Origin of the sequence: Candidatus Thiopontia autotrophica, from assembly GCA_014384675.1 — a bacterium.
GTDB lineage: Bacteria > Pseudomonadota > Gammaproteobacteria.
Map to the genome: position 1 here is coordinate 60,222 of JACNFK010000023.1, position 45,455 is coordinate 105,676.

The 45,455-nt window shown below is 49.3% G+C and carries 44 protein-coding genes; 28 read left to right on the forward strand and 16 right to left on the reverse strand.

Features of this window, described 5'->3' with window-relative positions:
* Positions 1-59: 59 nt before the first annotated feature.
* Positions 60-407: an arsenate reductase (glutaredoxin) gene (arsC, locus tag H8D24_03360; protein MBC8519430.1), complete on the forward strand. Its 348-nt coding sequence runs from the start codon at positions 60-62 to the stop codon at positions 405-407.
* Between the two features lie 7 nt (positions 408-414).
* Here the strand turns inward: arsC and H8D24_03365 are convergent, their stop codons facing one another.
* Positions 415-1,185, reverse strand: coding sequence for a VacJ family lipoprotein (locus H8D24_03365; GenBank protein MBC8519431.1), 771 nt, complete (start codon positions 1,183-1,185; stop codon positions 415-417).
* A 90-nt stretch (positions 1,186-1,275) separates the two neighbouring features.
* Here H8D24_03365 and H8D24_03370 point away from each other — a divergent pair, with 90 nt between their 5' ends.
* The 15 genes from H8D24_03370 (at position 1,276) to glmU (ending at position 14,878) form a co-directional block, all read left to right on the forward strand.
* Positions 1,276-2,061, forward strand: coding sequence for a YdcF family protein (locus tag H8D24_03370; GenBank protein ID MBC8519432.1), 786 nt, complete (start codon positions 1,276-1,278; stop codon positions 2,059-2,061).
* A 16-nt stretch (positions 2,062-2,077) separates the two neighbouring features.
* Positions 2,078-3,970, forward strand: a complete 1,893-nt coding sequence (mnmG, locus tag H8D24_03375) for a tRNA uridine-5-carboxymethylaminomethyl(34) synthesis enzyme MnmG (GenBank protein MBC8519433.1) — start codon at positions 2,078-2,080, stop codon at positions 3,968-3,970.
* 11 nt (positions 3,971-3,981) lie between these two features.
* The gene (rsmG, locus tag H8D24_03380; protein MBC8519434.1) at positions 3,982-4,587 is read left to right on the forward strand and encodes a 16S rRNA (guanine(527)-N(7))-methyltransferase RsmG; all 606 of its coding nucleotides are present in this window, start codon (positions 3,982-3,984) and stop codon (positions 4,585-4,587) included.
* 50 nt (positions 4,588-4,637) lie between these two features.
* Positions 4,638-5,438, forward strand: coding sequence for a ParA family protein (locus tag H8D24_03385; GenBank protein ID MBC8519435.1), 801 nt, complete (start codon positions 4,638-4,640; stop codon positions 5,436-5,438).
* A complete protein-coding gene (locus tag H8D24_03390) occupies positions 5,438-6,364 on the forward strand; it encodes a ParB/RepB/Spo0J family partition protein (GenBank protein MBC8519436.1) in 927 nt (308 codons plus the stop codon). Before H8D24_03385 ends, H8D24_03390 begins: the two co-directional genes overlap by 1 nt.
* 36 nt (positions 6,365-6,400) lie before the next feature.
* Positions 6,401-6,832 (forward strand): ATP synthase subunit I, encoded by a 432-nt coding sequence (locus H8D24_03395; protein ID MBC8519437.1) that lies wholly within the window; start codon positions 6,401-6,403, stop codon positions 6,830-6,832.
* 14 nt (positions 6,833-6,846) lie between these two features.
* Positions 6,847-7,713, forward strand: coding sequence for a F0F1 ATP synthase subunit A (gene atpB, locus H8D24_03400; protein ID MBC8519438.1), 867 nt, complete (start codon positions 6,847-6,849; stop codon positions 7,711-7,713).
* A 34-nt stretch (positions 7,714-7,747) separates the two neighbouring features.
* Entirely contained in the window at positions 7,748-7,981 is a 234-nt protein-coding gene (gene atpE / locus H8D24_03405) for a F0F1 ATP synthase subunit C (protein MBC8519439.1), read from the forward strand.
* A gap of 27 nt (positions 7,982-8,008) precedes the next feature.
* The gene (locus tag H8D24_03410) at positions 8,009-8,479 is read left to right on the forward strand and encodes a F0F1 ATP synthase subunit B (GenBank protein MBC8519440.1); all 471 of its coding nucleotides are present in this window, start codon (positions 8,009-8,011) and stop codon (positions 8,477-8,479) included.
* 12 nt (positions 8,480-8,491) lie between these two features.
* A complete protein-coding gene (locus H8D24_03415) occupies positions 8,492-9,028 on the forward strand; it encodes a F0F1 ATP synthase subunit delta (protein ID MBC8519441.1) in 537 nt (178 codons plus the stop codon).
* A 48-nt stretch (positions 9,029-9,076) separates the two neighbouring features.
* Entirely contained in the window at positions 9,077-10,618 is a 1,542-nt protein-coding gene (locus tag H8D24_03420) for a F0F1 ATP synthase subunit alpha (protein ID MBC8519442.1), read from the forward strand.
* A 15-nt stretch (positions 10,619-10,633) separates the two neighbouring features.
* The gene (gene atpG, locus H8D24_03425) at positions 10,634-11,494 is read left to right on the forward strand and encodes a F0F1 ATP synthase subunit gamma (GenBank protein ID MBC8519443.1); all 861 of its coding nucleotides are present in this window, start codon (positions 10,634-10,636) and stop codon (positions 11,492-11,494) included.
* Between the two features lie 46 nt (positions 11,495-11,540).
* The gene (gene atpD / locus H8D24_03430) at positions 11,541-12,914 is read left to right on the forward strand and encodes a F0F1 ATP synthase subunit beta (GenBank protein MBC8519444.1); all 1,374 of its coding nucleotides are present in this window, start codon (positions 11,541-11,543) and stop codon (positions 12,912-12,914) included.
* 24 nt (positions 12,915-12,938) lie between these two features.
* On the forward strand, positions 12,939-13,367 hold the full coding sequence (locus H8D24_03435) for a F0F1 ATP synthase subunit epsilon (GenBank protein ID MBC8519445.1): 429 nt from the start codon (positions 12,939-12,941) through the stop codon (positions 13,365-13,367).
* A 134-nt stretch (positions 13,368-13,501) separates the two neighbouring features.
* Entirely contained in the window at positions 13,502-14,878 is a 1,377-nt protein-coding gene (gene glmU / locus H8D24_03440; GenBank protein ID MBC8519446.1) for a bifunctional UDP-N-acetylglucosamine diphosphorylase/glucosamine-1-phosphate N-acetyltransferase GlmU, read from the forward strand.
* A 4-nt stretch (positions 14,879-14,882) separates the two neighbouring features.
* On the opposite strand, the gene H8D24_03445 is transcribed toward glmU, so the two are convergent.
* The gene (locus tag H8D24_03445; protein ID MBC8519447.1) at positions 14,883-15,452 is read right to left on the reverse strand and encodes a chorismate lyase; all 570 of its coding nucleotides are present in this window, start codon (positions 15,450-15,452) and stop codon (positions 14,883-14,885) included.
* Between the two features lie 115 nt (positions 15,453-15,567).
* Between H8D24_03445 and H8D24_03450 the strand changes: the two genes are divergently transcribed.
* From H8D24_03450 to H8D24_03470, 5 genes are read left to right on the forward strand one after another with little or no spacing between them, the layout of a single operon-like run.
* Positions 15,568-16,977: a PhoH family protein gene (locus H8D24_03450; GenBank protein MBC8519448.1), complete on the forward strand. Its 1,410-nt coding sequence runs from the start codon at positions 15,568-15,570 to the stop codon at positions 16,975-16,977.
* Between the two features lie 44 nt (positions 16,978-17,021).
* Complete coding sequence (locus H8D24_03455) at positions 17,022-17,660, forward strand: paraquat-inducible protein A (protein ID MBC8519449.1); 639 nt, start codon at positions 17,022-17,024, stop codon at positions 17,658-17,660.
* Positions 17,660-18,292 carry a paraquat-inducible protein A gene (locus H8D24_03460; GenBank protein MBC8519450.1) on the forward strand — a complete coding sequence of 211 codons (633 nt, stop codon included), beginning with the start codon at positions 17,660-17,662 and terminating at the stop codon, positions 18,290-18,292. The genes H8D24_03455 and H8D24_03460 overlap by 1 nt, the downstream gene beginning before the upstream one ends.
* Positions 18,292-19,989, forward strand: coding sequence for an MCE family protein (locus H8D24_03465; protein ID MBC8519451.1), 1,698 nt, complete (start codon positions 18,292-18,294; stop codon positions 19,987-19,989). The genes H8D24_03460 and H8D24_03465 overlap by 1 nt, the downstream gene beginning before the upstream one ends.
* Positions 19,986-20,609, forward strand: coding sequence for a membrane integrity-associated transporter subunit PqiC (locus tag H8D24_03470; protein ID MBC8519452.1), 624 nt, complete (start codon positions 19,986-19,988; stop codon positions 20,607-20,609). Before H8D24_03465 ends, H8D24_03470 begins: the two co-directional genes overlap by 4 nt.
* 23 nt (positions 20,610-20,632) lie before the next feature.
* Here H8D24_03470 and H8D24_03475 read toward each other — a convergent pair whose 3' ends face one another.
* From H8D24_03475 to pilQ, 11 genes are all read right to left on the reverse strand, one after another.
* Complete coding sequence (locus H8D24_03475; GenBank protein ID MBC8519453.1) at positions 20,633-21,280, reverse strand: class I SAM-dependent methyltransferase; 648 nt, start codon at positions 21,278-21,280, stop codon at positions 20,633-20,635.
* A 1-nt stretch (position 21,281) separates the two neighbouring features.
* Positions 21,282-22,499, reverse strand: coding sequence for a malate dehydrogenase (locus H8D24_03480; protein MBC8519454.1), 1,218 nt, complete (start codon positions 22,497-22,499; stop codon positions 21,282-21,284).
* 85 nt (positions 22,500-22,584) lie between these two features.
* A complete protein-coding gene (locus H8D24_03485; protein ID MBC8519455.1) occupies positions 22,585-23,994 on the reverse strand; it encodes a glutamate synthase subunit beta in 1,410 nt (469 codons plus the stop codon).
* Positions 23,991-28,490: a glutamate synthase large subunit gene (gltB, locus tag H8D24_03490; GenBank protein MBC8519456.1), complete on the reverse strand. Its 4,500-nt coding sequence runs from the start codon at positions 28,488-28,490 to the stop codon at positions 23,991-23,993. Before gltB ends, H8D24_03485 begins: the two co-directional genes overlap by 4 nt.
* Positions 28,491-28,712: 222 nt before the next feature.
* On the reverse strand, positions 28,713-32,048 hold the full coding sequence (locus tag H8D24_03495; GenBank protein MBC8519457.1) for an efflux RND transporter permease subunit: 3,336 nt from the start codon (positions 32,046-32,048) through the stop codon (positions 28,713-28,715).
* 9 nt (positions 32,049-32,057) lie between these two features.
* Positions 32,058-33,158 (reverse strand): efflux RND transporter periplasmic adaptor subunit, encoded by a 1,101-nt coding sequence (locus tag H8D24_03500; GenBank protein ID MBC8519458.1) that lies wholly within the window; start codon positions 33,156-33,158, stop codon positions 32,058-32,060.
* A 117-nt stretch (positions 33,159-33,275) separates the two neighbouring features.
* Positions 33,276-33,545 carry a WGR domain-containing protein gene (locus tag H8D24_03505; protein ID MBC8519459.1) on the reverse strand — a complete coding sequence of 90 codons (270 nt, stop codon included), beginning with the start codon at positions 33,543-33,545 and terminating at the stop codon, positions 33,276-33,278.
* 1 nt (position 33,546) lies between these two features.
* Positions 33,547-34,710, reverse strand: a complete 1,164-nt coding sequence (locus tag H8D24_03510; protein ID MBC8519460.1) for a deoxyguanosinetriphosphate triphosphohydrolase — start codon at positions 34,708-34,710, stop codon at positions 33,547-33,549.
* Positions 34,711-34,721: 11 nt separating this feature from the next.
* A complete protein-coding gene (gene aroB, locus H8D24_03515; GenBank protein MBC8519461.1) occupies positions 34,722-35,807 on the reverse strand; it encodes a 3-dehydroquinate synthase in 1,086 nt (361 codons plus the stop codon).
* Positions 35,804-36,325: a shikimate kinase AroK gene (gene aroK, locus H8D24_03520; protein MBC8519462.1), complete on the reverse strand. Its 522-nt coding sequence runs from the start codon at positions 36,323-36,325 to the stop codon at positions 35,804-35,806. The genes aroB and aroK overlap by 4 nt, the downstream gene beginning before the upstream one ends.
* Before the next feature lie 2 nt (positions 36,326-36,327).
* On the reverse strand, positions 36,328-37,872 hold the full coding sequence (pilQ, locus tag H8D24_03525) for a type IV pilus secretin PilQ (protein MBC8519463.1): 1,545 nt from the start codon (positions 37,870-37,872) through the stop codon (positions 36,328-36,330).
* A gap of 210 nt (positions 37,873-38,082) precedes the next feature.
* Between pilQ and H8D24_03530 the strand changes: the two genes are divergently transcribed.
* Both H8D24_03530 and H8D24_03535 read left to right on the forward strand, forming a co-directional pair.
* Positions 38,083-38,679: a Sua5/YciO/YrdC/YwlC family protein gene (locus H8D24_03530; protein MBC8519464.1), complete on the forward strand. Its 597-nt coding sequence runs from the start codon at positions 38,083-38,085 to the stop codon at positions 38,677-38,679.
* A 77-nt stretch (positions 38,680-38,756) separates the two neighbouring features.
* A complete protein-coding gene (locus H8D24_03535; GenBank protein MBC8519465.1) occupies positions 38,757-39,365 on the forward strand; it encodes a helix-turn-helix domain-containing protein in 609 nt (202 codons plus the stop codon).
* 108 nt (positions 39,366-39,473) lie between these two features.
* Here H8D24_03535 and H8D24_03540 read toward each other — a convergent pair whose 3' ends face one another.
* Both H8D24_03540 and H8D24_03545 read right to left on the reverse strand, forming a co-directional pair.
* Entirely contained in the window at positions 39,474-39,821 is a 348-nt protein-coding gene (locus tag H8D24_03540) for a winged helix-turn-helix transcriptional regulator (protein ID MBC8519466.1), read from the reverse strand.
* A gap of 74 nt (positions 39,822-39,895) precedes the next feature.
* Positions 39,896-40,231 (reverse strand): helix-turn-helix domain-containing protein, encoded by a 336-nt coding sequence (locus tag H8D24_03545; GenBank protein MBC8519467.1) that lies wholly within the window; start codon positions 40,229-40,231, stop codon positions 39,896-39,898.
* Between the two features lie 222 nt (positions 40,232-40,453).
* Here H8D24_03545 and H8D24_03550 point away from each other — a divergent pair, with 222 nt between their 5' ends.
* The 3 genes from H8D24_03550 (at position 40,454) to tsaD (ending at position 43,937) form a co-directional block, all read left to right on the forward strand.
* Positions 40,454-41,995: a hypothetical protein gene (locus H8D24_03550; GenBank protein ID MBC8519468.1), complete on the forward strand. Its 1,542-nt coding sequence runs from the start codon at positions 40,454-40,456 to the stop codon at positions 41,993-41,995.
* Positions 41,996-42,024: 29 nt separating this feature from the next.
* Positions 42,025-42,849, forward strand: a complete 825-nt coding sequence (locus tag H8D24_03555; protein MBC8519469.1) for a DNA ligase — start codon at positions 42,025-42,027, stop codon at positions 42,847-42,849.
* Positions 42,850-42,920: 71 nt separating this feature from the next.
* The gene (gene tsaD / locus H8D24_03560) at positions 42,921-43,937 is read left to right on the forward strand and encodes a tRNA (adenosine(37)-N6)-threonylcarbamoyltransferase complex transferase subunit TsaD (protein ID MBC8519470.1); all 1,017 of its coding nucleotides are present in this window, start codon (positions 42,921-42,923) and stop codon (positions 43,935-43,937) included.
* Here tsaD and plsY read toward each other — a convergent pair.
* Positions 43,930-44,544, reverse strand: coding sequence for a glycerol-3-phosphate 1-O-acyltransferase PlsY (gene plsY, locus H8D24_03565; GenBank protein MBC8519471.1), 615 nt, complete (start codon positions 44,542-44,544; stop codon positions 43,930-43,932). The two genes, tsaD and plsY, sit on opposite strands and share 8 nt — an antisense overlap.
* 66 nt (positions 44,545-44,610) lie before the next feature.
* On the opposite strand from plsY, the gene folB reads away from it, so the two are divergent.
* Together folB and folK are read left to right on the forward strand one after the other, a co-directional pair.
* Entirely contained in the window at positions 44,611-44,967 is a 357-nt protein-coding gene (folB, locus tag H8D24_03570) for a dihydroneopterin aldolase (protein ID MBC8519472.1), read from the forward strand.
* The gene (gene folK / locus H8D24_03575) at positions 44,967-45,455 is read left to right on the forward strand and encodes a 2-amino-4-hydroxy-6-hydroxymethyldihydropteridine diphosphokinase (protein ID MBC8519473.1); all 489 of its coding nucleotides are present in this window, start codon (positions 44,967-44,969) and stop codon (positions 45,453-45,455) included. The genes folB and folK overlap by 1 nt, the downstream gene beginning before the upstream one ends.

The window sequence follows — 45,455 nt, forward strand, 5'->3', positions numbered from 1 at the left end:
GCTGATTGGGTAACGAAGTGACTTAATCAGAGCTTCCTTAGATAAGGAATCAACAGCTGATGAGTGTGAAAATTTACCATAACCCAAAATGCTCCAAGTGTCGTCAGACCCTGGAGTTGATCAAAAATAAGAGTATTGAGCCTGAGATCGTGGAGTATATGAATACTCCGCCCACAGTAGATGAGCTGGATAATATTCTCAATATGTTGGGGCTGGAGCCAGAGGCATTGATGCGCAAAAGAGAGACAGAGTATAAGGAGTCTGGTCTGGATCAGCCAGGGCTAAGCCGTTCACAACAGATCGAAAAGATGGTTGCCTTCCCCAGAGTAATTGAGCGCCCTATTGTTGTTAACGATGGCAAGGCTGCTGTAGGCCGCCCACCAGAGATGGTGCTCGATATCCTGTAAAGATTTATTAAAAGTCTTCTGGAAGCTCAGGAAGCGGAGCATTGCCATCAAAGATCAGATCTTCACGTTTCTGCAGGTAGGAGTCACGCATGAAGGCATAGGGATCAAAGCTTGCATCGTCAATGATCTCTTTCGTGCCCAGCAGATCTGCACGGGTACTGATTGCCTTGGTAACAAACAGGGTGTTTCTTGTCCCTTCTGAGTCTATCTCGTCAGTGAGCTTGAAGATTTGGGTATCATCAACCTCTACGGTATTTCCGATCCACATCTCCGTACCTGTTCCAAAAGCATCACGTATTGTGCTTGGGCCCAGAACAGGGATTACAAAGTATGGCCCACTACCAACACCCCATACGGCAAGTGTCTGCCCCAGATCCTCGTCATGCTTTGTGAGGCCTGCCGCGGTAGCAACGTCAAACAGTCCGGCAATTCCTATGGTTGTGTTGATACCAAAGCGTACTGTGTCGGATGCGGCATCTCCCAGTTTGAACTGAAGCAGATTATTAAGAATGTTGAATGGCTCGTGCAGATTGCTGAAGAAGTTGCTGATGCCACGCTCAATAGGATCAGGAAAGAGGTCATGGTACCCCTCCGCAATCGGTTTCAGAATATTCTCGTCCAGGGCCTCATTAAACCCAAACATGGCTCTGTTATACCCTTCCAGAGGATCATTTACTGTTACCTCGTCTAAATCCAGTATATCCTCCGCAGACCATGCGGTTGTAAGAGGGGCCGATATAGCCAATAGCAGGATAACTGGGAGCGCAATTTTTTTCATAAGATAGCTGATAATTTATCGAAGCGGCCGACCATTGTATAAAAATGGCGCTGTAAGAGCAATGAATGTAAAAAGAGTGATGAAACATAGATGACCGAGACAATAAGATTGATTGAAGCCTGGTTAATGCCGCCGGGGGGAGTGCTGCTGGTACTTATGTTGGCACTATTGGTTGCCTCAAGGAGACGACGATTTGCCACAACATTAATATGGGCGGCAACCAGCGCGCTCTATCTGTTCAGCACGCCGTGGATGATGTTTAAGTTGGCAGAGCAACTAGAGACTATTTCTCCCCTACAGGAGATGCCAGTGTTGGAGAGAGGCCAGTTGGCGGCCATCGTTGTTTTGGGAGGCGGACGCTATACTGCAGCACCTGAATTTGGTCGTGATGTGGTGGGGACATCAACCTTGGCAAGGTTGCGATATGGGGCCTATCTGCACAGGCAGACTGCACTTCCAATTCTTGTTACTGGTGGTACGCCTCTGAACGAGGCTGCCCCGGAATCGCAACTGATGGCCGATAGTCTTAGGGATGACTTTGCGATCGCTGATGTCTGGCAGGAGAACAAGAGCATTAATACCTGGGAGCATGCCCGTTTTGTTCCTCCTGTTCTTAGGCAGAAGGGGGTCTCTACAGTGGTATTGGTAACCCATGCATCCCATTTGCCGCGTGCACTGCGGGTTTTCCAGAGCTCTCCGGAGATGGAGGGGATGACCATAATACCGGCACCAACGGCCTTTACCACCAAAGGGAAGATGGATCATGGTTTTGGGATGTGGCGCCCAAGTGCTGGTGCACTGAGTAAAAACGTAACTTTTCTCCATGAGTGGGGCGGCATGCTCTGGTACCAGATCAGATATTCGGCCGACACCTAGTTGATATAATTCCCTGATGGATTATCCAGATAAGTTTGATGTCATCATTATTGGCGGCGGCCATGCCGGCACTGAGGCCGCGCTGGCGGCAGCCCGCATGGGTGTACGCACGCTGCTATTGACTCACAACATAGAGACTCTGGGGCAGATGAGCTGCAATCCGGCAATTGGTGGGATTGGTAAAGGGCATCTGGTCAAGGAGGTGGATGCGCTTGGTGGTTTTATGGCGCATGCTGCAGATCGTTCTGGCATTCAGTTCCGCACTCTCAACCGCAGTAAAGGGGCTGCTGTACAGGCAACCAGGGCTCAGGCAGATCGCCAATTATATAAACAGGCGGTAAGGGGTGCTCTTGAAAACCAGCCCAATCTGACAATTTTTCAACAGTCGGTTGATGACCTGTTGCTTGATGGTGATTGTGTTGTTGGGGTAGAGAGTCAAGCGGGGATACGTTTTTCTGCACCATCTGTTGTGCTGACTGCAGGCACTTTTCTGAATGGGGTAATCCATGTGGGGCTCTCCAATATGTCTGGTGGACGCATGGGTGATCCTCCATCATTCAAGCTTGCAGAGAGATTGCGTGAGCTACCATTTAGGGCGCGGCGACTAAAAACCGGTACCCCGCCCCGTATTGACGGACGTACTATTGACTATGGACTGCTTGATGAGCAGCCAGGCGATAAGCCGCTGCCGGTATTCTCCTATCTGGGAGATCTTTCGGAGCATCCCCAACAGATTTCATGCTGGATAACACATACCAATGAGCGGACACATGAAATCATTCGTGGTGGATTGGATCGATCCCCCATGTACAGCGGAGTAATTGAGGGAGTTGGCCCACGCTACTGTCCATCTGTTGAGGATAAAGTGGTCCGTTTCTCGGAGCGAGAATCACATCAGATCTTTGTAGAGCCTGAGGGGCTCAACACCCATGAGGTATATCCCAATGGAATCTCAACCAGTCTGCCTTTTGATATTCAGCTTGACCTTGTTCGCTCTATAAGAGGCCTTGAAAAGGCGCACATCACACGGCCAGGTTATGCCATAGAGTATGACTTTTTTGATCCACGTGATCTGAGACCGTCACTGGAGACCAAAGCCCTGCATGGACTGTTCTTTGCTGGTCAGATTAATGGTACAACCGGATATGAAGAGGCCGCTGCCCAGGGGCTGGTGGCGGGGTGTAATGCTGCACGGAGGGCACAAAACCGGGAGGCATGGTCTCCCAGGCGTGAGGAGTCATATATCGGGGTTTTGATTGATGACCTGATTACCCGTGGCACCAATGAGCCATATCGCATGTTTACCAGCAGGGCGGAGTACAGGCTGTTGTTGCGAGAAGACAATGCTGATCTGCGGCTGACAGAACAGGGGCGTGAATTAGGTATGGTTGATAACCAACGATGGGATGCTTTTCGGCAAAAAAGGGATTTAATTGCGAACGAGCAGCAACGATTACGAGAGAGCTGGGTTCGCCCTCAAACAGTGACAGAGAGTGAGGCGATACGAGTGCTGGGAGATAAGATGCGCCGTGAACATAGCCTTATGGACCTACTGAGTCGCCCCAAAGTTGGTTATCGTGAACTTGTGAGCATGGATGGAGTGGATGACCCGGGGCTGGATCAAGCTGTGATAGAGCAGGTGGAGATTCAGGCCAAATATGCGGGCTATATTGAACGTCAGCAGCAGGAGATTGAGAAGAACAGGCGTCATGAGGAGATGAGGCTGCCTGACTCACTGGATTATCGACAGGTCTCAGGGCTCTCCATTGAGATTCAAGAGAAGCTGGAGAAACAGTCTCCAGAAACCCTGGGTCAGGCCGGAAGAATTCCAGGAATGACGCCAGCTGCACTCTCTCTGTTACGTGTTCATCTAAAAAAACGAGACCTCCAAAAGAGGGCTGCTACGTGAGTTACAGCCAGATGGCTGTAGCAGCAGAAGAGATGGGTGTTGATCTGACAGCCAGTGACCAACAGCAGATTGAGCGCTATCTACAACTGCTGACACGATGGAACAGAGTATATAACCTGACTGCTATTCGTGATCCCGCAAAGATGGTGACCCACCATATTCTTGACAGCTTTTCCGTTATCCCTTTTTTATCGGGCAAGCGCATTGTCGATCTGGGAAGCGGGGCAGGCCTTCCGGGTATTCCCATCGCGATAATGCATCCTGATATGGAGGTGGTTATGGTGGATAGCAACATTAAAAAGAGCCGTTTTATCCAGCAGGCAATTCTTGAGCTGGGCTTGTCAAACGCATCTGTTGTACACTCTCGAGTTGAAGATATTGTTGAGGGCCAGCCATTTGATACAGTTGTCTCTAGAGCATTTACCTCATTGAGCAATTTTCTTGTGACATCGTTACCTCTACTGAAAGCTGGTGGAAGAGCTGTTGCAATGAAAGGAAAATGGCCTGAAGAGGAGGGTGGTGAGGTGATCAGTGGTTTTGAGTTGGAGCAGGCGGTTCCGGTTAAGGGGCCGGGCATCCATGCAGAGAGGCACATGGTTGTTTGCAGCAGGCAGTAACTGCTGAGATCACGACAAGTTGCAGCGATATAATTTACAGAGAAGAGTGAATGAGCAAGATTTACGCAATAGCAAACCAGAAAGGGGGGGGAGGCAAGACCACTACGGCAGTCAACCTTGCGTCTGCTCTTGGCTATTTTGAAGAGAAGGTATTGCTGATCGATCTGGATCCACAGGGTAATGCGACTACGGGCAGCGGCATTGACAAGCAGTTTGTGGAGTGGAGCGGTGTGGATGTGTTGTTGGGTGATGTGTCCATCCAGGAGGCGATTCAGAAAACAGATGGAGCGGGCTATGATCTGCTGGCGGCCAATAGTGAATTGACAGCCGCAGAGGTTGAGCTTATGGCGGTGGAGGACCGTTTCCAGCGCCTTTCAACGGCACTTCAAGAGGTATCAACCGAATATAGTTATGTCCTTATTGACTGCCCACCAACTCTGAACATTTTGACTTTGAACGCATTTGTTGCATCACATGGGGTGATTGTGCCTCTGCAATGTGAATATTATGCGCTGGAGGGGCTGACTGCACTGATGGAGACGATGGGGAGAGTACAAGAGACCCAAAATCCTGGCCTGAGGCTGCAGGGTATCGTTCGTACCATGTATGATGCAAGAAACCGTCTTTCGGTAGAGGTCTCGGAGCAGTTGATGTCCCATTTTGGTGATCAGGTTTATGAGACGGTGATTCCGAGAAATGTAACACTGGCGGAGGCACCCAGTTATGGCAGGCCCATAATCCACTATGCGCCGTCTTCTCGAGGAGCCTATGCGTATGTCGACCTGGCGGCAGAGATCCTGGAGCGCGCAGAGAAGGAAGTTAAACAGTCTGAAAATGGAGTTGATGAGTGATGTCTGTAAGAAAAGGGGGGTTGGGGCGAGGGTTGGATTCACTTCTTGGGGCAGCTAAGGTGCCGAAGGTGCCGGTCGATCCCTCAGGATCGACCAGTGTGTCAACGGGAGGATCTACTGCACAAGGTCAGGCACCCAGCTCATTGCCACCAGTAACATCCCTGAAAACCCTGCCTGTCGATCTGCTGCAGCGCGGACAGTATCAGCCACGACGAGAGATTAACCAGGACGCCCTGGAAGAGCTGTCCAGCTCTATTCGTGCACAGGGCGTTATTCAGCCGATTGTTGTGCGCTCCATCGGTGAAGGGCGCTATGAGATTATTGCTGGTGAGCGACGCTGGCGGGCTGCACAATTGGCGGGACTTCAAGAGATTCCGGTGGTTATCAAACAAATTTCAGATCAGGCAGCCATGGCGATGGCGCTGATTGAGAACATTCAGCGAGAAGATCTAAACCCTATTGAGGAGGCCGTTGCACTGCAGAGGTTGATCAAGGAGTTTGGGCTAACTCAGCAGAAGGCGGCAGATGCAGTAGGCCGCTCTCGTACCTCGGTAACCAATATGTTGCGCCTGCTGAACCTTAATGCAGAGGTGGGACAGTTACTGGAGAAGGGCAAGCTGGAGATGGGGCATGCCCGCGCCTTGCTTGCACTGGAGGGTGAACAGCAGAGCGAGGCAGCCAAACAGGTAATCCTGTTGGGGCTCTCGGTCAGGGAGGCAGAAAAACTTGTCCGCAAGATGCTGAACCCCCCGAAGAGAAGAGTAGTCGAAGAGGTTGATCCCAACGTCAGACACCTGCAGACGAGGCTTTCAGAAACACTCGGCGCATCGGTTACCATTCATCAGAGTGGTAAAGGGCGGGGAAAATTGACCATTCAGTACAACTCCCTGGATGAGCTGGATGGCATTCTTGAACATATAAAATAGTTACTTTTCTCAATATTCTAATTGACCAGCCTATTTATGATTTCTATAATACCGCCAGTTGGAAGGTTGGGGGTTCTGCTTCTTCAGGCTGTTTTTGTCGCCTTTTTGGCGCTGTTGGCTGAATGGGCATGGAGAGCTGACTCGGCGTTGCCTATTCTATACGGCGGTACAGTGTCTGTTGCCAATATGGCCTGGTTGTTGTGGCGGCTCAAACGGGAAGAAAAAAACAGTTCCCGGAGTGGTGTCGGCCATGATTCAGAGCAGAGTGCTCGCAGGACGGTGATATCGCTTTACATGACCGCGGTAGAGCGTTTTGTTTTGGTCTCTGCCCTGTTTGTGTTTGGAATGGTGAGTTTGGAGTTGGAGCCGGTAGCTCTAATCACAGGGTTCATTGCAGGACAGTTGGCGCTACTTATCGGAAGCGGCTACAATGAGTCCCGTGATATAAAAAAATTAAAGAACAAATAATTAATAATTTATAGATGTCATCAGAAGCAGCAATTACCTCAGGTCAGTACATAAAGCACCACTTGACGAATCTCACGTTCGGTCACTACGATGGCCATTGGGGATTTGCCCATAGTGCTGCTGACATTAAGCAGATGGGTTTCTGGGCATTTCATGTCGATTCCCTGGCATGGTCAGTTGCGCTTGCGTTACTCTTCTTTCTCCTCTTTCGTGCTGCTGCCAGGCAGGCAACAGCAGGCATTCCTGGTGGATTACAGAATTTTGTTGAATGGATTGTCGAGTTTGTCGATAACAGTGTAAAAGAGTCATTTAGCGCAAAAAATAGTCTGGTTGCACCTCTGGCACTTACAATTTTTTGCTGGGTCTTCCTGATGAATCTTATGGATCTGGTGGCAGTAGACTGGTTGCCGATGATAGCTGGCCTGTTTGGTGAATATGCGTTGAGCATGGACCCTCACCATGTCTATTTCAAGGTTGTGCCTACTACAGATCCCAATATCACTTTCGGTATGGCTCTGTCAGTATTCTATCTGATGATTTATTACAGCATTAAAAACAAGGGGTTGGGGGGCTTTCTCGGTGAGCTTGCGTTCCAGCCATTTGGCAAGTGGGGGCTCCCTGCCAATCTGGTTCTTGAAGGCATCTCTCTGATATCCAAACCTGTTTCACTGGCTCTGCGACTGTTCGGAAATATGTATGCTGGAGAGACTATCTTTATTTTGATTGCATTGATGTATGGTGGTGGTTGGATACTGGGCGGATTTGGTGGATTGCTACAGTTGGGATGGGCAATTTTCCATATTCTTATCATTACCTTGCAGGCATTTATCTTCATGACGTTGACGATTGTCTATATGGAGATGGCTCATCACGAGCATTAAGATTTTGAATTTATTTTATTACTAGGAGAAAAAAATGGAACAAGCACTAATGTTCATCGCGGGTGGTCTAATGATGGGTCTGGGCGCGTTGGGTGCAGCGGTAGGTATCGGTATTCTGGGCGGACGCTTTCTTGAGGGCGCAGCCAGACAGCCAGAGCTAATTCCAATGTTGCGTACTCAGTTCTTCATCGTAATGGGCCTTGTTGATGCGGTACCAATGATTGCTGTTGGTTTGGCACTTTATGTACTGTTTGCTGTCGCAGGATAAATCGCTGGATAAACTCGGGAATAGGCTATGAATATCAATGCCACACTGATCGGACAGTCGATCGCATTTTTCCTGTTCGTACTTTTTGTAATGAAGTACGTTTGGCCTCCTTTGATGGCGGCTCTGGATGAGCGTAAAAAACAGATAGCTGACGGGTTGGCTGCAGCAGAGCGAGGTCATCGTGAGCATGAGCTTTCTGAACAACGTGCGACAGAGGTTATTAGAGAGGCGCACGATGAGGCCGGCCAGATTATCGGTCGAGCGCAGCAGCGTGCCAGTGAGGTGGTTGAGGAGTCAAAAGGAAAGGCGACCGATGAAGCGGACCGCATTATTGAATCAGCACACTCCACTATTGAGCAGGAGATAAACAGTGCCCGTGAGAAATTGCGAGCAGACGTCTCGGCCCTGGCCCTGGCAGGCGCATCACAGATTCTTCAGCGTGAGGTGAATGAGTCTGATCACCAGCAGATCCTCGCTGAGTTGAGCGCCAAGCTGTAGAGGCTACAGGAAATGGAAGAGAGAACAACAGTTGCTCGACCCTATGCAGAGGCTGCCTATGCGCAGGCACGTCAGGAAAATCGGATTGAAGAGTGGGCCGGTGCCACCGAGCTACTTTCAATGATTGTTAGTGATTCTGCCGTTGCAACGCGATTGAATGATCCAAGAGTACCTGGTCAGCAACTAACGGATCTGGTAATTGGTATTGATAGCGACACATTTTCGGGCACAACTGAGAATTTCGTCAAGGTTCTACAAGAGAATGGGCGACTTGGTTATGCGCCAGAGATCTCGACCCTTTTTCATCAGCTTAAGGCAGCAGATGAAAATAGTCTGGACGTTGAGGTAATTTCGGCTTATTCGTTGGATGCGGCATCAGAGGATGCAATAGCATCAGCAATAAAAGATAAAATGGGTAAAGAGATCCAGATGACCACAAAGGTTGATCAATCTCTAATTGGGGGCGTCATTGTTCGTGTAGGTGATCAGGTGATTGATTCATCACTGCGCGGCAGAATGAACCAACTTTCAAATGAACTGCATGGCTAACCATCAGTTCAGATAATTTAATTTTACGTACTGTTTTAAGGAGTAATCATGCAACTCAACCCTTCTGAAGTCAGCGAACTGATCCGGAAGAAAATCGAGAGCTTTGAGCCGCTTGCCGAGGCCCGTACAGAGGGAACGGTAGTCAGTTTGGCAGATGGCGTGGTGCGCTTGCACGGCCTTAGTGATGCCATGCAGGGCGAGATGATCGAGTTTCCGGGAAATACTTATGGCATGGCACTGAACCTTGAGAGAGATTCAGTTGGTGCAGTAATTCTAGGTTCATACGAACATATTTCAGAGGGCGACACAGTTCGCTGTACCGGCAAGATTCTTGAGGTTCCTGTTGGTGAGGCGCTGTTGGGACGAGTTGTCGATTCACTGGGTAATCCACTGGATGGGAAAGGTCCCATTGAGGCAAGTGAGACTCAGCCTATCGAGAAGATTGCACCAGGTGTAATTGCACGTAAATCAGTCGATCAACCAGTACAGACAGGACTTAAAGCGGTTGACGCAATGGTTCCAATTGGCCGTGGTCAGCGCGAGTTGATTATTGGTGATCGTCAGACTGGAAAGACGGCTGTGGCAGTGGATGCAATCATCAACCAGAAGGGAACTGGTGTTAAATGTATCTATGTTGCGGTGGGACAAAAGGCATCATCAATTGCCGAGGTTGTACGCAGGCTGGAAGAGCATGATGCACTGGAGCACACGATTATTGTGGCAGCGGCAGCATCTGATTCTGCTGCAATGCAGTACATCGCGCCCTATTCAGGCTGCACCATGGGAGAGTACTTTCGTGACAAGGGTGAGGATGCACTGATTGTTTATGATGACCTGACCAAGCAGGCATGGGCATATCGTCAGGTTTCACTGTTGCTGCGTCGTCCGCCGGGTCGTGAGGCCTATCCTGGTGATGTTTTCTATCTTCACTCTCGTCTGTTGGAGCGTGCATCACGCATTAATGAGGATGAGGTAAGCAAGCGCACCAATGGTGCAGTAACCGGGCAGACCGGTTCACTAACGGCGTTGCCAATTATTGAGACTCAGGCGGGCGATGTATCTGCCTTTGTACCAACCAATGTTATTTCGATTACAGATGGACAGATCTTCCTCGAAACCGATCTGTTTAACTCAGGCATACGTCCAGCAATCAATGCAGGTCTTTCGGTATCTCGTGTGGGTGGTGCAGCACAGACCAAAATCATTAAAAAGCTTGGTGGTGGCGTCCGTCTTGATCTGGCGCAGTATCGTGAGCTGGCAGCATTTGCCCAGTTTGCATCCGATCTTGATGAGGCTACTCGTAAGCAGATTGAGCGTGGTCAGCGTGTTACCGAGCTAATGAAGCAGAAGCAGTATGAGCCAATGAAGGTTGCAGAGTTGGCAACTTCACTGTTTGCAGCGAATGAGGGTTATCTGGATGATATTGACCCGTCCAAGATTGTTGATTTTGAAGAGGCGCTACAGTCTTACATGAAGAGCTCGCAGTCTGAGCTGCTTGATACCATCAATGAGTCTGGTGACTACAACGACTCAATCGAATCATCATTGCGTGCCGCAATTGATGACTTCAAGACAAATCACAGCTGGTAAGGGTATTTTTATCTCATGGCAGTAGGTAAGGAAATTCGAGAAAAGATCAAGAGCGTCAAGAGTACGCAAAAGATCACTAGCGCCATGGAGATGGTCGCTGCAAGCAAGATGCGCAAGGCGCAGGATCGAATGGAAGCATCTCGCCCCTATAGTGACAAAATTGCAGCAGTTGTTAGCCATCTTGCCAATGCACATCCGGAGTATCACCACGGCTATCTGACAGAGAGAGAGGTAAAGCGAGTAGGTTTCGTCATAATCTCATCGGATCGAGGCTTGTGTGGCGGACTGAATGTGAATATGTTCCGTGAGGCTGTTAAGGCCATCAAGGAGAAGAGTGAGCAGGGTATTGAGATTGATTACACCGCACTTGGCAGCAAGGCCCTCGGTTTTCTGGGGAGAATGGGAGGCAATCTGGTCTCCGAATCATGCCAGTTAGGTGATCAGCCTGAGATATCGAGCCTGATTGGCTCAATAAAAGTGATGCTCGATGCATTTGATGAGGGCCGTATTGATCAGCTTCATATTGTCTACAACCAGTTTGTAAACACCATGACCCAGAAGCCAACGGTTCGTCAGGTATTACCAATACAGCATGACGAGAGTGAAGAGTACAGCCACCACTGGGACTATATTTATGAACCTGATGCAAAAGTGGTAATGGATACGCTATTGCAGCGTTATGTTGAATCGATTATCTATCAGGGTGTGGTGGAGAATATTGCATGTGAGCAGTCCGCTCGTATGGTTGCGATGAAGAGTGCAACAGATAATGCTGGAGATTTGATCAATGATCTGGAGCTGGTCTATAACAAGGCTAGACAGACAGCGATTACTGCAGAACTTGCAGATATTGTAGGCGGAGCAGCAGCAGTTTAGTTGGTTGTATAGAATATTTTGAATATTAATAAAGAGGATTAGAGAGATGTCAGGATCTATTGTTCAGATCATCGGTGCAGTGGTAGACGTAGAGTTTCCTCAGGAATCTATGCCGAAGATTTTTGATGCACTGACCGTGGATGAGCCAGGTTTGACGCTTGAGGTTCAGCAGCAGATTGGTGACGGAGTCGTGCGTGCCATTGCGATGGGTACCACTGATGGGTTGAAGCGCGGGCTATCGGTAACTGGAACAGGGGCGCCAATTCAGGTTCCTGTTGGCACCAAAACACTCGGGCGTATCATGAATGTTCTGGGTGATCCAATTGATGAAAAAGGAGAGATTGGTGAAGATAGGCGGATGCCAATTCATCGTAAGGCCCCAGCTTTTGACGAACTCTCTGCGGCAGCAGAGATCCTCGAGACCGGCATTAAGGTGATCGATCTGGTATGTCCTTTCGCCAAGGGTGGCAAGGTAGGACTATTTGGCGGTGCCGGTGTAGGTAAGACAGTTAACATGATGGAGCTTATCCGTAATATTGCGATTGAGCATAGCGGATACTCTGTATTTGCAGGTGTTGGTGAGCGAACTCGTGAGGGTAATGATTTTTACCATGAGATGACCGAGGGCGGCGTTCTTGACAAGGTATCGCTGGTTTATGGTCAGATGAATGAGCCTCCTGGTAACCGTCTGCGTGTGGCCCTGACTGGCCTGACTATGGCAGAGGCCTTCCGTGATGAGGGGCGTGATGTGCTGCTCTTTATCGATAACATCTACCGTTATACCCTGGCTGGAACAGAGGTATCCGCACTGTTGGGACGTATGCCGTCTGCGGTAGGATACCAGCCAACACTTGCTGAGGAGATGGGAGCTTTACAGGAGCGAATCACCTCAACCAAGACAGGTTCCATTACCTCAATTCAGGCAGTTTATGTGCCCGCGGATGATCTGACCGATCCATCTCCAGCAACAACATTTGCCCACCTTGATGCAACGGTTGTACTCTCCAGACAGGTTGCTGAGCTTGGTATTTACCCGGCAGTAGATCCGCTGGACTCTACCAGTCGTCAGCTTGACCCACATATTGTTGGTGAGGAGCACTACAATGTTGCGCGTAGCGTACAGACCACACTTCAACGCTATAAGGAGTTGAAGGATATTATTGCAATTCTGGGTATGGATGAGCTATCTGAAGAGGATAAGCAGACAGTAAATCGCGCACGTAAGATCCAGCGTTTCCTCTCTCAGCCATTCTTTGTGGCAGAGGTCTTTACTGGAACTCCAGGCAAGTATGTTTCATTAAGTGATACGATCTCTGGCTTCAAGGCAATTGTCGCTGGCGAGTATGATCACCTGCCAGAGCAGGCATTTTATATGGTTGGCTCAATCGATGAGGCAGTTGAGAAGGCCAAGACCATTTAAGGTTAGAGAGACAGGAACAGCATCATGAGCATGACCGTACATGTGGATATCGTAAGTGCAGAGAAGGAGATCTTCTCTGGTGTTGCGGAGATGGTCTATGCTCCTGCAGAGATGGGTGAGGTTGGTATTGCCCCTCGCCATGCCCCAATGCTTACTCGCATGAAAGCCGGTGAGGTGCGAGTTCAGCAGGGAGGGGGAGAAGAGATCGATTTCTTTATCTCTGGCGGAATGCTAGAGGTGCAACCTCATGTTGTGACAGTTTTGGCAGATACCGCAATTCGTGCAGCAGATCTTGATGAAGCTGCAGCACTAGAGGCCAAGCAGCGTGCCGAGGCAGCCATGGAGGATAAGCAGGCAACTATGGATTATGCTGCCGCACAGGCAGAGCTTATTCAGGCAGCAGCTCAGCTACAGGCGATAGATCGCTTACGTAAGCGCTCAGGGGTATCCTGATTGCCGAGATACTGCAAAACAGAGTATCTTCTTGTACACTGCCGACAGGCTATCGGCCAATTCAATTAACAGAAGAGAGAGAATATTGTAGTGGCTGTTTATGTCACCTACGATTCTGATTCAATATGAGAGAGATGGCATCCAACCCTGCTGTTATTGTGCTGGCTGCAGGCCAGGGCACGCGGATGCGTTCATCACTCCCCAAGGTATTGCACTCAATTGCAGGTAGACCACTGCTTGAACATGTTGTGGCTAGTGCTGCATCACTGAATCCGGATTCAATAAATGTTGTATATGGTCATGGCGGTGACCTGGTAAAGGAGAGGCTCTCCCATCTGGATATCAACTGGGTGCATCAATCTGAACAACTTGGTACTGGACATGCTGTTGAGCAGGCCCTGCCCAATATTCAGCCCGGGCAAACAGTTTTGGTGTTGTATGGAGATGTTCCGCTTATAGAGCCTGAGACGCTGCACAGTTTGCTTGGACAGTCTGCAGAGAGCGGCTTCTCTCTGTTGACTGTCTCCATGGATGACCCCACAGGATATGGACGAATTGTTCGTAACACGGTTGGTGCTGTGGAACGTATTGTGGAACAGAAAGATGCCTCAGCAGATGAGCTTGATATTCATGAGATCAATACAGGAATTCTTGCGGTTTCGGCAGAGAGGCTAAAAATCTGGATTGATGCACTGGATAGCGATAATGCGCAGGGTGAGTTTTATCTGACAGATGTTGTTGAGTTGGCAGTTAGAGATGGGGTTGAGATCAAAACCTCCTCTCCATCAACTGTAGAGGAGGTGCAGGGGGTAAATGATCGACAGCAACTCTCTTATCTGGAGCGATTTTACCAGCGTAAACAGGCAGAGCAGCTGATGCAACAAGGCGTAACTCTGATTGATCCATCTAGATTTGATCTGCGCGGCAGACTTGATGCTGCTCAAGATGTAACTATTGATGCAAATGTAATTTTTCAGGGTAACGTTATATTGGGTGCAGGGGTGGAAATTGGAGCTAACTGTCATATCAAGGATGCAGTGGTTGAGGCGGGCACGGGGGGGTTACCAAACTCTGTTATTGATTCTGCCGAGATTGGCCCCAACTGCAGAATTGGACCATTTGCAAGAATACGTCCTGGAACAAAATTAACTGCAGCAGCCCATGTAGGTAATTTTGTAGAGCTGAAAAATGCACAGGTTGCCGAGGGATCAAAGATCAACCACCTCTCTTATGTTGGAGACAGCACAATCGGGGCACGGGTAAATATTGGTGCCGGTGTGATTACCTGTAATTATGATGGTGCCAACAAACATCAAACAGTTATAGGGGATGATGTATTTGTAGGGTCAGACACACAGTTGGTTGCGCCGGTTGAGGTGGGTGATGGAGCAACTATTGGTGCAGGATCTACTATTGTGAAGTCTGTCCCCGAGAGCCAGTTAACCCTGAGCAGAGCTAAACAGGTAACCATAAAAGGGTGGAAGAGACCTCGTAAAAAAGAGGCTACATAGCCCGTTAGTTTGGGAATCTGGGCAGAAAGATCTCATTGACCAGCAGGGGATCTCCATCAATCTGATAGAGGATACGCCGTCCCCATAATGAAGCAGGTTTTCTGTTCAAACATTCGGCCGCCTCTTGAAACAGAAGGTGTTGGGGAAGAAGTTCCGCATATTCAACTGTTGAGCGCTCCATAACCCTGGATGAGTGGAGTACGGCACCCAACGAGCGGTTTCCAAGCTGAGTAAGTCGGCGCAGAGACCGTTTAAGAGCATAGTGTGGTATCACGGTATGGGCAAATACCCAGGGATGTTCACCACAGTATAGAAGGACGGATCTCACATTGGCGGTTGAGCCACTTCGCAACCCCAGCAGCTGCCTTTCACTATGGTTTATTGCAGAGAACTTTTGCATGACCACATCCACTCTAAACTGACTGCTACAGGATTGGACAATTTTTCTGGTTAGAGACCCGGAGTGAACAAGATGTCTACGCATTTGGTTGTCGGGATTAAGCAGTGAAAGCCGGTTTTCAGTAACCCAATGCGGTTCTCTGTCAGGAAGATTCATGTATCTGATTATACGCATCCTCACTCATAGTTTCCCTGTCTCAATTCGTTGTAAATTTAACAGAAATTTAATGGTAATTAGCTGATAGAACTGTATTATCAATCGTATCAATATGCACCAACCGGGGGAGTGGATGATTCAAAAAACAGATAGTGAAACGCGACTTTTTGTGCTGGATACAAATATCCTGATGCACGACCCGACCTCACTATTTCGTTTTCAGGAGCATGATGTGTATCTCCCCATGGTTGTGCTTGAGGAGTTGGATCGAGGCAAGAAAGGGGTCTCGGAAATAGCACGCAATGTTCGTCAAGTAAGTAGATTTATTGATGAACTGGTTGAGAACAGCCCCCTTGATGAGATTGATCAGGGCGTATCTCTGCTTCCGCCAGGCAGCCTTGGCAACCTTCCAAACCAGTCATCTGGGCGCCTCTATTTTCAGACATCCACAGACAGTGTCAAGCTGCCGGAGTCACTACCAGGCAATACAGCAGATAACAGTATTTTGGCCACAGTAATGGCCCTGCAGGGTCAGGTCAACGATGTGCGCCTGGTGACACGAGATATAAATCTACGTATCAAGGCATCTATCCTTGGGGTCCCGAGTGAGGATTATCGTAATGACAAGGTATTGGATGATGTGGATCTGTTGCAGACAGGCTTTCATGAGCTTCCAGCAGGTTTCTGGGAGAGTCATGGCAAGGATCTAGAGAGTTGGCAGGAGGAGGGCCACTCACTTTACCGGGTTAAGGGGGAGGCTGTATCAGATTGGGAGATCGGTGAGTTTCTTGCTAATCCAGAGGCAGAGAGTAACGACTATATTGTTCGAGACATAGAGGGTGATAGTGCAGTGTTGGAACGGGTGCACAACTATAGCTCGGAGCACAATACTATCTGGGGAATTCAGGCCAGAAATCGGGAGCAGAACTATGCGCTAAATTTGTTGATGGATCCTCAGTTTGATTTTGTTACCCTGCTGGGGCCGGCAGGCACAGGAAAGACACTGCTGACGCTGGCGGCTGGCCTGGAGCAGATTCTGGAGCAGAATCTATACAGTGAAATAATAATGACCCGTATCACCATTCCGTTGGGTGAGGATATAGGATTTCTTCCAGGGACTGAGGAGGAGAAGATGGCTCCCTGGATGGGTGCTCTGATGGATAACATGGAAGTTTTGACCACGCATGACAAGAGCTCTCAATTTGAGCGTGAGGCCACCCAGGAGCTTATTAACCATCGTATCAAGATACGCTCAATGAACTTTATGCGTGGTCGTACTTTCGTTAATCGTTATCTGATTATTGATGAGGCGCAAAACCTTACCTCCAAGCAGATGAAGGCACTGATAACTCGCGCTGGACCCGGCACGAAAATAATCTGTATAGGTAATCTGGCACAGATAGATACCCTTTATCTAACAGAGACCAGCTCAGGATTAACTTATGCGGTGGATCGCTTCAAAAATTGGGCTCATAGTGGACATGTAACGCTGCAGATGGGAGAGCGTTCACGTCTCTCTGATTATGCAATTACGGTGTTATAGAGAGGTGTGCAGATATCATTTGATGCCGGGATGATGTGGTAGTAATGATCACAGATAATTTGTTTAATCTCGTGGCATGTCATAACTGTGATCTACTTCACAAGGTGGACACTCGGGAGGCGGTTGGCCACATGGTGCGCTGCACTCGCTGCGGAACGGTACTGCAGCGCTCAACGAAAGACTCACTAAATCGAACCCTGGCTTTTGGCATATCTGGCCTGGTACTATTTATTGTGGCCAATATGTTTCCAGTTATATCCATTCAGGCCAATGGAAACCTTTATGAGAGCACGTTGTTATCAGGGGTAATGGCTCTCTATCATGACGGGATGTGGGGGCTGACGATCCTGGTTTTATTGACCAGTATTGTCGCGCCACTGTTATATCTGTCTGCGCTTGTCTATCTGTTATTGCCGTTATGTATGGGCCGTGTCGCATGGCAATCAAAAAAAATATTTCGTAGCTTGACTCTTGTTGGGCAGTGGGAAATGGTTGGTGTGTACATTATTGGAAGCATGATATCCATTGTAAGGCTTGAAGATATCTCTGCTGCTGCACCTGGAGTTGCCATTTTTGCCCTGGGAGGAGTAATGTTTTCTGTGGCCGCAGTCAGAACAACAATTAATCCGGATGAAATCTGGAGGAGCCTGGAGAGGGGATCTTTGAAGGCAGGTAATAACTGATGGATGATTCTCCTACAGCACTACAGCACTCACTGGTGCAGTGTCATGTATGCGGCAGGGTGACAAGATTGGATTCGGTAGATAATGGGAAAGAGGGCGCCTTTTGTCCCCGTTGTGATACTTCGCTGCGTGCAAATATCCGGACCGGACTATTGCGTAGCTGGACACTTGTGGTTACAGCATCAGTTTTTTATGTTTTCGCCAACATCTATCCAATTATAACGGTTAAGCGTTTTGGCAGGGGAGAGCCGGATACTATTATCAGCGGTGTCTCTCATCTTATTGAAGAGGAAATGTATCTTCTGGCAGTGGTTATCTTTGTTGCCAGTATTGTCGTTCCGTTGATGAAACTGCTAACATTAACTTATCTGCTCATATCAGTTGGTTATTCTTCAACCAGGAGACGAATAGAGCGAACCAGAATGTATCGAATAATTGAAGGTATTGGGCACTGGTCAATGGTAGATATATTTGTACTCGCTACTCTTGTCGCACTTGTCGATTTGGGCTACCTCGCCACAGTCCATGCTGGCTTGGGGGCTGTTTTTTTTGCTCTGGTTATTGTCACCTCCAGATTTGCTGTATGGAGCTTTAATCCCAAGCTGATCTGGAGCAGAGGAAACAGAGCATAATGACAGAAGAAGAGAAACAAAAATTATTTGATGATATTCCGGATGCATTGCTGGAGCGGCGTCGCGGATTCTCGATTATCTGGGTAATCCCTTTGATTGTCGTGTTGATGGCGGGCTGGTTGACGGTAACAACAATAAGTGAGTATGGGCCAGAAATTTCCATCACCTTTCAAAACGGTGATGGGCTTGAGGTAGGAAAAACCCGTATTCGATACAAAAATATTGAGGTTGGTATTGTTGAACATGTGAGGTTTAGCGACGATAAAAGAGAGGTTATTGTCGAGGCCAGAATGGATAAGGGGACGAAGTCATTCTTGGGTAGCGGAGCCAAATTCTGGATTGTCAGGCCACAAATATCTCTGCGTGAGGTTTCAGCCTTGGGGACGCTTTTCTCTGGATCGTATATTGCACTTATCCCTGGAGATGGATCTCCCCAGGAAGAGTTTGCAGGGCTGGAGCAACCACCAATTTCAACTGCTGAAACATCAGGACGCAAGTTTGTGTTGAGAACTGCAAATCTCAACTCCATAGAGGCAGGCACACCAGTCTATTTCCGTGGCATTCATGTGGGTGATGTTCTCAGTTACAAACTTGCCGATGACAACAGTATTTTGGTACATATATTTATCAGCTCTCCGTACCACAGGAAGGTTGATCAAAACAGCTACTTTTGGAATGTTGGCGAAACCAAACTGACCCTAAGTGCTGATGGATTACAGTTAAAAACTGATTCACTTGAGACGTTACTTTATGGCGGTATTGCTTTTGATTCACCAGATAGCGCAGACACATCAGCACCTGCAGATGATGGAGGGCTGTTCATTCTATATGAGAACAAAGATAGTGCATCTCGACAGAGGGGCACCAAAAAAACCTCATATGTGACCTATTTCGACAGGTCAATCAGAGGGTTAAAGATTGGCGCACCCGTAGAGTTCAAGGGGATAAGAATCGGCTCTGTTGCTGATATACGTATGGAGATCGATAGCAAGGAGAGCACCATTCTGATTCCGGTTCTGGTGGATATTGATGCTGAAATAGTTGCCAATATAGTACGGGTGAATGGCTCGACTTCGCCCGAGGTAACAATGGACTTCCTCATGAACAGTGGATTAAGGGCCAGATTATCTGTGGATAGTTATCTGACTGGGCAGCTGTTTATAGATATGGTGCTGGATCCAGAAAGTAATGCTCATGTTGTAGGTTACAATGAACAGTATCCAGAAATACCAACGTTATCATCAGCCACAGTTGACGATGTTGTAAGTGCCATTGCTGCTATTTTGAAAAAAATTCAGGGGCTACCAATAGAAGACATTGGACAGGAGTTGCTTGAAACCGCACAGGGCACAAACAGACTGGTAAACTCCAGTGAGATTCAAACGGTTGGCTCTTCTCTGCAACATACGCTTGCTTCACTCGATGAACTGTCTATCAGATTGAGAAGTAATAGTAAAAGCATGGAAAGCGATGTGGTTAAAACAAGCGCTATGATTCGTTCTGTGCTACAGCAAACCGAAACAACAATTAAACTTATGAACAATATTCTTGACCCAGGCTCACCGGTGCAATATCAGCTAAATGAGATGACAACAGAGTTAACTGCTGCAGCCCGCTCAATGAGAGATTTTATTGAATACCTTGAAAGAAACCCGCAAGTTTTAATTCATGGCCAGGGAGGAATCGCATCACCATGACTGGATATAATTCAAGAGACAAAAAAGTAAATTCCATCCTGCTTTGGTTGGCAATGTTTGCTTTTCTTTTTGGGACCTTGGCTGGATGCTCAGTTGTACCAACTGTTGCTCCAACCACAACACATTTCTTTCTTCTTGATGCTGTTGATATTGTTGAGCGGGCAGATAAGGAAGATGATGGGTATTCAGTTGGCATACATCCTGTGGTTCTGCCATCATATCTGAATAGGCCGCAGCTGGTGTCCAGAATTGCGCTTAACGAACTCTATCTATCGGAGAACAATCGATGGGGGGAGCCACTAAAAGAGAATATTTCCAGGGTCCTGTTCGAGAATATAAAGGCGATACTGGAAAACAGTAAGGTGGAAAGATTGCCAAAACAGGGCAAGCAACCAGCATATGCAATACAGGTTTATATAGACAGATTTGAGCGGTTCCCAGACCAGAGAATTTATCTGGATGCATACTGGAAAATTGGTGGAGGAGATCGGGGCGAGCTGATGCGATCTGCTTCTCTGATAAGTGATCCAGTTGATGTTGCGGGAGAGTCTGCGACAGTCAAGAGTATGAGTGAGCTGCTGAAACAGCTCTCAATTGAGATCAGTGCGTCTATAAAATAGCCAACTGAATACAGCCAGATTTTTCAGGCCATTTTTGGTGCCTTCCTGGCGCTGATAACAACAAACGCACCATCCCCATGGCCCTTGGCAGAGGATGATTCCGTATGACCGGTTTTTGGGAAAAGAGCCTGTCTATATTGAAAATGGCTGAATCCGGTTTTACGCGCTATCTCCACTATCTCTTTAACTGAGTAGAAGTAGGCATGTTGATAAAAGATGCTGTTATGCCTGTTTCGTTCGTACTCTTTTCCAAGGTGGCTTGCCTTATCGATCATGCCAATGATTAAGGTGCCATTTTCTCGCAGGACTCGATAGGCCTCATATAGGGCCTGTGATGCTGAGTCGACAAAACAGAGAGCGGTTATAAAAAGCAGATAGTCGTAGCTGTTGTCTGATAATGGCAGATCTTCTGCAACTCCATCTTGCAATACGAGCCCATGCTTTGCTGCGATAGTACGCATCGAGGCTGAGGGCTCAATGCCGTTCTCTATTCCGAGTGGCCCCATAAAGCGACCGGTTCCAGCACCTATCTCAATGCCTTTGCCATGAGTGGGCAAGAGCTCTTTAATGGCAGCCAGCTCTAGTTGATAGGTTGTCTGATGGCGCTCAAACCACTGGTCATACCGAGCTGCATTAGAGTCGAATGGATTTGTTAGATTTGGTTTTGGCAAATCAGAACTCGGATTGTCCAGCTACCCCACTCTCAATAGCTGCTCGCCTCACCGCTGTGGAGACATAGCCTCGTAGTCGAGGATCCAGTGGTTTTGGAATAATGTAGTTTGGCCCATACTGCAGCTCCTCATCTGGGTAGGCCTCTCGCATCTCATCAAGGATTGGTTCACAGGTGAGATGCTGCAGAGCCTTGACGGCAGCAACTTTCATCTCGGTATTGATGGTTGTGGCCTTGGCATCCAGCGCGCCACGAAAGATATATGGAAAGCAGAGAACATTATTTACCTGGTTTGGAAGGTCGCTGCGCCCGGTAGCCATGATCAGGTCTGATCGAGCATCACGAGCCTGTTGTGGATGAATCTCCGGATCGGGATTTGAGAGAGCAAAGATGATGGGACGTTCTGCCATGCTCTTGATCATGGCCTGAGTGACCAGGTTGGGGCCGGAGAGACCGATAAATATATCCGCACCTTCCATTGCCTCAGAGAGAGTTCGTCGATCTGTGGTTCTGGCAAAGAGTTGCTTGTAGAGGTTTATATCTGTTCTCCCCCCGTGAACTACACCTTTTCGGTCTACCATGGTTATCTGTTCTTTGCATGCTCCAAGGGTGAGTAGAAGTTGCATCGAGGCGATGGCGGCAGCACCTGCACCAAGACAGACAATGTTGGAAGATTCCAGTGACTTCTCCTGCAGCTTGAGCGCATTGAGCAGACCGGCCGCAATGATAATGGCTGTACCATGTTGATCATCATGAAATACAGGTATGTTGAGGCGATCAATCAGTGCGCGTTCAACCTCAAAGCAGTGCGGCGCCGAGATATCCTCAAGATTTATTCCACCAAAAGTGGGGGAGATGCGTGCTACGGTTTCGATAAATGCCTGGTTGGATGATGCATCAATCTCTATATCAAAGACATCAATATCAGCAAATTTCTTGAAGAGGACAGCCTTTCCTTCCATCACCGGCTTTGCAGCCAGAGGCCCCACATTGCCCAGACCGAGAACGGCACTGCCGTCAGTTACAACGGCAATCAGGTTGCCCTTGCCGGTATAGCGGTTAACCTCTTTAGGGTTGGCGGTGATTTCACGCACAGGGGCGGCAACCCCAGGGCTATATGCCAGACTCAGATCATGTTGGGTCTCGAATGGTTTGGTCGGAAGTGTCGCAATCTTGCCGTATGGTTTTCTCGCATGATAGTCGAGCGCCTCTTGCAGCAGGTGATGGTCTTCCGGGTGTAGTGGCTCATCCGTCACGGACTACCTCCTCTATATGGTGAATATAGAGAAGGTAGCCTGTAGTCAACTAAACTTCAAGGAAATCTAGAATTCCCTCTGCTGCCTTGCGACCATCCCAGATAGCCGAGACCACCAGGTTGGAGCCACGCACCATATCACCACCAGCAAAGACTTTGGGGTTACTGGTCTGCTTCATATACTTCTGCTCTTCAGTGGCTATAACTCTATCACGCTCATCAGTCTCAATCTGGTTTTCACCAACCCACTCTGGGGGGTTGGGCTGGAAGCCAAAGGCAACAATGATGACATCCGCAGGGATAATCTCTTCACTGCCGGGTATTGGTTCAGGGCGGCGGCGTCCATTCTCATCAGGCTCACCCAGTTGAGTAGATATAACCTTCAGCCCCTCAACCCTGCCATCACCTACAATCTCGACCGGCTGGGTATTGAAGCGGAACTGGACACCCTCCTCCTTGGCATTTGCCACCTCCTTCTTGGAGCCGGGCATATTGGCCTCGTCACGACGGTAGGAGCAGGTAACGCTCTCTGCGCCCTGACGGATAGAGGTACGATTGCAGTCCATGGCGGTATCACCACCACCCAGAACCACAACTCTCTTGCCGGCCATATTGATAAAGTCGGCAGGGTCCTTCTCATAACCGTTGTTGTGGTTGATGTTTGAGATCAGGAAGTCGAGCGCGGCATTAACACCCGACAGCTCCTCACCAGGAATGCGCGCGTTCATGTACTTGTATGTCCCCATTCCCAGGAAGATGGCATCATGCTCCGACTCAAGCTCACTGAAAGAGAGATCCTTGCCAATCTCGGTATTGAGACGGAACTCGATTCCCATCTCCTCCATAATGGCTCTGCGGTTACGAACCACACCCTTCTCCAGCTTGAACTCCGGGATACCAAAGGTGAGCAGGCCGCCAATCTCTGGATGGCGATCATAGACTACACACTGTACGCCATTTCTGGTCAGTACATCAGCACAGCCAAGCCCGGCAGGGCCAGCTCCAACAATGGCAACCTTTTTACCGGTTGGCTCAACTCTGGATAGATCCGGACGCCAGCCACGGGCAAAGGCGGTGTCGGAGATATATTTCTCGACATTACCAATGGTGACGGCACCAAACTCATCATTCAGGGTGCAGGCACCCTCGCAGAGACGATCCTGTGGACAGACTCGACCACACATCTCCGGCAGTGAATTGGTACGGTGTGAAAGCTCAGCAGCCTTCTCAATCTCGCCATCGGCAATCAGTTTCAGCCAGTGGGGGATGTGGTTGTGGACCGGACATTTCCATGAGCAGTACGGGTTGCCGCAGGAGAGGCAGCGGTCTGCCTGAGTTGCAGCATCCTGTTCGTTGAACGGGGCATAGATCTCCTTGTACTCGGTGATACGCTGTTCAGCCGAGGTCTTGGATGGGTCCATGCGGGAGACCTCGATAAATTGGTAGATATTACCCATTATGCGGCCTCCTTCTGCATGCTTAACAGTGACTCAAGCTCAAGCGCTTTCGGCTTGACCAGCCAGAACATCGGAATGAAGTCATCCCAGCTGTTGAGGATGGTCTGCCCCCACTTACTACCAGTAGCTGCGACAAAGTCCTGGATGGTTTCACGCAGATGACTGCGATGGCTATCCATGTTCTCTGGGGTAATACGGTGGATATCAACCATCTCGTGGTTGTAGCGATCCACAAAACCACCGTCCATATCAAGGATATAGGCAAAACCACCAGTCATGGCTGCGCCAAAGTTGACGCCGGTTGGGCCCAGTACTGTGACCTGGCCCCCAGTCATATATTCACAGCCATGATCTCCCAGACCCTCGATTACAGCCCTGGAGCCAGAATTCCTGACCCCAAAACGTTCGCCTGCTGTTCCAGAGGCGTAAAGTACCCCGCCAGTTGCGCCATAGAGGCAGGTGTTACCCATGATTGGAGTCTCATTGCTGCGGAAAATAGATCCCTGTGGCGGATAAAGCACCAGCTTGCCGCCAGCCATACCCTTGCCAACATAATCATTGGCATCACCTTCGAGATTGATATGCAGACCACCTGCATTCCACACTCCAAAACTCTGGCCACTAGTTCCCTTAAGATTGAGAACAACAGGGTGTTCACTCATGCCATGGTTGCCGTGACGTTTGGCAATCTCTCCAGAGAGACGTGCACCAATGGAACGATCTGTATTACGAACTGTATAGCTGAATTCACCACCAGATTTTGATTCGATTGTAGCCATTGTATCCGCCACCATCTGTTCAGCCAGTTCACCCTTGTCAAATGGCTCATTCTTTGGCTCAGTACAGATCTGAGGCTTATCGGCAGGAACATGAGAGCTATCCAACAGTGGAGTTAGATCAAGATTATTCTGCTTGTCACTGTTGCCATCAATCATCTTCAGTAGATCAGTGCGCCCCACCAAATCATCAATAGAGCGTATTCCCATCTGAGCCATCAACTCACGCGCCTCTTCGGCAATAAAGCGGAACATGTTGATAACCATCTCAGGCATGCCGGTAAAGTGGTCGGAACGGAGACGCTCGTCCTGGGTTGCGATACCAACTGCACAGTTGTTGAGGTGACATATTCGTAGATATTTACAGCCAAGAGCAACCATTGGCCCGGTTCCAAAACCAAAGCTCTCTGCGCCAAGCATTGCTGCCTTGATTACATCGAGTCCAGTCTTTAGTCCGCCATCAGTCTGCAAGCGAACCTTGTCACGTAGATCATTGGCACGCAGAATCTGATGAGTTTCGGATAGACCCAGCTCCCACGGCGAGCCAGCGTACTTGACCGAGGTTAGCGGACTTGCTCCTGTACCGCCGTCGTGTCCAGCAATGGTTATCAGGTCAGCATAGGCTTTGGCTACACCGGCAGCAATGGTTCCAACACCAGCCTCTGATACAAGTTTTACAGATACCAGAGCATCCGGATTGACCTGTTTGAGGTCATAGATCAACTGTGCCAGATCCTCAATAGAGTAGATATCATGGTGTGGAGGAGGGGAGATCAGAGTCGTCCCAGGATTACAGTTACGCAATCTTGCGATCAGGCCATTGACCTTCTGCCCCGGTAGCTGCCCACCCTCGCCAGGCTTGGCGCCCTGTGCCACCTTGATTTGCAGGACTTCAGCACTGGAGAGGTAGTGTGGAGTTACTCCAAACCGGCCAGATGCAATTTGCTTGATCTTGGAGACCTTGTTGGTGCCGTAGCGTACTGGATCCTCACCACCCTCACCGGAGTTGGAGCGTCCACCAATTGTATTCATGGCAATTGCCAGTGCCTCATGCGCCTCTGGAGAGAGCGCCCCCAGGGACATCGCAGCCGTATCAAAGCGTTTGACAATATTTTCCCATGGCTCCACCTCATCGAGCGGAATTGACTGCTGACTTTGGCTCAATGAGAGCATGTCACGCAGGGTTGCGGTGGGGCGATTATTTACGTGATCGGCATAGACCCTGTAGTCAGCCATATCTCCTGTGCGGACAGCTTGCTGCAGGCTCTTCACCACATCAGGATTGTATGCGTGGTATTCGCCTCCATGCATAAATTTGAGCATGCCACCCTGGTCAACTGGTTTGCGACGGTTCCATGCCTCTCTGGCCAAAGATTTCTGTTCATTCTCCAGGTCAGCAAAGTTGGCACCCTTGATTCGACAGGTAGTACCACGGAAGCAGAGGTCGACAACCTCATTGTGGAGACCTACGGCCTCAAACAGCTGGGCTCCGCGGTAGCTGGCAATGGTCGAGATTCCCATTTTGGAGAGAATTTTCAATAGACCCTTGTTGATTCCTTTGCGATAGTTACGGGCAGCCTCTGTAAGGTTGTAATCCTGAATATCATTGGTGGATACCATCTCATTGATAATCTCATAGGCAAGCCACGGATAGACAGCAGATGCACCGTAACCAATGAGGGTTGCAAACTGGTGAGGGTCGCGAGCAGTTCCTGTCTCAACCACAATATTTGCATCACAGCGCAGGCCTGTCTGTACCAGATGGTGGTGGACCGCACCGGTTGCCAGTAGTGCATGGATAGTGTTTTTGTCAGATGACAGGTTGCGATCGGAAAGAACAATAACCACCTTGCCGTCACGTATGCTCTTTTCTGCAGTAATACAGACGGCATCAATAGCCTGTTTCAGCTCTTTGTCATCACCATAACCGAGATCAATATATGCGTGAGCGTAGGCACTATCCTGATGCCCAAGCAGTTGTTGGAACTTGGTTTTAGAGAGTACTGGCGAATCAACCAGTAGACGTCTGGCATGCGCCTCTGCCTCTTCAAATATGTTCAACTCACGACCAAAACAGGTCTCCAGCGACATCACAATCTGTTCGCGTAGTGGATCAATTGGCGGATTGGTTACCTGGGCAAACTGTTGACGGAAATAATCATAGGGAGAGCGATTACGTTGCGAGAGTACAGAGATTGGGGTGTCATCACCCATTGCCCCAATAGCCTCCTGGCCATTTACAGCAAGTATTCGAATTACCTCCTGACGCTCCTCAAAAGAGACCTGGAACAGTTTTTGTGCGGCCTGGAACAGCTCGGTATCAACCCCCTCGACCTCAAGATCTTCACCATCGTCAGAGCTCAGTTTAGTGGTCAGATGTTCGGTGTTTTCACTCAGCCACTGCTTGTATGGATTACGGTTTTTCAGATCATCATCAACCATGCCTGGAAGTATGAGATCACCTGTCTCTGTATCTACGGCAATCATCTGGCCAGGACCGAGACGACCTTTCTGTACCACATCCTCTGGCGCATACTCATAGACCCCAATCTCTGAGGCGAGAGTAATATGACGATCCTTGGTGATTACCCAGCGTGCTGGACGCAGGCCATTACGATCCATGGTACAGGCTGCGTAGCGTCCATCTGTAAGCACAATACCGGCAGGGCCATCCCATGGCTCCATGTGCATGGAGTTGTATTCATGGAAGGCGCGCAGATTAGGATCCATCTGCTCAATATTCTGCCAGGCGGGCGGGATCAGCAGGCGCATGGCGCGGAAGATATCCATCCCTCCCATCAATAGCGCCTCCAGCATGTTGTCCAGACTGTTGGAGTCTGATCCGGTCATGGAGACAAGTGGACGAACCTCATCCATATCAGGGATCAGTGGGGTCTCAAATTTCATCGCACGGGCAACAGACCAGTTGCGGTTGCCCTGTACGGTATTGATCTCGCCGTTGTGTGCAAGCTGACGGAATGGCTGCGCCAGACGCCACTGTGGGAGGGTATTGGTTGCAAAGCGCTGGTGGTAGACACAGAGGGCCGACTCAAAACGATCGTCACCCAGGTCACTGTAGAAGACCGGGAGATATTCCGGCATTACCAGCCCTTTATAGGAGATTACACGGGAAGAGAGGCTTGGGATGTAGAAGACCTCATCCTCTGGCTCAATGGCTTTTTCTGTCTGGCGACGTGCGATGAATAGGGCACGCTCAAAGTGAACCTCATCCATATCTGCGGCCGCATTGACAAAGACCTGTTCAATTTGTGGCAGAATGGCCAGAGCGTGAGGCCCACAGGCATTTTCTGCATCAACCGGAACAGTGCGCCAACCAAGAACATCCAGCCCCTGACCGGCAAGGTTTTTCTCCAGAGTAGCGCGTGCAGTGGAGGCTCTCTCTTCATCCTGATGAAGGAAGACCATGCCAACTGCAAAATTTTCAGCCAGTTTGTACCCTTGTTCAGTGGCAATGCTCTTCATGAATCCAGCCGGCTGCTTCATAAGCAGTCCGCAACCATCACCAGACTTTCCGTCAGCTGCAATTGCACCACGGTGGGTCATGCGGTTGAGGGATTCAATGGCGGTTTTTACCAGATTATTGCTGGGCACTCCATCCATGTGGGCAATCAACCCGAAGCCACAATTGTCCCGTTCAAATTCGGGGCGATACATGGAGCCAAAATGGTTGTTTGGCTCTTGGTTATTTTCAGATTTGTTCATGATTAGCTTGACTGTTTTAGATGAGCGGACACACTCTTCCACTCCAAAAATCGGCCGGCAAGTATAGAACAGCAGGCCATTTTATTCAATTTTCTGGCGTATATTCTGGTGGATATTCAGGCTCTTGATCATGTGATCTCTTCTGTAGAGACAAAGAAAAATGGCATTGAGAAGTTGCCGCCTCAATGCCATTTTCGGGAGTTATAGTTGTTGCAGCTGGTTCTACTGTGCCCCCTTGTCCTCAGGCTCCATAAATACCTTATCACCTGCACTGATGCAGCCTAGAGGAATCACCAACAGGGTCAGCAGGGTTGAGACGAAAACCCCAAACAACAGGGATACCGCCATCCCCTGGAAGATAGGATCTGTCAGAATTACCGCAGAACCAAGAACCAGAGCAAGTGCGGTAATCAGGATGGGCCGTGTTCTGGATTTTGCTGCGAGAATAACCGAATCAGTCAGGGACATTCCTCCACGGAAGGCGTGCATGGTGAAGTCCACCATAAGAATGGAGTTTCTTACAATAATACCAGCCAGGGCGATCCATCCAATCATTGATGTCGCAGTAAATTCTGCATTCATGATCCAGTGACCAGGCACGATTCCAAGCAGGGTAAGCGGGATTGGTGACATGATAATTGCAGGAATTACAAAATTGCCAAAGGCCCATACCACCAGCATGTAGATTGCTACCAGTGCAACACCGAAGGCAATTCCCATATCACGGAAGGTTTCGTAAGTAACAGTCCACTCGCCACCCCACTCAAAGCCGGTCTGCTTGTCGTTGGCCGGAGCACCTGTGTACTCACCGCTACGGAGAGAGACTCCATCTGGGGTCACATAACCAGTCTCTTCGAGCAATCTCTCTACATCAAGCATGGCGTAGATTGGTGCACCAAGACGACCGACGGCATCACCAACCACAAACTCGACATTTCTGAGGTCTTTGTGGAAGATAATCGGATCACGTTGAACCTTCACAAACTTGCCGAGCTCGGAGAGGGGGATAGTTCTCTGATCCATGGTCATGATTGGAAGATCTCCCAGGCGATGGAGGTGAGACCTCTTCTCGATGGGGATTGTCATGACAATATATGTTGGCTCAAGAATGAGAGACTGGAAAATAGTTGCAGCCTTGAACTCACCCATCACCATTGCCAGGTGCTGATTGATGGTCTCGACGGAGATCCCCTGTCGTGATGCCTTCTCACGATCAATCTCGAAGCGCCAGGTCTCCATGGAGCTGCGCATCAGGTTATCAACATCGGAGATGCGCTCTGAATCACGAAAGATCTGGGTAATATCATCTGCAACCTGTCGGCGAGTCTCTGCATCAGGGCCATGAATTTCGGCAACAACTGTTTGTAGCACAGGAGGCCCTGGCGGCATCTCTACTACTGTGATCGCTACGCCTGCTGCCTCGGCAATTGGTTGCAGCTGCTCACGAACATAGCTGGCAATCTCGTGACTGGTTCGGTCACGCATGGTCTTGTCTGTCAGCTGGACCGCAACTTCTGCCTGCCATGGGAACTGGCGCAGATAGTAGTGACGCACCAGACCGTTAAAATCAAATGGCTGTGCAGTACCAATATAGTTTTGGGTAGCCACAATCTCCTCGATATTACTTAGCTCGGCAGCAACCTGACGGGTAAAGTTGGCTGTAGTTGGTAGTGCGGTGCCATCAGGCATATCAATTACAACACTGAAGCTTGATTTGTTATCAAAGGGCAACATTTTTACTGGAACGACTGTGTTGTAGAACATATACATGGCAGCAAAAAAGCTGAGAATCAAACCCAGGAGAAAACTCCAGCCGAGAGTTTTGTTGTTAGCCAGTGAGAGGATTGCCTTGCGGAAGAAGACATCCATCTTCTCGTCAATCTTCTCGTCACGCTCCTCCATCTTGCGCAATTTGTCCATACTAGGGGCGATACGCATTGCCAGCCATGGGGCGAAAACCAGTGCTGCAAACAGAGAAAGTACCATGGCAACAGAGCCGAGAGCAGGGATTGGTTCCATATAGGGCCCCATCATTCCGGAGACAAACCCCATAGGAATGAGCGCAGCAACAACAGTATAGGTGGCGAGTACGGTTGGGTTTCCTACCTCACGTACTGCATCAACGGCAGTCTTGGTGTCCATGGTGCCTGCCATCAGCCAGCGACGGTAGATGTTCTCTACGATAACGATGGCGTTGTCGACTAGGAAACCAATGGAGAAGATCAGAGCGAAGAGACTCACTCGATCAATGGTGTAACCCATTAGCATGGCAACAAATACTGTGCCGACCAGCACCACAGGGATAGTTAGCAGTACCACAATGGAGGGCTTGATGCCGAGACTGAGCCAGACTAGCAGGGTAACGGCAGCGGTTGCCACAAAGAGTTTGAACAGCAGGTCATTTACCTTGTTATTGGCGCTCTCACCATAGTTTCTGGTCACCTCAACATGAACATTGTCAGGGATCAGATATCCCTTGAGGTTGTTGTTTACCTCATCGAGAATGCTGTTGACCACGGAGACACCGTTGGAGCCACGCTGTTTTGCAAGAGCAATGGTGACGGCTGCGGCATCTTTCACCGATTTTTCATGTGTGCTGGCAAGACCGGTTGAGAAGGTGACAATCTCCTTGGTCTCTTGCGGACCCTCAGATACACGGGCAACATCTCTCAAGAAGACAGGGGTTCCGCGGTGCTGTCCTACCACAAGCTGTTTTACTTCATCGACCTTTGAGAGGAAGCCTCCTGATTCAACGAAGAAGAAACGATCCTGCATCTCAATAGAGCCTACAGTGTGACCGGTATTGGCAGTCTGAACTGCATGGACAATCTGCCCCGGACTTACCCCAAAGCCGGCCAGCCGCTCAGGCAGAATCTCGATTCTCACCTGTCTTGAGCGTCCACCAGTAACAAATCCGACACCTGTCTGTGGTATCTGTTTGAGGTGCTGAAGCACACTAACCCCAAGAGTCCTCAGGGTCTCGTCATCAACCTCTTCAGACCACAAGGTCAGGGTGACAGATGGAACATCATCAACCTCTTTGGGTTTAACCATTGGGGGCTTTATCCCCTGGGGTAGCAGATCGAGATTGGATTGAATTTTGCTGTGAACCTGAACAATAGATGGGCCCATGGGCTCACCAACCTTGAACTGGATGGTGATAATGCCATACTCGCGATCACTGGCAGAGTAGACATGCTTGATTTTCGGGATCTCGCTCAGAACTCGCTCAAAAGGGTCAATAATCTGATTGGCAACCTCGCCTGATGAGAGGCCTGGTGCAGGGAAGAAGATATCGATCATCGGTACCGAGATCTGAGGATCCTCCTGACGAGGAGTTGCGATCAATCCCCATATACCTACCACCATCATGGCGATAAAAAACAGAGGAGAGAGTGGTGAGTGAATAAATGACTCTGCCAGGCCACCAGCAAAACCAAGCTCTTTGGTTACCTCATCAACATCGCCAGTCACATTCCCTGTAAAATCATGTGATTCAGGCTCACTTGTTTCAGGAGGGAGCTCTTCCCCTGGGGTTGGTTCTTTGTGATCACTCATGGTCTATTCTTATTTTGTAGAGGTTGTTGTAGATGATGGGTTTGCAAGCACAAGCTCTCCGGGCTTAACTCCAGAAAGTACACTCTGCCAGCCGTTATCTGCACGATCTCCGACACGGACCAGACGCATCTCGAGGTTGCCGTCTTCTTTCTGGACGAAGATTGCAGGAAGGCTGCCACGCCACTCAATGGCGGAGTGTGGAATGGTAACCAGTTCGGTTGCTTCTGCTGATGGGTCAGGAATCATTACCTCTGTATACATTCCAGGAGCAGCGTCTGCATCGTTAGGGATATTGAATTTTACGGTAACGGTATGGCCCATCATGTCTGCCATTGGGAAGATTCGGGCAACGGTAATGGGGATAACTGCGTTGCTTTGATCCAGCCTGGCACTGAGCACCATTCCCTTATGTAGTCCACGAACCAGGCGTGCAGGAACCTCGGCACGGATCTGTAACTGGCTGGTATCGCCAAACAGGAAGAGAGGAACCCCCGGTTGTGCAGGTTGCCCTACCTCTACCATTTTTCTCAAAATAACCCCGTCAAATGGGGCCACAATGGTGGCCTGCTCTATATTTTCATCAAGCTCACGAATTGCTGCCAGCGCCTGATTGTATGCATTCTCGGCAGTCTCAACCTGTACATTCATACCGTATACATTTGTCTCTCGCTGAATGCCGGAGTCACCACGGCCGCTCATGTTTCTCATCGGGTTGGAGAACATTGTCATCATGCTGGGGAGACCTCCCATCATGGCGTTAGGCTGAGAGTTGGGGTTTTCAATCTCGTTACGCAGTTGCATCTGTGCATTTCTGATGCCTGCATCAGCACTGGCCAGTTGGGCCTCTGCCTGAGCACGTTTTGCCATCATTGCATCAATGTCCTGACTGGCAAGACGCTCACCTTTATTGAAGGCGTCTCCTTCCTGTCCCGCTATGAAGAGGACATCACCAGGCATTTTTGCCACTAGATTGACCTCCAGATGGGGTATAACAGTCCCTCCCAGAGAGATCATTGCACCTACGCGGCTACTCTTGGCAGCAATAAACTCACCGGCAAAGAGGGTGGTTGAGGCAGATAGCAGAAGGAGTGATGTAATGGTGCGTTTCATAAAAGGTTTTTTCATGGACTTGGTCCCAAGTTTGTCGTGCGAAAAATAATGCACATTGTATTCCAGAGAATACTTGAGTGTCAACTAATATAAGGAAAGCGGAGTGAGCGATAACTTTTATAAATCAGTGGCTGAGGAGTTATTCGTGGCCCCGGTAGCAAAGGTGGTTTGAAACCCTTTTCGGAGTTGTTGGTCTCTAAGTGCCAGCAGTGCATGCTCGGCATCTTCGCGGCACTCGTAATGAACTTCTCTGTAGCTGCTTCGTCCTCCCTGAGTCCCGGATTCACGAATCAGGGTCCAGCCATCAATCAGATCTTCCTGGATCTGGAGCTGGTAGAAGCGGAGAGGTGCGCCTTCAACAGGAGGCGTCTGCATATAGATGCGCATATCAAGCAGTTTGGTCAGGAGAGCTGAAGAGGCGCTGATGTTCTGACAGGGCATAGCGATCCGTCATCCCGGCAATATAATCGGCAACTATACGCGCACAGCTCTGTTCCCGCTGCTCTGGGCTCTCTCCCATAATCTCTCTGTATGGCTCATCAGGTAGAAGTCGCGACTCTTCCATAAAGGCCTCAAACAGCTCGGCCAGGATACGTTCTGCCTTTGCGCTCATGCCCACCACACGATGGTGACGATATAGATTTTCTCGTAGGAACTGCTTTAATTCACGATTGAGACCTGCCTGTTCACTGCTGAATTGAATCAATGGTGACGGATGGTTGCGGACAGTCTCAATATTATCCGGATTGGCACTGGAGATGTTGTTCTGGCTGGTCTCTATCAGGTCAACCACCAGGCGGTTTATCATGCGGCGAACAACCTCGTGAATTGTCCGTCTCTGATTGAGTTCAGGGTGCTGCTGGATAACAGACTCATACTGCTCTCGAAACAGGGAGACCTCTTTTAGTTGCTCAATAGTAAGAAGACCGGCGCGCAGACCATCATCAACATCATGGTTGTTATAGGCGATCTGGTCGGCAAGATTGACTAGCTGAGCCTCCAGGCTTGGTTGAGTCTGGTTGATAAAGCGCTCACCTACAGCACCAACATCTTTTGCATTGGCGATACTGCAGTGTTTGAGAATTCCTTCGCGTGACTCGAAGGTGAGGTTGAGGCCGGAGAACTTGGCATACTTCTCCTCCAGGTGGTCAACCACACGAAGTGATTGAAAATTATGTTCAAACCCTCCGTATGGAGCCATACAGCGGTTAAGTACATCCTGTCCGGCATGACCAAAGGGGGTATGCCCCAGATCATGTGCCAGTGCAATTGCCTCGGTAAGGTCCTCATTTAGTCTCAAGGTTCGGGCGATGGAGCGGCTTATCTGTGCCACCTCGATGCTGTGGGTAAGGCGGGGACGGGAGAGATCACCCTCGTGGGTTACGAATACCTGGGTCTTGTACTCCAGTCGTCTAAAGGCGGTGGAGTGTACAATTCGATCACGGTCTCGCTGAAATGCACTTCTGTATTCCGGCAGCTCTTCCGGGTACAGTCTGCCTAGTGTGGAGCTGTCATGGGCTGCATAGGGGGCAAGATTGCAGGGGTCAGCCATGATCTATCTTGTCAGGCTTCTGAGCGGCAGTGCTCAAGAGTTTCAAGCAGTTTCTCCTGCGGGAATTGGTTGGTAACCACTGCCTCGCCAATCTGTCTCTGCAGAACCAGATGAATTTTTCCAGCCTCGGCTTTTTTGTCAACAGCCATAAGCTCCAGATAACGTGATGATGTCAGTTGAGTAGGCCCTGAATCAGGCAGGTTGGCGCGCTGAATGAGTTTGCGTAGACGCTCAAGATCATTGTCGCCGAGCCATCCCATTCGTACCGAGAGATCGGTAGCCATCACCATCCCTGCGGCAATAGCCTCTCCATGTAGCCAGGCCCCGTATCCCATTCCTGCCTCGATGGCGTGGCCAAAGGTGTGTCCGGAGTTTAGAAGGGCACGTTGTCCTGCTTCAAGCTCATCAGCGGCAACAATCTCTGCCTTGTTCTCACAAGAGCGCTTGATTGCATAGGAGAGTGCCCCTGGATCTCTAGCGGTCAATTTCTCCATGTTCAGTTCCAGCCATTGGAAGAAGTCAGGATCACGAATCAGGCCATATTTGATAATCTCGGCAATGCCCGCACTGAGTTGGCGGTCATCCAGGGTGTCAAGAGTGTCAGTGTCGGCAACTACGCAGCGGGGCTGGTGAAATGCCCCAATCATATTTTTTCCCAGAGGATGGTTGACCCCGGTTTTGCCCCCTACCGAAGAGTCCACCTGGGCAAGCAGTGTGGTGGGGATTTGAATGAAATTGACCCCGCGTTGATAGCTGGCGGCAGCATAGCCGGTAATGTCACCGACAACACCGCCACCAAGAGCAACCAGGGTACATTTGCGGTCAAAGCGTGCACCGAGCAGAGCATCAAAGATGGTATTCCATACATCCAGGTTTTTATACTGCTCTCCATCAGGCAGGATGACACTCTCAACCTGAAAACCCGAGAAGGCCTTTTTGGTTTTTTCGAGATAGAGGGGGGCAACAGTCTCATTGCTGACAATCATTACCTGGGTTCCAGAGAGATGAGATGAAACCAGTTGTGAGTCCCCAAGTAGACTGGACCCAATATGTATCGGGTAGCTTCTTGCCCCTAAATCAACTTCAAGCGTAGTCATAAGTTCTCGATTTTCTCAATTAGTGAGGGTAGCGCCTGTTGTATAGAGCGATCATCAGTTTCTGCCACCAGATCGGCAATCTCACGGTAAAGTGGGTCACGCTCCTCAAACAGTGATTGCAACCGCTCTTTTGGGTTGGATGTCTGTAGCAGTGGGCGGTTACGGTCCATTCTGGTTCTTTTGTAAAGTTGCTCCACAGAGGCGTTAAGGTAGATAACCATGCCACGAGCAGCCAGATATTTGCGGTTTTCCGGGCGTAGAATGGCGCCCCCGCCTGTTGCCAGAATAACCCCTTTTTTCTGGGTTAGTTCATCTATTATGGCGCTTTCACGGTTACGAAAACCCTCTTCCCCCTCAATATCGAAGATGGTCGGGATAGTTACACCCGTGCGTTCCTCTATCTCGTGGTCACTGTCGATAAACTTTTTACCCATGGACTCTGCCAGTCGTTTGCCAATTGTGGTCTTGCCGGCTCCCATCAGTCCAACCAGGAATATATTTTTTGTTGTTCTACTCAAGATTAATGCTCTAAATTCTGCAGACCACTATTTTGATCTGAAAGTATGGATGGAGTGATAAAAATTAGTAGCTCATCCTTGCCATCAGTCTTGCTCTTGCTCCGGAAGAGCGGTCCGATTAACGGAATATCAGCAAGCAGGGGCACCCGGTTTTCGGTCTGAGAATTTCTCTCTTCATAGATGCCACCAATCACCAGGGTCTCACCATTTTCCATCATTACCCGTGTCTTAACCTCTCGAGTGTCGACGCTAGGCTCACATCCGCTGCAGAGGATAGCACCAACTGCATCTTTTTTAACCAGTAACGTAAGGATAATTCGGTGATCCGGGGTTATTTGTGGGGTGACACGAAGCTCCATCACTGCATCCTTGAAGTTGATATCTGTTCCTCCACTCAGAGTGTCAGAGCGGTACGGGATCTGTACACCCTGCTGGATAGTGGCCTCATATCCATCAGAGGTTATGATTCTGGGGCTGGCTATAATCTCGGTCTTTCCATCTATCTGGGCGGCAGAGAGCTCTAGATCGATCAGGCTGCCGGTTGCCAGTTTTGCCAGAGTCAGGCCAACCCTTCCTGTCGGGTTGGCTACAGGCATATTAACGGAGAGCCTGTTGGCATCGCCTGTTACCCCTGGAGTGGTGCCGGACAGCGCGCTATCTGCTGCCTCACTACTGCCGGAGAGTGAAAAACCCCATTGGTTTTGGGCAGATTCAAGATGGGTTAGCCCGAGACGGGCCCCCAGTTCATGGCTGAAATCATCGGTAGCAATAACGATTCTGGATTCAATTAATACCTGTTTGGATGGGGTGTCTAGCTCTTTGATCAGTTTGCGAATCTGCCTGAGGTTTTCTATGGTGTCACGAATCAGCAGAGAGTTTGTCCGTTCATCAACTCCCAGAATCCCCTCCTTTGATAGTAGTGGATTCTGTTGCCCACTCTCCAGAGTTTTTTTCAGGTCAGATGCGCGTGAGTAGTGAAGCTGGATAATCTCTGTCACCACCTCTGGGACGTGAGGCTCGGGAGGAGTGTGGTCTGGAGTTACAGTAATAGGCAGCTCCTCCACTATTACGGGCTCTGCTGGTCCTGCTGATTCTGTAGAGGTGGTGACACTCTTCTGCTCGTAAAGTGAGAGTCTTAGTGAGTGTGCCTCATATTGCAGACGATAGAAGAGGGGGGCCAGTGTCGATATAACAATCCTGGTTTTATCTTCACTAGAGGCGAGTTGAATTTGTTGCAGAGGTTTTGGCAGCAGCTCTGGTAGAGAAACACTGTCGGAGCGAATGCTGGTAAAGTCGATCACCAGCAGTTCCGGATTGTGTATCGAGAATATACGTGGAGTTGGAGCAACCTGATCAAACTGAAATAGAATGGTGGCAACATGATTTTTGGTTGGGTCTGCGGCAACCTCTTCAGCAGTGGATTGGGGGGCAAGCAGGATATGGTGCAGGGCCACCCTGTTTGCTTCAGCAGATGCGTCTACTGTAGAGAGCGCAACAGAGAGAAGAATAAATATAACCCTTGAGGGCAAAAACAGTATGGTTTGCATGGGTATGTAGTATATGCCCCAAACCCCCAGATAGAAACATGAATACGGCACAAGCTTTTGATCCGTATAACAATATTTGTTCCTTTGGGGGTATCAATAAATACACCACACCGTCACAGATTTGTTCTGCAAATCAATATGTTGCACATTATCCTATGTTTCTATCTGGGGTTTTGGGTATGCGATTGGAATGGATTGAGTTGATGCTGAGTGTTATCGTTGAACGCAGTTATGTTTGACAGCCACTATACTCCGTGGAAATTACGCCAGTTCTCCAGTATGTTTCATGGAGGTGGGGTCTTTGCATACCCTACGGAATCAGTCTATGGGCTTGGGTGCGACCCATGGAATCCGGAGGCAGTTTCTGATCTATTGACAATAAAACGGCGTAATCCATCCAAGGGGCTGATTCTGATTGCATCCTCTGAGGAGCAGCTGGCTCCGTTTGTCTCGCTGAGAAGGGTGTCAGACTGGAAAAAAATGAGATCAACTGGCAACAGGCCGATTACCTGGGTCGTCCCTGTCTCGGAAGAGACACCATGGTGGATCAAGGGCAACCACACAAGTGTGGCAGTGAGAATTACAGAGTTTAAGCCAGTGGTACAGTTATGCAACAGAGTCAACTCTGCTCTGGTATCTACCAGCGCAAACCAGGGAGGACGTCCGGCATGCAGGAATAGTGTCTCAGTGAGACAGCTCTTTGGAAATCAAGTAGATATGTTGATTTCTGGGGGTACCAGTGGAGTTTCAATGCCTAGTGAGATCCGTGATTTTTACTCAAACAGGGTGATTCGTGCAGGCCAATAAATAGTGATTCATTGGGGACAATCACTGTCTCAGAGTGTATCATATAGACCATCTTCTTGGTCACTTGGGATATAGAGATGCTTCACAATATTAAGGAAGTTTGTGAGTTAACGGGGAAAAGTCGCTCCAGTATCTATCGCATGTTCAGTCGCGGAGATTTGACTTACGTTGTGGGAAAGGATGGGAAACGTCGTGTAGAGACATCCGAACTACTACGAGTGTTTGATGACATAAATTTCAATGACTCACCAACCCTTTCTGTTCCGGAGGATATTCCTTCTAGCCCTGCATCTGGAGGTGACCCTTACGTTACAGCCAGAGAGCTTACTGATCTGCGAGGCCTTATCCATGACCTAAGATCCGAGCTTGATGATATTCGGGAGGATAACCGTAGATTGTTGCGTCTACTGGAATATCAGACTGTTCAAGGGTCTGCGCAACCGCAGAGTCGACCAGTCGAGCCACAGGGTCAGGCTCAGGGTGATTGGGTAGATGATATATCAGCAGAAGAGGATACGGTTCCGGTTACCGAGGTGGCTGGACAGGGCTGGAAAGCCTATCGTCAACAACGCACAGAACAGACCCAATCTGGATCCCAAACAGCGTCACCAGTCACGTCAGGTCTGTTTGGAGAGCTGGGTATGTGGTTGAGAAACTTTTTTCTGGGTGAGTGGCAGAAACGTTAATACGCTACCAACTGTTGTCCTGCACAGTTTTTCTATTACCCAAATCCCCACTTAGAAAGAGTGCAGTATGCATGTTTCTAAGTGGGAATTTGGGTATTGATTTGGATATTACTGAATCAGGCTGAAGACACCATGTTCCGCAGCGACCTGTTGTGAACAGAACAGCTCCTTGATCTTGGCAATCAGGGGTCGCATCTCTGCCGTCTGGACTGAGCAGTAGACCTTGTTGTGTACGCGTCTCGACTGGATGACTCCAGCATTCCGGAGCACCTCCAGATGCTGGGATATGTTGCTCTGAGTGCTGCCGGCATACTCCAGTATTTCGTTGACAATCTTCTCCTGATCACCAAGGAAACAGAGAATCTTCAGTCGTGTAGGGTGGCTTATTGCCTGCAGTGCAGACGAGATCTGCTGGATCTCACCCTTATCAGATGGCAAATCAAGATTATCTTCCATTTCTCCTCCTCGAAAACAAAACAGCTTAATAGCTATTTAGAGTTATCTAATTATACGGTAATATTTTTCTGTTATCAAATCGTTATGCAGCACTTGATGTTGTATTTCTCTTCAATGTAACGCGCAAGCACTCTCTGTTGATCCTTGTCTAGCTGGACGCAGAGAAGAATAAGCTGGGCAAGTTCATTATCATCTGCATGAAAGAAGGCAACCGGCACCCTGAGGACGGCAGACAGTTTTGCAATTGTCTGGTCACTGGGGCGATGACGGTTGTTTTCGTATTGGTTTACGCGTGGGCTGGCAGTTGCCGGATCAATCCCTATCTCCAGCCCCAGCTGTTTCTGTGACAATCCCAATTGTTGCCTTGCCTGTTTCAGGCGTTCACCGAATACTATCTTCTGGCTTCCCATGCCTTGCAAGGCCTCCTTCCCTTATAGAATGTAGGCACTTTATGTTGAATGGCAAGCAAAAACAATTAAGTAAAACTTAATGTCATGGCCTGTTTATGGATCTCTATGTTGGGGGGTGGCCCTGGATTTGTGAGATGGTATGGCGGTCAGGGTATTATTTGACTAGACTGTTTAACATGTCTCAAATTTGTTGGATGAAGTGAAAAAAAAAGGGAGCTGTCTGTGAAAAAATTTATCTCATTAGTGTTGTTGGTCTTTTCAGCGGGGGCATTTGCGAATCCTGTAGCTGACTTGGAGGGAAAACATGGATACGATAGAAGAGCAGCCATTACCAGAATGTCTGATACAGATTGGGGTGGACAGCGATTCTCGATAGAAAAAGGTATTGAGCTTCTGCAGGGTTTGACAGGTACAGACAGATACTATGCTGCTAAATCATTGCTGGGATCGAATCGCTACAAAAGAAATATGTTGCCTGGCAATATGTCTGTGCGGCAGATGAATGCTGTTCTGGATGGTGTTGGTGAGCAGCGCGGCGATCTTATTGCCCATCTTGCTGACTTTGAGATACCCGCAGGAAATTTTGGAGTGGCAGAGATCCAGTCATTAATTGGTGATGTGGCCGGTGATGATTATGAGCGCTCAATGAAAGCCCTTATGGGATCTAATCAGATGCACAGAAATTATGCCATCTCCTCTCTTGGTGTAGATCAGGTTGATGCTCTTCTGTCCAGAGACACGAATCGTGCGGGGATGATTCGTTACATGGCGGACTACGCAATTCTTGAGGGAAATTTTACAGTTGATGGTGCAGAAAAGATGATGCGTACCCAGAGCGGCATGGATCGTCATGACTCTGTCAAGGCGCTGTTGGGGTCCAACCAGCAGAAACGTAATTACCTCAATATACCTCTCAGCTTTGTAGATGCACAACGTCTGCTCGACGGTACTGCATTGAGATCTGAGCTGATCAATTACTTTTCTGACCGTGGGGTTTTTGCGGACAGGCTGACAGCAGATGAAGCAGCCAGATTGCTGGAGAACATCAAACATACTGATCGTTTTGAGACGTTGAAGACCCTGCTTGGATTCAATCAGCAACAGAGGGACTATCTGCGGTCACCCCTCAGTGTGAATGATGTGTATACACTGCTTGCCGGCACAGCATATCGTGACGAGATGATCGGATTAATGGCAGATCGTGGTGTAATCGTCGACGGTATCTCAGTGGCTGATGCAGTTATGATGATGGAGCAAATCACGCGTGCCGATCGGTATGATGCAGTTAGTTCTCTGCTGGGAAATAATAAACAGAAGAGAAGCTATATAACTTTGCCGATTACAGCTGCCGGTGCCATTCAGCTAATGGAAGGCGGCGCATATCGGGATGAGTTGATAGGTTTTATGGTTGATCATGGCCTTATTGAAAATAGACTGAGTGCCGATGACACAGTAGCGCTACTAGAAGATCTTGTTGGTATGGACAGGTACGACGCTCTTCTCGCACTGATGGGAGAGAACGGGCAGACAAGAAATTATCTCGATATGCCAATGGGTCCATCCTCAATGGTATCGCTATTCGAGAGGACGGCTAACAGAAAGGAGCTGATAGCATTGATTGCTGATCAGGGAATGGTTGATGGCACCATAAATGCTGCAGAGGCAGAACACCTTCTGGGGAGGCTTTATGGAGAGGAGCGTGAGCAGGCGCTGAAGATTCTGCAGGGTGATAACAGACTCAAGAGGATATACCTCTCCAATTAGAGGCGCATGTTGTGAAGATTGAGAAAGGTCTGCAGTGGGTGTTATTGCTATGGATCTTTGGATTATCTCCGCTCTATGCGGATGATTATTCTGATCCGATTCTGGCAAAGGTCTATCAAAGTGAGGATTTGACCGGTTGGTGGGTAAGTGAGAAGCTGGATGGAGTGCGCGCTATCTGGAATGGCAAAATTCTTCTTTTTCGTAGTGGACGTCCTATTAGTGCCCCGAACTGGTTTACAGAGTCATTTCCAGAATACTCTATGGATGGAGAGCTCTGGATGGGGAGGGGCACTTTTGACAGGCTTTCCGGGACGGTGCGAAGAGATGTGCCTGTGGATGATGAGTGGAGGAGAATACGCTACATGCTGTTTGAGCTCCCGGATCAGCCAGGTACATTTACAGAAAGAGTGGAGAGAATGGAACAACTTGTGCGCTCTTTGAAGATACCCTGGTTGCAGGTAGTTTCGCAGGAACGTGTGGGGAATGACGCTCTGTTGATGCAGCAGCTGGAGCAGATAGTGCAGCAGGGAGGGGAGGGTTTGATGTTGCATCGGGCAGATTCACACTATCATGGAGGTCGTAGCAGCGACCTGTTAAAGCTGAAATCATGGCAGGATGCTGAGGCCGCAGTGGTTGAGATTCTGCCTGGTAAAGGGAAGTATGACGGCATGATGGGATCTCTGCTGGTGGAGAGCGAGAATGGGAGACGTTTTCGTATCGGCAGTGGCTTTAAGCTGCAAGAGAGGAAAAATCCGCCATCCGTGGGAACCGTGATTACTTACAAATATACTGGCCTAACCCCAAACGGGTTGCCGCGTTTTGCCAGTTTTTTACGTATTCACCATACGTTTTGATGTAATAATTGTCATCAGGTTACAACGCCAAGCCACCCAGCTGCTAGAGTGGATAATAGTGAATTAGAAAAATGATTGTTCTAGGAATTGAAAGCTCCTGTGATGAGACGGGTGTTGCGATCTATGAAACAGATATCGGTCTGCGAGGAGATCTGCTCTACAGTCAGGCCGAGATGCATGCACAGTATGGAGGGGTGGTTCCGGAGCTGGCCTCACGTGACCATATTCAACGGGTAATCCCACTGATTGATCAGTTGCTCAATGAGGCAGACATCACTTCAGAGCAGGTGGGCGGTGTCGCCTATACTGCCGGCCCCGGCCTGATGGGTGCCTTGATGGTTGGAGCATGCGTAGGTAGAAGTCTCGCATACTCATGGGGGGTTCACGCGGTCGAGGTGCACCACATGGAGGGGCATCTGTTGGCACCACTGCTGGAAGATAAGAGGCCAGAATTCCCATTTATTGCACTCCTGGTTTCCGGTGGTCACACCCAGTTGATTCGGGTAGATGGAGTTGGTCGGTACCAGTTGTTGGGGGAGTCGGTAGATGATGCTGCTGGCGAGGCCTTTGACAAGACAGCCAAGCTGTTGGGCCTGAGGTATCCGGGAGGCCCAGCCCTCTCAAAATTGGCTGAGGAGGGCAATCCTGAACGCTTTACTTTTCCGCGACCAATGGTAGATCGTCCCGGACTGGACTTCAGTTTTAGCGGACTCAAGACTTATGCTCGCAACACACTACAAAATGGTTCTGAAGAGCCAACAATCGGTGCTGATGTGGCGCGCGCATTTGAGGATGCAGTTGCAGATACATTGGCAATCAAGTGCAGACGAGCCCTAAGAGAGAGTGGTCTGAATCGGTTGGTAGTGGCAGGTGGCGTTAGTGCAAACCAGAGAGTTCGTCTGCGACTCTCAGAGATTGCAGAGAAAGAGGGGGGGGAAGCATTTTTTCCTCGCCTGAATTTCTGTACCGATAATGGCGCCATGATCGCTTTTGCCGGAGCATTGCGTCTGCAGGCCGGGGAGCATAGCTCGCTTGCTATCGAGACTAGGGCACGTTGGCCGCTGTCGGAATTGACCGCAGTCAGCTAGATTTTTTTGCCCCAATCCGGTCTTCTCTGCCTGAGATGAGGTTCTGTATATTGCTGCGGTGTCGCCAGTACAGAAGAGCAGTAACAGTAGCCATGGTGGCTGTGAGGATTTCGCTATTGGGCTCTGGAAACAGATGCCAGACATAGAGAGGTGCCAGCAGTATGGCAGTTAGTGCCGACAGTGATGAGTAGCGGAAGAGTGCGGCCATCAGCACCCAGGTGGTGACAGTAGCTAGTCCAATGCTCCAGTGCAGCCCAATCAGAGCTCCCAGTGCGGTGGCGACCCCCTTTCCCCCTTTGAACCCAAAGAAGATGGGGTATAGGTGACCCATAAATGCAGCCAGCAGAGTGAGAGAGAGCGTGATCTCGTCTACCCCCAGCTGGACAGCAATAGCCACCGGCATAAGCCCCTTCAGCATATCGCCACCCAGGGTAAGAAGGGCGGCTTTCTTCCCTCCAAGACGGAGTACATTGGTCGCTCCCGGATTTTTGGAGCCTTCTGATCGGGGGTCGGGCAGTCCAAGTAGACGACAGACCAGTATTGCGGCGGATAGTGAGCCGATCAGGTATGAGGCTGCAACAAGTGCTATATCAGTCAGTTCATTCATAATGAGGGAATTATGGGATAATCTGAACAGGGTTACAAACATAGTAGAGGAAGAGAGGTCAGGGCCATGGATATCGTCTATATCAAGGATCTACAGATTAAAACGGTGATTGGAATATATGACTGGGAGCGTGAGATAAAGCAGACAGTCAGTATCGACCTGGAGATGGGAACAGATATTTGCAAGGCTGCAGAGAGCGACACCATAGAACACACACTTGATTACAAGTCTGTATCCAAAAGAATCATCAGTTTTGTGGAGGAGAGCAGCTTTCAGCTGGTGGAGACAATGGCAGAGAGAATTGCCGCGATTGTGCGCTCGGAGTTCACTGTGTCATGGGTTCGTCTTCGGGTCAGTAAGCCTGGTGCAGTAACAGGATCCAGGGATGTGGGAGTTATAATTGAGCGCGGCGAGAAGATCTGATGCCGCGAATTTATCTCAGTATTGGCAGCAATATTGACCGTGAGCAGAGCGTATCGAGGGCGGTTGAGCAGTTGAGAGAGGATTTTGGAGGGCTGACAGTATCAACAGTCTATGAGAGTGAGGCTGTGGGTTTTGATGGTGATGCCTTCTACAATCTGGTGGTCGGCTTTGACTCAGAGATGGGGCTAAACGAGATTCAGCAACAGCTACGAACAATTGAGACAGAGAATGGAAGAGAGCGTGGTGCAGAGAAATTCAATCCGCGCACCCTGGATCTGGATCTGCTTCTCTACGGAGATCTGGATCTACAGGACCGGGGGGTAGATATTCCACGTGCAGAGATATTCCGTTATGCGTTTGTGCTAAGACCGCTGTCCGAGATTGCGGGCAATGAGCGTCATCCACAGACTGGAGAACAGTACAGCACCATATGGGATGGGTTCGATCACTCCAGCCAGCCTCTTTGGCCCGCACCGCTACAGTTTTAA

Coding starts and splice junctions, on each gene's coding strand:
- atpB (MBC8519438.1), top strand. CDS start 6,847: ATGTCATCAGAAGCAGCAATTACCTCAGGTCAGTACATAAAGCACCAC.
- H8D24_03415 (MBC8519441.1), top strand. CDS start 8,492: ATGGAAGAGAGAACAACAGTTGCTCGACCCTATGCAGAGGCTGCCTAT.
- H8D24_03460 (MBC8519450.1), top strand. CDS start 17,660: ATGGATGATTCTCCTACAGCACTACAGCACTCACTGGTGCAGTGTCAT.
- tsaD (MBC8519470.1), top strand. CDS start 42,921: ATGATTGTTCTAGGAATTGAAAGCTCCTGTGATGAGACGGGTGTTGCG.
- aroB (MBC8519461.1), bottom strand. CDS start 35,807: ATGACTACGCTTGAAGTTGATTTAGGGGCAAGAAGCTACCCGATACAT.
- H8D24_03420 (MBC8519442.1), top strand. CDS start 9,077: ATGCAACTCAACCCTTCTGAAGTCAGCGAACTGATCCGGAAGAAAATC.
- folB (MBC8519472.1), top strand. CDS start 44,611: ATGGATATCGTCTATATCAAGGATCTACAGATTAAAACGGTGATTGGA.
- atpD (MBC8519444.1), top strand. CDS start 11,541: ATGTCAGGATCTATTGTTCAGATCATCGGTGCAGTGGTAGACGTAGAG.
- H8D24_03390 (MBC8519436.1), top strand. CDS start 5,438: ATGTCTGTAAGAAAAGGGGGGTTGGGGCGAGGGTTGGATTCACTTCTT.
- atpE (MBC8519439.1), top strand. CDS start 7,748: ATGGAACAAGCACTAATGTTCATCGCGGGTGGTCTAATGATGGGTCTG.
- H8D24_03500 (MBC8519458.1), bottom strand. CDS start 33,158: ATGAAACGCACCATTACATCACTCCTTCTGCTATCTGCCTCAACCACC.
- pilQ (MBC8519463.1), bottom strand. CDS start 37,872: ATGCAAACCATACTGTTTTTGCCCTCAAGGGTTATATTTATTCTTCTC.
- H8D24_03455 (MBC8519449.1), top strand. CDS start 17,022: ATGATCACAGATAATTTGTTTAATCTCGTGGCATGTCATAACTGTGAT.
- gltB (MBC8519456.1), bottom strand. CDS start 28,490: ATGAACAAATCTGAAAATAACCAAGAGCCAAACAACCATTTTGGCTCC.
- H8D24_03495 (MBC8519457.1), bottom strand. CDS start 32,048: ATGAGTGATCACAAAGAACCAACCCCAGGGGAAGAGCTCCCTCCTGAA.
- glmU (MBC8519446.1), top strand. CDS start 13,502: ATGGCATCCAACCCTGCTGTTATTGTGCTGGCTGCAGGCCAGGGCACG.
- H8D24_03365 (MBC8519431.1), bottom strand. CDS start 1,185: ATGAAAAAAATTGCGCTCCCAGTTATCCTGCTATTGGCTATATCGGCC.
- H8D24_03385 (MBC8519435.1), top strand. CDS start 4,638: ATGAGCAAGATTTACGCAATAGCAAACCAGAAAGGGGGGGGAGGCAAG.
- arsC (MBC8519430.1), top strand. CDS start 60: ATGAGTGTGAAAATTTACCATAACCCAAAATGCTCCAAGTGTCGTCAG.
- H8D24_03370 (MBC8519432.1), top strand. CDS start 1,276: ATGACCGAGACAATAAGATTGATTGAAGCCTGGTTAATGCCGCCGGGG.
- H8D24_03435 (MBC8519445.1), top strand. CDS start 12,939: ATGAGCATGACCGTACATGTGGATATCGTAAGTGCAGAGAAGGAGATC.
- H8D24_03470 (MBC8519452.1), top strand. CDS start 19,986: ATGACTGGATATAATTCAAGAGACAAAAAAGTAAATTCCATCCTGCTT.
- H8D24_03505 (MBC8519459.1), bottom strand. CDS start 33,545: ATGCGCATCTATATGCAGACGCCTCCTGTTGAAGGCGCACCTCTCCGC.
- atpG (MBC8519443.1), top strand. CDS start 10,634: ATGGCAGTAGGTAAGGAAATTCGAGAAAAGATCAAGAGCGTCAAGAGT.
- H8D24_03410 (MBC8519440.1), top strand. CDS start 8,009: ATGAATATCAATGCCACACTGATCGGACAGTCGATCGCATTTTTCCTG.
- folK (MBC8519473.1), top strand. CDS start 44,967: ATGCCGCGAATTTATCTCAGTATTGGCAGCAATATTGACCGTGAGCAG.
- H8D24_03445 (MBC8519447.1), bottom strand. CDS start 15,452: ATGCGTATAATCAGATACATGAATCTTCCTGACAGAGAACCGCATTGG.
- H8D24_03450 (MBC8519448.1), top strand. CDS start 15,568: ATGATTCAAAAAACAGATAGTGAAACGCGACTTTTTGTGCTGGATACA.
- H8D24_03395 (MBC8519437.1), top strand. CDS start 6,401: ATGATTTCTATAATACCGCCAGTTGGAAGGTTGGGGGTTCTGCTTCTT.
- H8D24_03510 (MBC8519460.1), bottom strand. CDS start 34,710: ATGGCTGACCCCTGCAATCTTGCCCCCTATGCAGCCCATGACAGCTCC.
- H8D24_03545 (MBC8519467.1), bottom strand. CDS start 40,231: ATGGGAAGCCAGAAGATAGTATTCGGTGAACGCCTGAAACAGGCAAGG.
- H8D24_03540 (MBC8519466.1), bottom strand. CDS start 39,821: ATGGAAGATAATCTTGATTTGCCATCTGATAAGGGTGAGATCCAGCAG.
- plsY (MBC8519471.1), bottom strand. CDS start 44,544: ATGAATGAACTGACTGATATAGCACTTGTTGCAGCCTCATACCTGATC.
- H8D24_03465 (MBC8519451.1), top strand. CDS start 18,292: ATGACAGAAGAAGAGAAACAAAAATTATTTGATGATATTCCGGATGCA.
- mnmG (MBC8519433.1), top strand. CDS start 2,078: ATGGATTATCCAGATAAGTTTGATGTCATCATTATTGGCGGCGGCCAT.
- H8D24_03535 (MBC8519465.1), top strand. CDS start 38,757: ATGCTTCACAATATTAAGGAAGTTTGTGAGTTAACGGGGAAAAGTCGC.
- rsmG (MBC8519434.1), top strand. CDS start 3,982: ATGGCTGTAGCAGCAGAAGAGATGGGTGTTGATCTGACAGCCAGTGAC.